Genomic DNA, 57,671 nt, shown 5'->3' with positions numbered 1-57,671 from the left:
TGCTCACCTATCCCAATATTGATCCCGTCGCGATTTCGCTCGGGCCCTTACAAGTCCACTGGTATGGACTGATGTACTTACTGGCATTTTTATTTGCCTGGGGATTGGCGACGTTTCGCGCCAAACAACGTGGCTGGACACCGGATATGGTGTCTGACCTGATTTTCTTCGGTGCACTCGGTGTGATCATCGGTGGCCGTGTCGGTTATGTCTTCTTCTACGGTTTTTCCCAGTTCCTGGCCGATCCTTTATGGCTGTTCCAGATCTGGACCGGCGGTATGAGTTTCCATGGCGGTTTCCTCGGGGTCATTCTGGCCATGTTGTGGTGGTGCAAGAAATATAAGATGACCTGGTTCCAGACTCTGGATTTTATCGCACCTTGCGTACCGACAGGCTTGATGTTTGGCCGGATTGGTAACTTTATAGGTGGCGAACTGTATGGCCGTCAGGTCACCGACCCAAACTTTGCCTGGGGCATGATTTTCCCGACTGATCCGCTGCAACTGGTTCGTCATCCATCTCAACTCTATCAGGCACTATGTGAAGGCCTGATCCTGTTTATTGTACTGTGGTGGTTCAGCTCGAAGCCACGTCCACGTATGGCAGTTTCTGCGCTGTTCCTGATCGGTTATGGCCTGGCACGTTTTGTGGTTGAGTTCTTCCGTGAGCCGGACAATGGCCAACTGTTTATTGGCTGGATGAGCAAAGGACAATTCCTGAGCCTACCAATGATCCTGATTGGCTTATGGATGATGTGGTATGCCTACCAGAAGAAAATATATGACTGGGGTCCACAAAAAAATAGCTGAGAAAATCGCGTAATTTAGCGAGGCAGAGGCCTCGCTTTTTTATACTCAAAATATGCTAAAGTGCCGATTATCTCTTCTATTCTTTCATCATTATGCTTGAGTTCTGGTTTAATCCGCAGGTGTCTGTTCTCAAAAAACTATTGATCTTTATTGTGATTGCAGCGACAGCTGCAGGCTTGTACTGGATGGAACCACTGCCCTTAGATTCGATTTTGATGTTTGTCGGTACTGGCATCATTTTTCTGATTTGTCGTTACTGCAAAATCCACTTTGCCAGCAAAAACCCGACCGGGTTGCTGTATAGATTACTGACTTGGATTCCAATTGCCTTATTGATTGCTTTAGTTTTTATGAATATGCAACAGGGCGAAATCTTGATTCCGGGTGCACAAGGCATTGCCTTTATGGCACTGGCGATTTGCCTGTTTTCACCATTGTCGCTGCTCAATCAGAACAAATCAGATGCGGGTTCACCCCATGCTTGAGTTCTGGTATTCCGAACGCTGTAGCCGTCAAATCAAGCTGATAGTCATTATTGCGACCTGTATTTTGATTTATGCAGCATCGACTGTGGTCCAGTTAGATCCGGTATTTGTTGGGGTGAGTTTAGCGATTGGAATTGTCGTGCATTTACTGCACCATTTCCGTCTGAAAATTTCGAAATCCAATCCCTATGCAAATGGCTTTAGCGCCTTGAGCCGGGTCATTCCCATCATTGCCTTAATTACCCTGTTTGGCTATTTGCCCGAACAGCGCCAGCAATGGGGTAAATTTGCCTTGGGTCTGCAATGTCTTGGCTTTGCCGCGATTGGATTTTTTATCGTTTTAATCTATGAAAGCCGTGCGAAGCGTTTTGAAGACTGATCACTTCGCAGTATTTTCTTAGAAGTAAGTTTCCAGACGATAGTAACTATAAGTCACGTTTTTATTGCGATAAACCGCATGATCTCGCTGTTTAAAATCCGATACCCAGGCACTACCTGAATAAGCCGCGATATGTCCATATTTATGGCCCTGAGTACGGTCAATAATATAGATATCGCCTTTTTTCGGCCGATCAAAAGAAGCATTAATTTTCTTATAGCCCAGCTGCATCAGGGTACTTCCCCAATCTGCCGCTGCGACCGGATGATTCACAATTTTCGCACCCGAGGATTGCAGACCGACACGAATACTGCGCGCACATTTCTGTGTACTGGTATTTCGGGTAATGCCTTGCAGATAACTGGTAAATTTCTCGATATTGATACGATGGCCATTGCTTACGCCTGAAGCGTTACGGACAGTAGCTTGCTGGGATGACTTTTTAGGTCTTTGCTCCGATTGGGAACGCACCATGATATTCGCTTGGACAGGAGCATATACTTCGCTCATGTTTACTTGATGATCATAGATCATGCCTTACCAACCGCTCCTCGCCTGTAATTTAGGCTTTCATATTGTTAACAAGCCGAGAATACTAGTCGTTTAAATGTTATCTTTCACATTAAAAATGTAAATAAATTTGTCTATTTTTGCGGCATTCAAATTAAGCCGTTCTTTCTAATACAGTTACAAAACCCATCATCTTTGCAAAAAAAATGTAAAGCAAAGCCAATTCCAATGCCTTGCAAAGCTTTTTCAGCCTGAAATACGCAAAATGAGTCCTTATCTTTTTCTACTCAAACGTGTGGATTTAATCTGTAGCTCGGCCATTTTCAGATAACATTTCACCACGTGATTACATCATTTTGAGCTTTACCGCCTGTATTACACTGATGCGGCATTTTTAAACCTTGAACTAAACTTTAAATATTGAACTAAACAGAGAAGAAAAATGAGTCAGACTTTAAGTACCGTTTCAAATTTTAATTTAGAACAATATTTAAGTACCTGGTATGACATTGCACACTTGCCGATGAAGCGCCAACCTGAAGACAGCACCGATATTTCTGCGGTATAGAGCTTGAATGAAAATGGCAAACTGGATGAAGCCATTGCTGAAGCGACCATTATCGATGCAGAACATGCCAAGCTTGAAGTCAGCTTTTTACCTGAAGGCCTGCGTTGGATTCCGTTCACCAAGGGTGATTACTGGGTATTAAAAATCGATCCAGATTATCAGACCGCGCTTGTAGGCGAACCGAATAAAGAATATTTATGGCTACTGCATCGCGGTACCAGTCTGGATGAAACCATTCAACGCGAATATTTAAGTTATGCAGAATCCTTGGGATATGATCTGTCTGATCTGATTCATACCGTCCATACGGGCCATAAAACCGCTTAAACTGCAATCAAAAGACCTCTATCAGGAGGTCTTTTTTATTCTCAATTTGGGCGATGAAAGCTCATCAAAAAATGCTATGATGTGCGCAATTTAAATTGTCCCTTTCGACAGAAAATTGATTATAAAATAATCCGTTCTGCTGTTAAAACGGCAATTTTCAACAGATTCAAATAGAGAGAACTATGCGCCAATATCTTGACCTTTTACAACATATCCTCGACAACGGCGGCGATAAAGGCGACCGTACCGGTACAGGTACACGTTCGGTATTTGGTCATCAGATGCGCTTTGATCTTTCCCAAGGTTTTCCTTTACTCACCACCAAAAAAGTTCATTTCCGTTCTATCGTGATTGAACTGTTGTGGTTCCTGAAAGGCGATACCAATGTTCAATATTTAAAAGACAATAAAGTCTCGATTTGGGACGAATGGGCAACCGCAGAACAGACTGCGCGTTTTGGACGTCCTGAAGGCGAACTGGGTCCAGTTTACGGCCACCAATGGCGTAATTTTGGGGCCAGCAAAAATGCAGACAATAGTTATAATCAGGACGGTTTTGACCAGATCAAATGGTTGATCAATGAAATTAAAACCAATCCAAATTCGCGCCGTCTGATTGTCTCTGGCTGGAATCCGAATGAAGCGGGGCAGGTCGCATTACCCCCTTGCCATACCCTGTTCCAGTTCTTTGTACACAATGGCAAATTGTCTTGCCAGTTGTACCAGCGCAGTGCCGATGTTTTTTTAGGTGTGCCATTTAATATTGCCAGCTATGCTTTATTAACGCATATGATCGCGCAAGTTTGTGATCTGGAGGTTGGTGACTTTGTCTGGACTGGTGGCGATACCCACTTGTACAGCAACCATTTTGAACAGGCACAATTACAGCTCAGCCGTGAGCCACTCGGCCTTTGTCAATTAAAACTAAATCCCGAGATTAAAGACCTGTTCGATTTCAAATTTGAAGATATCGAAATTGTCGGTTATGAATCTCATCCAGGAATTAAAGCCCCTGTCGCTGTTTAATGTTCTTTATTATAAAGTTCCCCCTCCTCCTAGGAGAGGGCTAGGAAGAGGTTTTTTACCACGCGTGAATCGCCACCTCCTTTCAAAATATATTCCTAGCCCTAAAGCATGAAGGCAATCAATATAGATTTTTAACCTTTCTTTCGTACCAGTAAAAAATTACACGAAGGACTTTGGGCTTGATAAGAAGGATTCAATACATGTCATTTCAAGATTTAGAAGTTGTACACGTCGTTGCCATGGATCAGCAGCGTTGTATCGGCAAGGGCAATGACCTACCTTGGCATATCTCTGCCGACCTGAAACACTTCAAGGAAATCACCCAAGGCGGTGTGGTGGTGATGGGTCGCAAGACACTAGAATCGATGGGACGTACCTTGCCTAAACGGGTGAATTGGGTCATTACCCGTGATCCAGACTGGGCATTTGCAGGCACCAAAGTCGCTTATAGCATTGAAGATGCGCTGAGTCAGGCCGTTGCAGATGTAAAGGCTTCAGAAAAACCCGAAACCATTTTCATCATTGGTGGCGGTGAAATCTTTAAACAGACCATGAATATTACAGACCGTCTGGAACTGACCCATGTCGAACTGGATGTACAGGGCGATGCCTATTATCCAGAGATTCCAGCGGAATTTAAAAAGGTCGCCGCCGAGCAACATATCGACGACAAAACCGGCATTGCTTTTGAGTTCGCAACCTACAGAAAATAAAACCTATTTCTCATGAAAAAGTGATGATGCAGGGACGCGAATATATTTCCAGGCACTGGAGTCTGTGGCTGCTGGGCAGTCTGTTTACTTTATTCGTCCTTCTGTCGAGCCTGTGGTTCAGCCTGATGCTCTGGGTTCATCAACCCCTCGGAAAAATCGGCAGCTTGATGCTGATTGGATTCTGGCTGACCTTTGCGCTGGTCGTTCTCGGGATTTATTTCACCCGGCATCTGATCTCCCGCCAAGTGGATAGCGTTCTTTATCTTCTGGCCTTTTTATTCTGTCTGCTAGGATATTTCAGTCTGGAAGCGCGTCAGGATCGAGAGTGGAATCCTGAGGTTTCCCAGCTTCTGCATTATGAGCAGCAAGGCGATCAGGTTACCTTACACAATATCCGCAACTTTGACTGGCAGGCCGATGGTCGCTATATCGAACGCTGGGAAAGCCGCAGTTTTGATCTGAATCAGATTACTGGCGTGAACATCATTACTTCCTACTGGATGGGGCCTAAAATTGCCCATACCCTGGTCAGCTTCGATTTTGCCAATCAAAAGCCACTCACCTTCTCGATTGAAATCCGCAAGGAAAAGAATGAAGAGTTTTCAGCGATTGGTGGCTTTTTCCGAAAATATGAACTGAGTCTGGTCGCATCGGATGAAAAGGATATTGTCTATACCCGTAGCAATGTCCGTGGTGAACAGGTCTATTTTTTCCCAGTCAAAATGCCGCAAGCTCAGGCTAAAGCGCTATTCAAGGAATATCTGCGTCAGGCCGATGAGCTGGCCCAAAAGCCAAAATGGTACAATACCCTGACCAGTAATTGCACCACACTAGTCTTTGATATGGTTCAGGCGATATCGCAACAACAGCTACCCTCAGATTACCGGTTGCTGGCCTCCGGCTATTTACCGAATTATCTCTATGATCTTAAAGTACTAGAACAGTCTTGGGATATGCACACTTGGTATCAACGGGCACATGTCAATCCACGGGTAGAACGCACCGCTAATCTCTCCAGTCAGGACTATTCACGCCTGATCCGGCAGGGCCTACCAAAACCCGACATGCGATAACTGTGTAGCAAATCCACTTCAATAAAGATACAAAATCAACTGGAACCTTGATCATTTTTTTGTTTATATACAAATAGCTAGTCAATGATCAGAGTATCTCTCATGCTAAAAAAATTAACTGCAATCGCGATTTTAGGCTCGGTTCTAACGGTCATGGGCTGCGAAACTGTGCCCAATACAGCCACGACACAAACCGCGAATCATTTACAACTTTTGCAAAATCGTACTTGGATTGCGACCCAGATTGGTAATACTGAAATCAAGACTGCGCCAACCGCACGCAATGTTCCGAGTCTGCAATTTGATGCCAGTACCCAGCGCGTTTCAGGTTCAGATAGCTGTAACCGGATTATGGGCAGTTACACAGCAGCGAAAGACACGCTGACCCTGAACCAAATGGCCACTACCCGTATGGCCTGTATGAACAACGATCAGCTTGATCAGAAATTTAATGAAGCTTTAGCCAAAGTGACACATTATCAAGTATTTGGTAAAACCTTAAAATTACTGGATCGCCATGGGAATCTCTTGATCCAGCTAGAAAGTGCTGTTCAGCCGCGTTAATACTTCCCTACAAAAAGCCTGTATGGACAGGCTTTTTTATCTTTCATACTGATGAGCTGGAATTTAACCATCAGCCCGATTGAGTTATTTAATTGAATGAGGAATCAACCATGCAACAGGCACTTTTCGGTGGGGGATGCTTTTGGTGTACTGAAGCCGTATTTTTACAGATCCAGGGGGTTCAGCAGGTCATCAGTGGCTATGCAGGTGGGCACACAACTCAGCCAAACTATGATGATGTCTGTGGTGGCAATACCGGCCATGCCGAAGTCATTCTGATCGATTTCGATGAAAACCAGATTAACTATACCCAGTTGCTTGATGTATTTTTTGCGACCCATGATCCGACCACGCTAAACCGTCAGGGCAATGATGTCGGCACCCAGTATCGTTCTGTGATTTATTATCTGAATGATGAACAGCAGCAACAGGCGCAGCAGGCGATCGATGCTCTGAAAGCCGATGGCACCAATATGGTGACTGAACTCAGTCCTGCCCCGACTTTCTATCCGGCGGAAGACTATCATCAAAACTTCTTTGCCAAGAACCCGACCCAGGGCTATTGCAATTTTGTCATTCCTCCAAAATTGAATAAATTACGCAGCAAATTTACGACCCTCTTAAAAACCCATTAAGTTTCATGAAAAATGGGCATAAAAAAAGCGACTGCAATCAGTCGCTTTTTTTATTACCTAAATCTTAGTTATCAGTTGCAAAAGCAATATCGCTGAGTCCGGCTCCACTCGCACGCGACATGACTTGCGCCACAGAGTCATAACGTGATTCTTTATCCGCTTTCAGCACAATGGTCGGCTGACGTTCAGCTTGGCCCGCTTCATTAAAACGGGTTTCAAGCTGTTCCAGCGTCAATACATCGCCATTCCAGGCAATGTCACCTTCGGCATTGATGCTGATCGTGACATTTTCAGGCGGCAGATCGATAATCTCCGCAGTCGTTTGTGGCAAGGTTAATGGAATTGATGGGTTCGCAACGGTCGCTGTCACCAGAAAGATGATCATCAATACCAACATAATGTCGATGAGAGGAATGAGGTTCATCTCATTCATGCCTACATCGTTGTCTTCACCCAGTTGAAAAGCCATTAAGCTTGACCTCCCACGAAACTCTGTTGTGTTACTTTCTCATCAGACTTTTTTGCAGCAGATTCCTGTTGCAGCATGGTATCAATCAACAGACCGTGTGCCTGATCCTGTAACTCGTGTGCCAAGCCACGATTAGCACGGACACAGATGTTATAAGCCAGTACCGCAGGAATCGCGACTGCCAGACCTAAGCCAGTCATAATCAATGCTTCACCGACTGGAGTTGCCACTTGTGCCAGACCAGCCTGACCACTTTTACCAACAGCAACCAGCGCATGGAAGATGCCCCATACCGTACCGAACAAACCGACAAATGGTGAAATTGAGGCAATCGTACCAAGAACTGATACACCTTTTTCGGCATTGGCTTTTTCTGCTGAAATCTGGCGTAACAGCGCCTGTTCTGCCACTGCTTTACGCTGTTCAAAGCCCAAAGGAGCCAGTTTGGTTTTCAGTTGTTCCAATGCCTTAGATAACTGAACATAGGCAATCTGTTTCAGTTGGCGAGTGCCCATCAAACGCAGCACAAAAATGGTCCATGTCGCAATCGACATTGCCAATAACACGAAATACAGCGTTTTACTGACTGCATCAGCGTGTTGCCAATAAACTGAAAAGTTCATATTCGAACTCCTAATGGGTGAGCCGTTATTTAACCTGAAAATCGAAAGGCTGTTCCACGCGTGTTGGATAAGCCACACCATTTTCAACATATTTGGTGAGTTGTGCACGACGTACCGCTGCTTCTACTTTGCGCGTTACCGCCGGGCTACAACTTGAATTTCGTGCAGTCGCAGAGACCACTTTACCCTGCTCATTCGCTGAAACATCTACTACCAGTGAACAGGCTGATTTTAATTCACCTGCAGAGAGTGAGACTTTTGGTGAACGCTGCCAGGACACGCCCCCACCAATCGATACACTTTTCGGTGATGGCGGCGCAGCAGGTGCTGGCGGTGCCACAGGCGCAGGTGGCGCGACTGGAGCGGGTGCCGATTTCACTTTAGTTTCAGTGACCACTGTCGGTACAACCGGACTTGGGGTTGGTTTTGCTTCAACTGGCGGTGCTTTAACCACTTTTGGCGCTTCAGCCTTTTTCACCTGCTCGATTTTTTCTACTTTTTTCGGTGGTGGTGGCAGCGGTTTATCGACAATTTTGACTTCTTTAGGCTTAGGCGGCTCTTTTTGTGGCTCGGCCTTCGGCTTTGGCGGTAAAGGTTTTGGCGCTTCCTGGAGTTTTACAAAGCGCACTTTTAAGGGTTGCTTATCAATGGGTGTCAGCTCAGGCGCCTTCATCTGGCTGATCGCATATAACACACCCACATGCCCAACTAATACAGCCGCCACGATAGAGATGACTTTCTTTTTCATCTGATTCGGCGGTGTAGGCATTTGGGGCGCAGCAACTTGACTCATTAAATCTATTACCTTGAGGAGATGATGTGGAACAAACTATCAAGCTCATCGGTTAGCACAATTAAAGTATGTCAATAATAAATGAGAAGTGTTTTCATTTGCAACCGCTAATCCTACCTTTGACTGACTTTTTTTGCATCAAAACAAAAAAGGCACACTAAAAGTATGCCTTTTTAAAACTCAATGCAAGTCTTATTGGAACACGACAGTCTTGTTGCCATCGACAATAATACGGTCTTCCAAATGCCATTTTACCGCACGGGCCAATACATTACGTTCTACGTCCTGACCGAGTTCACGTAACTGCTCAACAGTAAAGTCATGGTTCACGCGCTCCACATCCTGCTCAATAATCGGACCTTGATCCAGATCAGCAGTCACATAGTGCGCAGTTGCACCGATCAGCTTCACGCCTTTTTCATAGGCCTGTTTGTACGGATTGGCACCTACAAAAGCCGGCAGGAAAGAATGGTGAATGTTGATCACTTTCATTTCCCACTTGCTGACAAACTCTTCATCCAGAATTTGCATATAACGCGCCAGCACTAACAGGTCATTGCCTTGCATCAACTGGTCGATTTCTGCATAAGCTTCAGGTTTGTTATCTTTGGTCACCGGCACGACTTCGAATGGAATACCAAAGTTTTCAACTGCTTCGCGTAAAGTCTCGTGATTCGATACTACTTTGGTAATTTCACAAGGCAAACCACCACGCGCATGACGCCATAACAGCTCAAGCAAGGCATGATCGACTTTAGACACCAGAATACCGACTTTTTTCACGTCACTGACCAGAGCCAGACGCCATTGCATGCCATAGCGTTCTGCCACATTCGCTGCAAAAGTCTGGGTAATACTTTCTTTGCGACTTTGCAGATTATCGAGTTCAAATTCAACGCGCATGAAGTAACGTCCGCCCTGCGCTGCTGTCGCATATTGGTCAAGCGCAGTAATGTTGGCACCTTGATGATACAAGAAGCTCGAAACAGCCTGCACGATGCCCGGCTTGTCTTCACAAGTAATCAATAAACGTGCGGTGTTAGCAGTCGTCATATTCATGTTGATTTAAGTCACTAATCAGTTAAATTAAAAAATAAGCCGAGTATTCTAGCGCGTTTCTTGGATATTCTGAATAGTTTGTTCAGATTCAGAATCTTTAGACGACGACAGGCTGGCAAAAAGTTCCGAAGAGCCCAAACTACTCAATAAACCTTCATAGGTTTGACGACTTTCACCACGTAAATACGCCCCTTCCAAGAATACCATTTGACGGAGTGCCTGCCAGACCCATTTTTCTTCCAGGGTATTGGAATCGGTCAGATGACCTGACATATACAGGAAGTTGGTCCAGTTGGTCAGTACAATCCACAGGTTAATGATCAGTGCTTCAATTTCTGAATCGGTCATGTCCATCAGGCCTGCATTGACAAAGCCCTTATAGATTTTCTGACCCTGCTGCATGACCTGCCCGGCAAAGCGTGGATACATCTTGCGAAAATCTTCGTTATTTTCTACCAGATGATAGACATCACGATGCAGGAAACGATAAGCCCATAACTGGCTGCTCAGCACCTGAAAATAATGCACCTTGTCATTGGCATCCAGCGCACGGTCATCCGGCAGCGCCAGCATTTCCAGGGTCTGGTGCTGGTACTGTTCCATCAATTCTTTAATAATTTCATTTTTATTGCGGAAATGATAATACAGGTTACCCGGGCTCATGCCGAGTTCAGCCGCAATGTGATTGGTGGTTACCGATCGTTCGCCACGCTCGTTAAACAGCTGCAAACTGAGCTGCAAGATACGCTCTTTAGTTTTTAAGGTTTTGGTTTGGGACATCCTAAAATAACCATTCAGTTCATGCATTAGCAGGCTAACACACAAAGTCACTTGACTAATTAGAGTATTTGCTCTAAAAATTAATTAATCGATTTTTGAATAATGGTAGTGCGGCATGAACAGTCACACAAAAACAACATCAATGACACCACATTTTTTTGATAGCCAATATCTGAATGAAGTCTTGGCGCAACAAAAACACGCTTATTTACACTACCCTCTGCCGACTGCAAAGGAACGTATCGATCGTTTAGCTCGACTTAAGCGTATCTTAGTTAAGTATCAAGATCAATTTGCTGATGCAATTAATCAGGACTATGGTAACCGTTCCATTGGGGAAACCAAGATTGGTGAACTGCTCACCTGTCTGGAACATATCAAATATTACAGCAAAAACTTGACTCGATGGATGAAACCTTCCAAGCGTCATGTGGGCATTATTCATCAGCCGGCTAAAGCCTGGGTACAATATCAGCCTTTGGGCGTGGTTGGGATTATCGCACCATGGAACTATCCGCTGTTGTTGTCGATTGGTCCTCTGATTTGCGCACTGGCGGCCGGCAACCATGCCATGATCAAAATTTCCAGTGCATCGGCTGCTTTTGGTGAAGTCCTGGAAAAAGCGCTGGCTGAAGCCTTCCCTAAAGAATTGGTCGCTGTGGTGAATGGTGGTGGTGTAATTTCAGATGCCTTCTGTCGCTTGCCTTTCGATAAACTGATTTTCACTGGCTCAACTGCGGTCGGTAAAACCGTCATGGCAGCCGCTGCCGAAAATCTGGTTCCGGTGATTCTGGAACTGGGCGGTAAATCGCCGGTACTGGTGCATCCATCAATTGATCTACGTGATGTTGCGCAGCGGATTGCGGTGGGCAAACTGTGGAATGCCGGTCAGACCTGTGTCGCCCCAGATTATATGTTCTTGCCTCGTGGCAAGACGGCTGAGTTTATTGACCATTTTAAAGCCTGTGTCGAAAGCATGTATCCGGATATCACCCATAATCAGGATTACACCTCGATTATCAATGACAAACAATATAACCGTCTGCAAGGTTATCTGGATGATGCTCGCGAACAGGGTGCGCAAGTTATTGAAATTAATCCACGCAGTGAAAACTCGGCTGATCTGCGCAAGATTGCACCGACCATCGTGACCAATGTCACCCCGATGATGCAGATCATGCAGCATGAAATCTTTGGCCCACTGTTACCGATCATGGAATATGATCAAATTGACGATGTCATCGACTTTATTAATAGCCGTCCGCGTCCACTTGCTTTATACTACTTCGACTTTGATCAGGCGCGTGCCGATTATGTCGCACAGCGTACCCATTCAGGGCATTTCGGGCAAAATACGGTACTGACCCATGTTGCGCAGGATGATCTACCATTTGGGGGTGTCGGTGCATCAGGTATGGGTAAATACCATGGTCCAGAAGGCTTCTTCAGTTTGTCGCATGAACGCTCAGTAATGTCGAATCCAAAGCTGTATAGCTTGAAATACATTCTGCCACCGTTCAATAAACCGATTCACAAGCTGATTTCGAAGACACTTCTCCGCTAAATGATCAAGGCATGAGCTATCGATATAGTTCGTGCCGCGTTTTGACGAAAATCGCTTGTCTTTTAAGCGCATTTTTGATATAAAACGCCCCTTGAATGATTTCAATCCGTTTATTTTTGACTGGCCATACAGATTTGCTGTTGGCTAAATCAATGGAGTTACACCATGTCTAAGGTTTGCCAAGTTACCGGCAAGCGTCCAGTCGTTGGTAACAACGTCTCACACGCCAACAACAAAACTAAGCGCCGGTTCGAGCCGAACCTGCACCACCACCGTTTCTGGTTAGAAAGCGAAAAACGTTTTGTACGTCTTCGTTTAACCACTAAAGGTATGCGTATTATCGACAAATTGGGCATTGAAAAGGTTGTTGCTGACCTACGTGCTCAAGGTCAAAAGATCTAAGGAGTCTGAACCATGCGTGATAAAATTCGCTTAGTTTCTTCAGCTGGTACAGGTTATTTCTATACCACGACTAAGAACAAACGTACTATGCCGGAAAAAATGGAAATCAAAAAATTTGATCCAAAAATCCGTCAACACGTAATCTTCAAAGAAGCTAAAATCAAATAATTTTAGTTTCTTTAAAAAAACGACCTTTGCGGGTCGTTTTTTTTTGCACTTTTTTTATCCGGCTTGATAAACTTTCTGCATGTTTTGGCACTTTTTGTGCTTATTTCCCAGCAAACCTAGCTAAAGGAGTATTTAGTGCCACATGACGTAGAGCTCATTATATTACTGGCTGTTGGTTTTGGCTTAGCTTTGGTCTTTGGCTATCTCGCTGCACGGCTGCGTCTTCCCCCTTTGATCGGCTATCTCATTGCCGGCATTCTGATTAGTCCCCATACACCCGGTGTGGTCGGTGATATTCATCTGGCCAACCAGCTGGCAGAACTTGGCGTCATGTTCCTGATGTTTGGTGTCGGGATGCATTTTTCCCTGAACGATCTGATGCAGGTCCGCCGGATTGCCCTGCCTGGTGCGATTTTACAGATTGCAGTTGCCACCTTGCTCGGGGTCGGAGTTTCGATGCTGTGGGGCTGGAGCTTTGGCTCAGCGCTGGTCTTTGGCCTAAGCCTGTCCTGTGCCAGTACTGTGGTTCTACTCAAAGCACTCGGTGATCGTGGCCTGCTCGATTCGATCAATGGCCGGATTGCTGTTGGCTGGTTGCTGGTCGAAGATCTGGTTATGGTCTTGGCGCTGGTACTGTTACCTGCCACTGCGGTACTTTTAGGTGGGCAGGCGCTGGAAGGCGCAAGCGATGAGAATATCTGGCTTACCTTAGGGATTACCTTACTTAAAGTCGCAGGCTTTATTGCCTTCATGCTGATTATTGGTAAACGCTTGATTCCGATGATCATACAGGTGGTGGCACGTCTGGGTTCACGTGAGCTGTTTACCTTAACAGTGGTGGCTGCTGCCGTCTCGATTGCCTTTGGTGCCTATAAGATCTTTGGCGTGTCGATGGCACTGGGTGCTTTCTTTGCCGGGATGGTGGTGAAAGAATCTGATTTCAGTCATCGTGCCGAAGAAGAAACCTTGCCACTGCGTGAAATTTTCTCAATTTTATTCTTTGTCTCAGTCGGCATGCTGTTTGATCCGCGCATTTTGCTGGAACAGCCTCTACATGTGCTGGCCGTGGTCGGGATTATCATGATTGGTAAGACTATTGCGGCTATGGCATTGGTGCTGTTCTTCCGTTATCCGATCAATACCGCCTTGACCGTCGGTGCTTCTCTGGCACAGATTGGTGAGTTCTCCTTTATTTTGGCTGCACTCGGTGTTTCGCTCAACCTGCTTTCGCTGGAAGGTCAAAACCTGATTCTGGCAGGTGCCTTGATTTCGATTACGCTTAACTCCTTTATCTTTTCCGCGATTGAGCCGGTACAGAAATGGATTCGGGAACGCTCGACCCTGGCCCGCTTACTGGAGCGCAGTGGTGACCCTCTGGCGATGTTACCCGATGAAGTCTCACAGGATTACCTGCGCGATCAGGTGGTCATTATTGGTCATGGTGAGGTCGGGCGTCGCATTACCCGCTCATTGATGGAAGAAAACATCAAGGTGGTCATTGCCGAAGAAAACCGTGACATCGTCGAAAACCTACGAGAAAAAGGCATTGCTGCGGTTTCTGGTGCAGCCACTGAAGCCGGGGTCCTGATTCAGGCACATATTCAGCATGCGCGCTTACTGGTCATCTCCCCTATGGATATCATCGATATTCATAAAATCGTCGATATTGCCAAGACCTTGAATCCACAAATTCAGGTACTGGTCTGTGCGGAAAGCAAGGAAGAAGCTGAAGCCATTCGTCGGGATAATGTCGGTGCGGTTTATTATGCCAAAGAAGAAATGGCAAAAAATATGAGCAATCATATTTTGAACCAGATTGAGATCGCGCATCAGCATACGCCTTCTCATTAAAGTTTTTCTTTTAATCAACACCAAATAAAAAAGTTGCTGGATCTGGCAACTTTTTTTATGGACATCAATATATCTCTGAGCCAAAGATTTTATTAACACACTGGCTTCAGACTGCTCACGACTTAAATTTTAAAATACTGATTTTTCATCTTCATTTCAAATGAACGTTTTTATGGTACTTAAAATCTGCCTAATTTAATAACCTATAAAACTCAAAAAGCACACCGATAGTGTGCTTTCTAAATAAATTTCAACGATTAACTCATATACTTTGGTTCTTCATCCACAACTTCAGCCTGCCACTCATTGACCTGCTGTTCCAGCAAACCATAGAGTGCTGCCTGAATCATCTGTTGCGCAATCACGGGCGTCTGCTCTCCAAGTAAAGCTTTCACCTCATCATTAAATTGAATCATGACCAAAGGCTGTTTATGTGAGCCTGCATTGCGTAGAGCCAACGCGCCACCTTCAAGTTGAACGAGTTCTAAAATCGCGTCTTGATTACCAAATAAATCTTTCAACTGTTCTATAGACATATATCCTCCATGTTCAACATGGTGGCAAAGCGCCGGGTGCACTTTGCATCATTAGAGTAATTGATATAGGGTTAAAAATTGCATTTTCAAGTACAGCCGATCCGATTAAAATTCAATCATCTCATTACGAAAACCATCAATTAATTGAGTCAGGTCACGATGCCACTCTCTCAATATAGCAGTATCAGGTAACCATGCTTGTGGAGACTGTGTGACTTTAATGATGAGATTTGAGGAAGTTTCGTCTTCAGGTTCTGGGGTACTTGGTTCGGGCGCATACTGGCACAGACGGTAAGCACGTTTCAGTTCAGCAATGAAACCGCTCTTGGATAAATGTTGCAGCACCGCCACTTCCGGCGAAATCTGGCCTTTGGCCGCCATCAGTTCTTCGATCGATTTTAGCGTCGGATGAGGATCATTCAGGCGATAGTAACGCACCAGTTCCTGTAAAAATGCTAACAAAGCACCATGCAAATGAAACACAGTTGCTTCACGTTGTGCCTGAGCCTGTTGTACATGTTCGGTTTGCTCTGCTTGCTGGCAGGATAGACGGGCGAAATACAGTTTTTGATTGGTACGGTCCGCATGATAGCGAGCAACACGGGTCATCGAGATTTCCTAAGGTTTAAAACAAATTTTGGCTTTTATAAAGTAAAAGGTTCGCCTACATTTCGCAATCAAAAGATGTTTAGACTGAATCCATCCAGCACTGAAATTCAGAGCATTGAGCTCACTAATTAAGTACGGCGATACTAAATTGTAGCCATAAAAAAAGGAGCCTATCAAGTGCTCCTTTTTTGAGTTTAAGCCTGAGGCTTGTCTTCTGCGGCTTTCACGCGGATGCCATGTCCGTGTAGGCGTAAAGTGTTCAGGCCTTTAATGGCTTTGACTGCTTCACGGCCATGTGGCATTTCTACAAAAGCAAAACCTTTTGATTTGCCTGTTGCTGCATCAAGCACCAAAGTACAGGTCTCCACTGTGCCATATTCCTGGAACAGTTTCAGTAATTCGGCTTCTGTGACCGTACGTTCTAAATTACGAACTAAAATTTTCATCTTACAACCTTAAGAAGATAGGCAAAAAATATCAAAAAGCACGCGCCTACTCTACTTTTTGCATGAAACAACTTTGCTATAGTTTAATCGAGATCAATCCCAAAATCTAAATTAATCGACTTGCGTTCAATCAAGGCACTTTTTACAGTTTGCTGCCGGGTTTTGTAATGGGTTTCCGTGGTGCATAAATGCCGGGTGAGATCATTCAGGAAATAACTTTCGACTTTACGCCCCTGCTCATCGACCGTTTCCCGCGCCCAATGATTCAGGTTCTGTTTGGTCAGAATTAATTCATTTTTTGCCCGGGTCAACGCCACATACAGCACACGACGTTCTTCTTCGACATCATCAAAATCACCTTGAGCACGCGCATGCGGATAATTCCCCGGCGTCACATTGGCTACATAACAGACATTTTGCTCGGTGCCTTTGGCCGAGTGAATGGTGATTAAGGTCACCACATCATGATCCGACTGGCGCTCGATTTCCGAGATTGACACCGGATCCAGTACATATTCCTCTAAAAATTCACTCAGCTGTGAATGCTTGGACGCCAGCTGTTTGACCAGTTCAAAATCACTTTGGCGACGTGGCCAATCCTTTTTATAGTTTTCTGCCAATTGAGATTCAATCGCCTGAATCGCCAGACCGACACAGGCTTGCACTTCGCCTTTGAGCACATTCATCTGCTGCATGATCAGAATGGTTTCTAGCGGTATCTTGCCAAACTGTTCTAATTTCTTTGCAATCTGATCCATTTCCGGTTCAGCCAATAACTGCTGCGATAGCTTGCTGGCACCCACATCACCCACACCATTCCACAGGGTTAAGAAACGCATCCACGCAATATCATCCAATGGATTAGCGACCACCCGCAGCATGCTGAGCAAATCTTTGACATGCGCCGTTTCCAGCAGCTTCATACCACCAATAAAGCGATAAGGTACATTGGCTGCAATACAGGCCGCTTCAATGTGCCGCGCGGCAAAGCTGGAACGAACCAGCACCATATGCTCGCCCCATTTGCCGCCTTGCAGATAATGGCGTTCTTTAATATCAATCGCAATCCATTTGGCTTCATCAAACTCATTCGGGAAGATATGCATACGCGGCTTTACACCTTCTCCACGATACGCTTCCAGACGTTTGTCATATTTGATTTCAGACTGATCGAGCAGCCAGTTGGACAGATCCAGAATTTCCTGGGTCGAACGGTAGTTTTTTTCTAATTTAAAAATTTGCGCATCTGGCACACGTTCTTTGAAATGGTGAATATTTTCAAAGTCTGCACCACGAAAGCCATAAATCGACTGCGCATCATCACCGACACAGAACAGGCTGATCCGGTCTTTCAGTGGCTCCAGCAAAGCCCATTGCAATGGATTGGTATCCTGCATTTCATCGACCAGCATATGCCGACAGATTGAAGCGACATAGTCGACCAGACCTTCGGACTGTGCCAACGCCGTAGCTACTACCGCCAGAATATCGTCATAATCCAGAAAACTTCGCGCTTGCTTACGTGTCTCATATTCTTTCATGATTTCGGCAATCTGGTCTTTGAGAGCCAGATATTCCGGCATCTGTTTTTCCAGTGCCAGACTAAGTTTTTGCCGGGTATTCCGTGCAAAAGAATACAGGTCACATAGTTCCTGAGGCTTAGGTAAATGATTGGGGTTTTTCTTGTCATCACGACCGCGAATCAGGCGAAACATCATCAGCTGGTCATCACGATCAATAATCGAAAACTGTTCAAGGCCAAAAGCTTTCGGAATACGGCGCAGCAGATACATACAGAAGGTATGAAAGGTCGAGGCTCGCAGCCCCTTGGCTTGTCCACCGAGTGCCAGTTCGACACGCGCCACAATTTCACTGGCTGCCCGGCGGGTAAAGGTCAGAATTTGAATCTGGTTGGCAGGCACGCCCTGTTCAATCAAGTAAGCTGCGCGTGCCACGATGGTTTTGGTTTTGCCACAACCTGCCCCGGCCAGCACCAAACTGTGTTTTGCTTCTGTAGTCGCTGCTTGCTTTTGTTGGGGATTTAATTCATCAATCAGGGTGGCTAAACTCATTTTCACTTATCATTTTGTGGATGTATGTAGTTTAACAGATCGCTTCCAGAATTATGGCTTTTCAGTTGCCCTGACACTGTCTCCAATTTTATTTCTTGATTTATTACCTGATAATGAAGCGTGCTAGATTGCAGGAGAGAGAGAAATACTTTCACTCTGTCAAAAGATTTTTGACTATCTCTGCGACAGCTTTCTCCAAGTTCATTTCTGCATTTTTTAAGGCTTCTTCTAAAGGACAATCTGGTGGATTAATACCAATAATCTGGCTAAATCCTGACTCAAACAGATCCTCAATTCCTTCACCGATTAGACCCGCAAAAGCGATTACCGGTTTATTGAAGTGTTTTGCAACCTGCGCCACACCAAATGGCGTTTTGCCAAATTTGGTTTGAAAATCAATTTTACCTTCCCCGGTAAACACATGATCTGCTTGCGCTATTTTCTCGTTGAGTTGAACCTGTTCAATCATCAGCTCTACACCTGATCGAATGGAAGCAGCAGTGAATGCTATTAAACCAAAACCCAATCCACCGGCAGCGCCCGCACCTGCCACATGACGATAATCACAGCCAATCTGCTGAGCAACCACATCGGCGAAATGACAGAGGTTTTGATCCAACTGCTTGACCATTTCAGGCGTTGCACCTTTTTGTGGTCCAAAGATTATCGATGCACCATTTGGTCCACACAGTGGATTGTTGACATCCGATGCAATGATTATTTCAGTATCTGCTAAACGTGGATCAAGTTCGGATAAATCCATTGATTTGACCAGATCTAAGTTTCCACCACAGACCTGAATTGACTCACTCTTATAATTTAGAAACCGCACACCCAGTGCTTGCGCCATACCAGCACCTGCATCATTGGTAATACTGCCACCGAGCCCAATGATGATTTTTTTCACATCCAAATCCAATGCTTGTTTGATCATTTCTCCTGTACCATAGGTCGAAGTAAGCATCGGGTTACGCTGTGAAGGTTTCAATAAATGAATGCCATTGGCCTTGGCCATTTCAATCACAGCAGTTTGACCTGCATCAATCAAACCCCAATAGGTCTGAATACGTTGCTCAGGCAGTGGTCCGGTCACTTCACATGCAATACTTTGCCCCTTTAAACTTGAAATCAATGCATCGACCGTGCCTTCACCACCATCGGCCATTGGCACATGAATGATGTGGGCATCCGGAATGACGTTCTGGATACCGCGTTGCATGGCCTGACAAGCCTGTGCAGCAGACATACTTTCTTTAAACGAGTCAGGAGCAAGCACAAAGGTGAGCGGCATGGTGTGATCTTTTATCCACAAATGAAGTCTAAATTGTGGATAAATCCAGCACTATCCACAAGTCTTTATTTCCAGCCCAGTTCAATTGCAGTTATCTCATTAATCAAGGTTTGATTTAAAGATTCTGGCATTTTACTGGTGGTTTGAGACAGTGGAATATGTCCTGCCATCAGCTCCGCCTTGGCTTGCGGAAATAAGGGTTGCTGATCTGGAAATGCATAACCCAGCGGATAAATCGGTTGGCCTGTCGCTAAATCATATTTATCCGAGGCGCCAAAGGCATGCAGTAATTCATGCACCAATACAATTTTATTCTGTTCAGTCTGTTGCTTGGATGCAAATAGATTCACCGAACCAATCCGGCCTTTTTGCAAGGCGGTTGAATGCTTTAATTGCTTGGTCTGCGCAGGATCATAGTAATTTAAAAATAAAGTCACATTGGCTGAAGGGTCTGAACTCTGTCGCTGTTTCCAAGCATAGAACCGGAATTTTAAACTCCATAAAACTGTATCGATGAGCGAGTCTTGCTCAGGGACTTTGGGTGGTAGAACTTGAAGCTCACGGCCTAAATTAAAATAAAAATAAGTCGGCTGTCCACGATACTGCTGAGCTGCTTTTTCCAGATATTCCCGTGCTCCATTCAGGTCCTGAGCTGACAGTTGCTGGATATATTGCTGTGTGGTCGGTAATCCATCGGCATTAATCGGATGCAGCAACACAATAATCGGCTTTGACCAGTTCTGGTTTTGATCACGATAGGCATTGACCGCGACAATCAATAAGATGATTAATAAAATCAGAATCCGAATCTTTTTCCACATATCGATTACACACTCTGCTTTTTCATTTTTCTTAAATACATCTGACTCATTTCTATTTTTGTTTCAAATAAATTTAAAGTTTTTATTAATCCTGACAATTTGGCTCTACCATAGTTACGAGAGTCAAAATCAGGCTTTACTGCACTGATATACTGCCCGACCATCCCTAAATTCGCCCATCCATTATCATCGGCATTATCTTTTACAGCTTTATAAATTAAGTTAAGCGTAGCTCGATCCATCCCTTCAGGTAACTGAATTTCCTTTTGCGTAGATATAGTTTTTTGTCCATTAGTCTTGATAATCTCCGAAACTTTTTTATCTATTGATCCTGTTTCTTCACCATCCTCATTATTTTTAATTTCACTATCTACAAGTAAGTTTTCGATATAAATGAACTTGTCACAGGCTTTCTTAAATGCTTCAGGCGTAGCTTTTTTGCCAAAGCCATACACTGTTAGACCATTTTCACGAATACGTGAAGCTAAGGGCGTGAAATCGCTATCGCTGGATACGATACAAAATCCATCTAATGCACCTGCATAAAGTAAATCCATAGCATCAATGATCAGGATCATATCCGTCGCATCTTTACCCTTGGTATAAGCGAATTGTTGTACCGGAGTGATGGCATGAGGAAGGAGTACATCTCGCCATTTCTTTAAAGTTTCGCTGCTCCAGTCCCCATACACACGTTTGACACTGGCAATGCCATATTTCGCAACTTCTTCCAACACTGATGAAATCGCGTTGATAGAAGAATTATCCGCATCGATTAATACAGCGAACTTTTTTGTCTGAATATCCACATCCACCCCAAAATATTATTTTTAATTTTTTGTATAAATGATTCTGACATAAAAAATGCCGACTTTCGTCAGCATTTTTTGAATCTTAGAATTTAGGCTTCAACCCATTTTCCGTCCTGGTAAACCAGAGACCATTTGGTTTGCTTGCCTTCTGCAGTTTCCGAACCAATATATTGTGACTGGTTCTTACGGCTAAATTTTACCAGAGTCGGATTCCCTTCCGGGTCTACATCGGGTGCCTGCAAGATAAACTGATACTTTGGATCAAGCTGATCAGCAACAGAACGAATCTCGGCCACTTTCGGTGCACGGGTTTCACGCACTTTCGGGAACTTGCTCGCCGCCAGGAATAAACCGGCTGCACCGTCACGCAGTACAAAGAAATCGTCATGCTTGGCAGAACGTAAATGTTCCATCTTGATCGGATCCACACGTGGAGGTGCAGGCTGACCGCTCTTTAAGACTTTACGGGTATTGTCACAGCTGGTACAGGCAAAGTAAGGACCAAAACGGCCTGTCTTCAGCTGCATTTCGCCATCACACTTGTCGCATGGAATGCTTGGGCCATCATAGCCTTTAATTTTGAACTCGCCTTCTTCAAGTTCAAAACCACTACAGTCCGGGTTATTCCCACAGATATGCAGTTTACGACCGCCATCAATCACATAGCTGTCCATGGCAGTTTCACAGATCGGACAACGCTTCTTCGACATCAGGTCAGCAGTTTCCGCAGCCTCATCATCAGACAATGCAGCCAGAGACTCAACTGGTGTCAGGTTCAAGGTTCCCTTACAACGCTCTTTCGGCGGCAAGTTATAGCCTGAACAACCCAAGAATACACCTGTGGTTCCGGTACGGATCTGCATCGGACGGTCACATTCTTTACAGTGTACCGCATCCACTTCTACAGGCTGATTACGGCGCATTCCGTTTTCACCCTGCGCTGTAGTCAAACGTTGTTTAAAATCGCCATAGAAGCTGTCTAATAGCTCTTTCCAGTTACGCTCACCATCTGCTACTTTATCCAGCTGACCTTCAAGATCTGCGGTAAAGGCATAGTTCATCAGATTACTAAAATTTTCATCCAGACGATCGGTAACGATCTCACCCATCTTCTCGGCATAGAGACGACGGTTATCCAGTTTCACATAACCACGATCCTGAATCGTCGAAATAATCGCTGCATAGGTCGATGGACGGCCAATGCCTTTTTTCTCGAGTTCTTTGACCAGTGAGGCTTCGGTAAAACGTGCTGGTGGTTTAGTGAAATGTTGAGATGGATCAAGTTTCTCAAGTTTAAGGACTTCACCGACTTTGACCGCAGGCAATAAAATATCGTCATCTGCTTTATTGACACCACGCACGCGGGTAAAGCCATCAAAGACCAAGGTACGGCCTTTGGCTTTCAGCTCTACACCATTGGCATCCACTAAAATGGTAGACGACAGGTATTCCGCCGGAGTCATCTGACAGGCAACAAACTGGCGCCAGATCAAGTCATAGAGACGCTGTGCATCACGCTCAACACCCACCAGACTATCGCCTTTTAAGCCAACCATAGATGGACGAATGGCTTCATGCGCTTCTTGCGCACCGGCTTTATTACCATAACGGTTCGGCTTGGCAGGCAAATACTTCTCGCCAAATTCGGATTCGATATGGCCACGCACCATATTCACCGCATCATCGCTCAAGAATGTCGAGTCGGTACGCATATAGGTAATGAAACCGGCTTCATACAGGCGCTGCGCCAGCATCATGGTTTTCTTCACAGAAAAACCGAGACGGGTACTGGCTGCCTGTTGTAGCGTTGACGTGATATACGGCGCACTTGGATTAACCTTGGTTGGCTTATCTTCACGTGCAGAAACCGTATAATCCGCATCTTTGATCAGGTTTAATAAGGTATCAGTTTCGTCTTTATTGCGTAGCTTGAGCGTCTTGCCATTTTGCTTGACCGCTTCGAGACGAATATCATCTTTTTTCGATTTGGTATTGGCAAACACCTGCCAGTATTCTTCAGGAATAAAAGCACGAATTTCGCGTTCACGCTCGACCACCAGCTTCACCGCAACCGACTGTACGCGACCGGCCGAAAGACCACGGGCAATCTTTTCCCAAAGCAATGGCGAAATCATAAAGCCCACGACACGATCCAGGAAACGGCGTGCCTGCTGCGCATTGACTTTATTGGTATCCAGACGTGACGGATGCTTAAAGGCATCCTGAATCGCGTTTTTGGTAATTTCGTTAAAGACCACACGCTGATAACGCGAATCATCACCGCCGATGACTTCTTTTAAATGCCAGGCAATCGCCTCTCCTTCCCTGTCCATATCCGTTGCCAGATAGACTTCATCGACTTGCGATGCCAGTTTTTTCAGTTCGGCAACCACATGTTCTTTGCCAGGAAGGACTTCGTATTTGGCTTTCCAGTCATGTTCCGGATCGACACCCATGCGGTTAATCAACGCATTCTGTGATTTTTCAGCTTTTTCTGCATCCGTCAGTTTGGTACGTGTCGCCGGTTTTTTCTCTGTCGATTTTGCAGAACCGCCTGTCGGCAAGTCACGCACATGACCCACTGATGATTTTACGATGTAGTTCGGACCAAGGTACTTATTGATTGTTTTCGCTTTTGCAGGCGACTCCACAATCACTAGGGCACGCTTGCTTCCAGCGTCGGGAGACTTCGCTGTGCTGCTTTTTGATGTGGACCGAGGAGCGTTCGCCATAATTAACCGTTAATCCTGTTTATTTCTAAATTAAAGTTCAGCCAAAGCGTGTAACAGCGCTTTGATGTCGTCGAGTTGAGTCGCTCTTAAATCAGCTTCTTCATCCCAATACACGCCGACACAGTTGGCCTGCATATCAATAGCATAAATGCCTTTTAATGCAATGGGAAAATCTTTAAATTTCTCATCACCCTGCACGATTTCGAGTTTATTATCGACAACACGGGCGCGCATCAAGGGCAAACGTGCATCTGGCATCAGCACACTGTAGTATGCGACCATACTGGCACGACTTTCAGTCGCCTTCGGGATTTTGGTCCAGTCCGGTGCCACCACCAGACGTGGATGCAAACCCATTTTACGGGCTTTATCACGCATCAGGCCCAAGGCTTTTTCTCGGGGGCTCACGCGCAACCCGAAAATCGACCCTATGACGAAAATGATGATGACCACCGTCACCCAGATTCCAGTGTTTTCCATAGTTCAACCTTTATGTTCTATTATTAGAGTTGCATAAGCACAATATAAAACGCAAGTTTGCACGATAAAATTAATTCAGGAACATTTCATGACTATATAAAATTTCGTGACCATTCCAGTAAATATAACCTTTCTCGATCAACTCCTTCAGCAGCAAGCGGATGTCCGATTTTGGAAATAACTGTTCCAGTAAATCACGCAGCTCATAAATGTCTTTGGGTTTATCGCCCTGCAATTCACGCAGTTTACGCGCCACTTCCAGTTGTACCGGATCGATCCGGCCAAAGTTCTTGAACAGGTCTTGCTGTGCCGACTGGATTGGTGACTTGAGTATTTCAGATTCAACTGGAGCTTCTTCTGCCTTCAGTTGGGAAATGACCTGATCCAGTTTTGGATTTTCAACCGGGCTTTGTTCATCCAGATTGAGTTGCAGCCATTGTTTCAAAACTTTTTTGCGGAAGCTGATTTGCTCATCATAGCGTTTGACGATTTTCAGGTTAATCAACATGCCGACCACATGCTGAGCTTTTACCGGCATCACTTGCAGAATATTCGCCACTGAGTTTTTTAGGGTTTCCACCGTATTCGGTTTGCCGCTCATTTTCCCTAACGCATCACAGTATTTTTTCACCAGTTGCAAGGCAGGTTTGTTCTTGATGGTATCCAGACTCGGAAGATGATTTTTAGGTTGATCTGTTGGAATGTGTGTCTCATCAGGCTGAATCTGAATCAGGTGACACGGAATATCAGAAGCCTGCAGCATCTGCTGCAACATCTCGCAGGTGTCCATCGCCGAGATCAATTCAACCTCGGTTTCCGGCTCCAGTAGCGCCATAAGCTGACCGACAATAACCGCATATTCATATTCTTTTTGTGGCGATTCAGGCGTATCCAGTACCACCACCTGACCACTGCTAATCCAGCCGGCAAACTCGGTTAAATCCTCTAAAGAGAATTCAAATTTTCCAGCACAGCTAAACAGATATAAAGTCGAATAATGCGCCACAATCTCACGCATTAACTTGGCTGTAGGGAAATTATTTTCGAGGTCGAGTAGAACAACTTTTGGGTGCATGGGACGCAATTCCGGAATGTACCTGAGAGCCGGTATTAGAGTAGGAAGTGAGTGAAAGGTCAAATAATTTTACGGTTGAATGGGTGCAGGCCTGTTTCGGCAGAGATCCAAACTGCATTTTATGAAATACCTGCAAGAAATCTGTTTACGAGCGCGAATATTTGTTTTCAGCAGGAAAACTCTTTTGAACTTGATCATCGCGTTGCGCTTTATTACTTTTATATGCGTGTTTAAGGCAATTTAAAAGCCCATTCAAAACAAAAATATTTCTCTTTTTATCACCTTATAGATTGGTTCATTTTTATTTTTCAATAAAAAACCCTTAGATTACCTAAGGGTCATTGTTGATTAAATCATTGGTTGCAAATTAATAATGTGGTGGGCGATCTGCAACCGGATCAAATTCTGCAATGCCTTCAGACAGGTCGGAGGACTCAACACGTTGATATAACAGCGTCATTTGCTTTTTCAGATCAGCAATTTCCAGGGTCTGTTTAGCCACCTGATCATTCAACTGTTCAACTAAATCGTCTAAAAATGCAATTCGCACTTGCAAATCTTCAATGGGTGCGGAAAATGACGCCTGATCATTTAGATTTTGTTGTTTAGTCATTTAAAGTCCTCATTGGGGATTTCAGGAAACATTATGGCCTATATTACCCTTAGGGATGTCCAACTTGCGTTTGGTGGACCCGCCCTGCTCGACGGCGCGAATTTTAACTTGGAACGCGGCGAACGAGTGTGTTTGATTGGCCGTAATGGTGAGGGTAAGTCTACCTTACTTAAGCTGATTGAAGGAAGTTTACTGCCTGACAACGGCGAAGTTTCATTACAAAACGGCATTACTATTTCCATGCTGGCGCAAGATGTACCGATGGATTCAGGTAAAGTGGCTGATATCGTGGCAGATGGCGCTGGTGAAGCGTCAGAAGTTCTGCGTGCTTATCATGCTGCCAGTGAAGCTTGTGTACTCGGTGACATGGACGCCTGTGATCGTATGGGCAACCTGCAACACAAAATGGATCAGCTGGATGGCTGGGCGCTGGAAACCAAAGTCAATTCGATTTTAAGCAAAATGGGCCTGGACCCGGATGCAGATCTTGCCGATTTATCTGGTGGTCGTAAGCGTCGTGTACTACTGGCACGTGCTTTACTTACCCAACCCGATGTGCTGTTACTGGACGAACCGACGAACCATTTAGACGTTGAAAGTATCGAATGGCTGGAAAAATTCCTGCTCGATCAAAACAATTTGACCCTGCTGTTCATTTCGCATGACCGTGCCTTTGTCGATAGCATTGCCACCCGTATTGTCGAGCTGGATCGTGGTCAACTACGTAGCTATGAAGGTAACTATTCACGTTATCTAGACCTGAAAGCCCAGCAGATGGAAGCTGAAGAAAAGCAAAATGCGCTCTTCGATAAAAAGCTGGCTGAAGAAGAAGTCTGGATCCGTCAAGGGATTAAAGCCCGTCGTACCCGCAACGAAGGCCGTGTCCGTGCCCTGAAAGCATTGCGTGAAGAATCTAGAGCACGTCGTTCGCAACAAGGTAAAGTGACGATGGCAACTCAGGATGCCAACCGTTCAGGCAAACTGGTGTTTGAAATTGAGAACCTGAGTGTGAAATTCGGTGAAAATGCACCGATCATCAATAATTTCTCTGCACTTGTACTCCGTGGCGACCGTATCGGTCTGGTCGGTGATAACGGTGTCGGTAAAACTACACTCATTAAAGCCATTCTGGGCGAGCTAGAACATGGCGGTACGGTGAAGACCGGTACGCAGCTTGAAGTGGCCTATTTTGACCAGTTACGTAATGCGTTGGATCTGGAAAAATCAGTCAAAGATAACGTATCAGAAGGTTCTGACCACGTGGATGTGAATGGTAACCGTCGTCATATCTATAGTTATTTACAAGATTTCCTGTTTTCGCCAGAACGTGCCCGTACACCAGTCAAAGCTTTGTCAGGTGGTGAGCGCAACCGTATCCTGCTAGCGAAACTGTTGCTGAAACCATCGAACCTGATTGTGATGGATGAGCCAACCAACGACCTGGATATGGTGACTTTAGAGTTACTGGAAGAGATGCTGGGTGGCTACAAAGGCACCCTACTGTTGATCTCGCATGACCGTGCCTTTATGGACAACGTGGTAACATCCACTTGGGTCTTTGATGGTAAGGGCAATATTGACGAATATGTTGGCGGTTATCAGGATTATCTTGAACAACGTCCGGATCAAACCGTGGTTGACCAAAAAAGTGCCGTGAAAAAAGCCATGGCCAAAGCAGAAGCCGAGACTGCGCCGGTCGCTGCCAAAAAAGTTAAACTCAGTTATAAAGACCAGCGCGCACTCGAGCAACTTCCAGCTGAGATGGAAGCGCTGGAAAAAGAGCAGGCCGAGATCAATGCACAACTGGCTGATGGTTCTTTATTTGTGACTGATTCCGATAAAGCACTAAAACTTTCTAACCGTTTATCTGAAATTGATGAGCTGTTACTGGAAAAATTAGAGCGCTGGGAAGAACTGGACAACCTAAGTAACGGCTAAATATTCCCCGAGCTTTTACTCAAGCATCTGTATTCGTACAGATGCTTTTTTATTTCAATAATCTTCTCTGTTAGACTGCACTTAATCTTTTGGCCCTATATTGTTTTATGAGTACTCAGCCTGCATATCAACCCGGTGAATTTCAATGGTCATTCCTGTTACCTCAATACTGGGGCAACTGGCTGGGCATTATTTTCCTGATGATTCTGGCGATCTTACCTTGGGCCATTCAGCATCGTCTGGCGTCCCTGCTGGGCCAGCTTTCTTTTAAATACTTGAAATCACGCCGTGAAACCACGCTGCGTAATCTGGAAGTCTGCTTTCCCGAATGGTCTGAAAAGCAGGTACAGGACAATGCCCGTCAGGTATTTATCGATCAAATGCTGGGTGTGTTTGAGACGCTAAATGCCTGGTACAGTCCGAAATGGTTTCAGGGTCGCGTCAGTATTGAAGGGCTGGAACATATTCAAAAGGCACAAGCCGCAGGCCAAGGTATGCTTTTATTAGGCACGCATTCAACCTTGCTGGATGCAGGTGGCTACCTGTGCGCACAGTATTTTGACCCGGATGTGGTGTATCGTCCGCAGAATAATCCGCTTTTGGACATGCTGATTTACCGTTGTCGTGCCACAATTTATGCCAACCAGATTGATCATGATGATATGCGTGGCTTGGTACGCAATCTAAAAAATGGCCATGCAATCTGGTACAGTCCGGATCAGGATTATGGTTTAAAACAAGGCGTGATGGCACCATTTTTTGGTGTGCCTGCGGCGACTGTAACCGCACATCGTCGTTTACTAAAAATGACCAAAGCGGCTGCAATTCCTTTATATTTCTACCGTCATGGCGATATTAATAATCCGCGCTACCATGTGCTGATTGAACCAGCACTGGAAAATTTTCCTGGTGAAAATGAAGTCGAAGATGCCACCCGCGTGAATCTGGTAATCGAGCAGCAGTTACGCATTGCACCGACCCAATATATGTGGTTCCACCGCCGTTTTAAGACTCGCCCTGAAGGTTATAAATCAATTTACTAAATCAATTTGATCACGGAATTTGAAGGGCTATAGCTTAAAATCATGTTTAAGTAATTGAAATAATTTAACCCGAGCTCTACATCCTGTAAAACTCGGGTTAATGAGGTTGTGCTTTCACATATTATAATTCGTTCTACTTTTTTGTGATGTCCCTTTCAGCATCATATCCATGATGTTTTCATTCAGCTTCGTCTTCCTTATGAGAATATCCTTTCTCGACTCCCTGTGCTGATAAACCTAGAATACCCAGATTCCCAACCCCTGCCCATTCGCAAGAAGCGTAAACTGTTGTAAGCAATATCGTACACTTTTCTTCTAAAAACCTATGAGATTTTGCCCCTTTCTTTATAAGCCAGGGCAACTTCATCAGTGACTATTTTTTCCTCTTTCTCTGCTTTCTGAATGCCCTCTTCAATGGCTTTTTGTGCTTCCTGCTCATCTTTATCAGTTTGTTCTAATTCTTCCTGAATATGCTCGAATACCCGACCGGTTTGTAAAACCAGAAAGACCGGAAAATGGTCAGAACCTACATGCGGTAAACGCTCCATGTGTACCAAGGCAAAATCGGTACTATGAAAGACGTGATCCAGCGACCAGCGGAAAAAAGGATAATCTGCGTGAAAAGTATTCACATAATGACGTCCTACCCGCGGATCCAGCAGCCCACTAATGCGTTGAAACAGGCGTGTGGTACGTGACCAGGCCACGTCATTCAGATCGCCCATGACGATACAGCTTTCATCCAGATCTTTAATCTGATCACCGACAATCAGCAGTTCAGCATCACGCAAGGTAGAATCCTTGGCCTCGGTCGGACTGGGTGGTTTGGGATGCAGACAGTAGAGCTGTACCGGTTGTCCTGAGCGTAAAATCACCGTGGTATGAATGGAGGGAATTTCATCACTCAGAATAAATTTAACCTCAGTTTCACTCAGTTCGAGCTTGCTATATAGATGCATGCCATACAGATTATCCAAAGGCACAGGCACGCGATAAGGATAATCAGCTTCAATCACCGAGAGTGCATTTTGCCAGTTTTGATCGGTTTCCAGAGTCAAAACCAGATCTGGCTGATGAATCTGGATCTGCTCGATCAGTAAATGATATTTGGTATTGGTAGTAAGTACATTGGAAACGACCAGGGAAATCTGACGTTGCGGATCCAGCTGATCCTGCTTGACCTGCTTGACCTGTTTTTTCCAGATAAAGGTATAGGGCAATACCATTTTCAACTGATAGGCCAAAGCTGCCATCAGACCGATAAAAAGCAGCTGATTCAACCAGTTCCAGGGATGATCAACCAGGAGAAAAAGAATAAAGGCGATAAAGCCCAATACCAGAATTTGTAATCGTGGAAAATCCGCACCCCGAATCCACCATTCATCGCGTGGTATCAGTGACCAGAAACTTAACCAAATGACAATGATTGCCAGAATTTGGATAGCCCATATCATAAACTGCGCTCTTAATTAAGTTATTATTTTTTCTAAAAGAAAAATGACGTTATCAATTTTGTATGTATCATAAAGCAGATATTTCTCTCAAGAATATTGATGTTTTGATTGTGTAGCTCTTGCAGTTGGGTCCCTTTTTGGTACACTCGAATCCCTTTTGATTTTTTAACGCACCGAGGCAAAGTGACATGAAAGTAGGTCTGGTCGGTTGGCGCGGGATGGTCGGTTCCGTCCTTATGCAACGTATGGTTGAAGAGAATGATTTTGCTCATTTTGAGCCATTCTATTTCTCTACCAGTAATGCAGGCGGTGAAGCGCCGGCATTTGGCGGTAAGACCGCCCCAGCACTTATGGATGCATCAGACATTAACAGTCTGAAGCAAATGGATGTCATTATTACCTGTCAAGGTGGCGACTATACCTCTGAAGTTTTCCCGAAATTGAAAGCTGAAGGCTGGAACGGTTACTGGATTGATGCAGCATCAACCTTACGTATGGATGATGAAGCCATCATCGTACTTGATCCGGTCAACATGCATGTGATCAAAGATGGTTTGGTTAAAGGCACCAAGACTTTTGTCGGTGGTAACTGTACAGTTTCCTTGATGCTGATGGGCTTGGGCGGTCTGTTCCAGAACAATCTGGTGGAATGGGCAACGTCAATGACCTATCAGGCCGCTTCAGGTGCAGGCGCGCAAAACATGCGTGAACTGATCAATGGTATGGGTTATTTATATAACAATACCAAAGAGTTGCTAGATGATCCGCGTTCTCCAATTCTGGATATCGACTCTAGAATTGCTGAATTACAACGTGGTGAAGGCTTCCCGTCTGCAAACTTTGGCGTTCCTTTGGCTGGTTCACTCATTCCTTATATCGACAAGCAACTGGAAAGCGGCCAGTCGAAAGAAGAATGGAAAGGTCAGGTTGAAACCAACAAGATTCTGGGCAACCAGCAGATCGTGCCAATTGATGGTCACTGCGTGCGTATTGGTGCCATGCGTTGTCACTCTCAGGCATTAACCCTGAAATTGAAAAAAGATGTACCTTTGGATGAAATCGAAGACATCATTGCACGTGCCAATGACTGGTCTAAAGTGGTTCCAAATACTCGTGAAGCATCCATGACTGATCTGACGCCTGTTGCTGTAACAGGTACTTTAAGCGTTCCAGTCGGCCGTCTGCGCAAGCTGAATATGGGTAAAGAATATCTGGGTGCGTTCACTGTAGGTGACCAGTTGCTTTGGGGCGCTGCCGAGCCGTTACGCCGTATGCTGCGTATTCTGATTGATTATAAAAATGCCTAATATCCTTTGGATATAAAGCCCACAGCCGATCTTTATTGATCGGCTTTTTTATGTAACTATTGCGTAAGTATTTTACAAAAAACAAACATCCCGTTAATCTATAATTTTCGCTATGCGATAATGACTGAGCTCACGATTAAGATGACTGTATATAACAAATTAAAGCTTGCCATTTTAGCCATTGTCGCTTCACAAAATATTTATGCGATTAATGTAGATCCGGTTCAGATTCAGTCTGCCCCTGGGGAATTACTCTACGCAGAAATGACTTTTCGGCAGTCTGATATCAATTTGCCGATTGAAGTCAGTCTGGCTTCACCTGAAGATTTACTCTCGATAGGTGCATCGCATCAGCCACCTGGTCATCTGAACTTTTTTACTCGGCGCAGCAATAATGGCACCGGGGTTATTACTATTACTTCTTCTCGCCCCATGACAGAGCGCGAGCTGAATATTATTGTCAAAATCAAGGAAGGCAATGCTGCACGTCTGCAACATATCCGTACGCCCTTACAAGCTAAAACTGATTTATTAAAAGCTAGTCTCAAACAGAATGAACGTCCGCTTGCACCAGTTGTCGTCGTCAGTGAAAAAGATATTGCACTCAACTTACCCGTAAGTAGCCATTACAATACGGCAGCCTCCACAGCCTTAAATAAGCCACCGGCTCTAGAAAAGCCGTTGGCATTGCAACGCACAGCACCACCGACATTATCGAACACTTCTATTCCAAAAACTGCATTTGCGCCAGCTGTAATGGCATCAACTCCAGCGATTCAGGCTCAAGCGATTACGCCTGTACTGAAAAGCGAGGCTGTAACTGCACCCGATACTCCAGCCCCAGTTAAAACTGCACCGGCGCTTTCAGATTCAGTAAAGACCTCACAAGCAACTCTTGCATCGCCGGCTCCTGCAGCAGTCTCGACTACAGATAAACCAGCTAGTACGATGCCAGCAAATCAAAGCGCATCAGTACCAAATAAAGTAGATGTGCAGAAAGCTGTAGAGTCCCGTTCTGATCATCAAACCGCCTCCAGTGATCCATTGGTGAAAAAATTTGCTGAGGAACAAGCCAGAAAATCAACTGGATCATCCAATCCGGTGAAAACTCCAGCTCCAGTGACTGCAAAAGTTTCACCAATCAAAGCAACTCCGAATCAGACTCAACCTACTTATGTCGTTCAATCCAATGAGTCACTGTGGGGGATTGCAGCACGAATTGCCGAACAGCAGCAGCGTCCGGTCAATGAAGTCATGCAGCAAATCAAAAAACACAATGAGCATGCCTTTATCGGAGGAAATGCCAATCGTCTACGCAAGGGTGCTTCATTGAACTTAAATACAACTCATCCTGCACCTGCGCCCATTAAAGTTTCTGCAGCACCTCAGACAGAGCGACCTTCTAAGCCTTCTGGCAAAACTAAATACCGTTTGAATCAGGCAGAAATGAGCCTAGTGGCTGAGAACCAGCGCGATTCCGGGCAAGTTTCTGCAAACCAGAACACAGAACGCAATCAAACATCAAAGGAATGGTCATTAAAAGTTATGACAGCCCGAGAAAAAACCGTTAAATTACAGAGAAACGTAACTGAATTAGAATTGGCACTCAATCAGAAGGATCACAGAATTCAGTTATTAAATGCGCGTCTGGCCCAGCTACAACAACAGCTCAAAGCCCAACAAGCAGATAAGAAGCCAATTAATTAAAAAGTTACACATGACGATTTATTGGGATAGGCGAACTTAAACTACTCTATCCCCAAGGGGTAAAACATGCTGATTTATGTGATTCCATTAGTGATATTGATCATCGTATTAATTGTCTTTAAAAAACGACAAGATGCTCAAGAATCAGATAAAGCAAAAACTAAAACGGTAAAAGCGAAAAAAACTGGTTCTGCGTCAAAAGCTGCTCCACAAAGAACCAAGGTAGTGGAGCCAGTCGGGGTCACAAAAAAATCAGCAACACCATTATCGGCAGAAACACGCAAGAAAATTGAAGGCCTAATTCAGGAACGTAATTTTTTTGCGGCCGAAGCACAGATTAACCAGGCACTGAATCGGGATAATTCCCAGCATGAACTCTATCTGCTGTTATTGGATATTCACATCTTACAAAAAGATGAGTTTGCGATTTCACAGCTGCTCAACCATATCCGTTCTTTGCATTTAGATGAGATTCTGGCGCAAGCTGAAGCAAAACAGCGTGAATTCGAACAATCTTCATCTGCTGTACAAGATACCATTGATTTCCCAAGTGCCCAGCCTAAAACTTCTTCTGCGCAGGAAGCTACTTCAACTTCAGATGCTTTTGCCGATCTGGTTGCACCGGCCCCTTCAAATGAACTAGCATTTGAACAATTGCAGCAGGACTTTCAATCAAACAAGCCCGCCCCTATTGCAGAACCTGTAGCAGATATTCAACCACTTGAATTTAATTTTGAACCAAAGACTACCCCAGTAGAAACACCAAAAGCTGAAGAGGCTCCTATACCTGCTGCTCCTTCTGTAAATTTTGAATTTCAGAGTACATCTACAGATATTCAAACTACAGCAGTAACAGAAACGGCACCTGTCTTAGACTTTAAACTGGATTTGGAACAGCCTGCTCCAGTAGAAACAGCGCCAACTGTGACTGAGGAAATCAAGCCTCTAAATTTTTCATTCTCACTTGACACACCTGTACCAGCAGCTGAAAAAACTGCGGTGCCAGCGACTGAGTTTGATCTGTCTAGCTTGACAGCTGCAGCACCTGTGGCAGAATCAGCGCCACAAACCAATCTATCAGGCATGGATTTCAAATTAGATCATTTGGAAACCACGCCAGAAGCGCCTGCTGCAACAGTGATGAGTTTCGATCTCCCTGCTACGCCAGCTCAGGCAGCCGTAGACCAGCATGATCCACTCGTACAATCTTTCCCCGAATTACTGGATGTTAATGAAGCAAGTCTCAATCTTGATCTTGCCCAGCAATATATTCAACTCGGTGCCTACGCCGCTGCCCGTGAAATCATTGCCGAGCGAGAAGCTGAATATACTCCTGAACAACAGCAACGCGCAGAGCAATTACTGAATCAAATCGCATCTTGATGCATTTCGATTTACACTAAAGCAGTCAATAATTGGCTGCTTTTTTTATGATAAAAAATATTGCATTAATTTATATGGGTGGCACATTCGGCTGCGTGGGAGATCCTCTTGCACCGATGCCTGCTGATTTATTTATTCCAAAGCTCGAACAGATACTTGCAGAGCAGTATTTCGTCGAATGCCATCATGCACCCGCCATTAAGGACAGTAGTGCCTGTACAGCAACCGACTGGTTGCAACTGGTACAGTTTATTCAGCAATTGCAATCGCGGCAGATCCAGCATTTTGTGATTATTCACGGTACAGATACGCTGAGTTATGCCAGTGCAGTACTGGCACATTTTATTGGAAACTCGGCGCATGTGGTACTGACCGGTAGCCAATATCCGCTGCTGAATGCTCAAGGCAATGAACAGCGTGAATTTAGTGATGCCCTAGATAACCTGAAATTTGCACTAGATTCCGTCAGCGAATGTAGCGCTGGGGTCTATCTGGCATTCCATCATCAGCTGCTACATGCGCAAACTGCACTGAAACAGCATACTACTGAGTTAAATGCCTTTTCCGGTCTTGAGGCCAATATTGCAATCCAAACCAGTCAAGCGTGTTATCAGATCAAAGCTGAAGATATTACGAAAGCGACTGAATTCAACTGCATGAGCATCATGATGCAGCCAGTTGATCTGACCCAGCAGCTGAATAACCTGAACAACCTATTGGCTCGACCACCACATTTTTTATTTCTGCAAGGTTTTGGCACTGGCAACCTGGCGGTCAATGACGCCATGATTGCGCTCATTGATCAACTCTATGAGCAGGGCTGTATTTGCGTCTTAACCACCCAAGTGCCTTTTGGTGCGACGGATCAGCGCTATGCCATTGCCGAATGGGTGAATCACTGCAAAATTTTGCTGAATGAAAGTTATGGACATGCGGATCTGTATGCAAAAGCCCTGAAAATGTATTTACAATACGACACTGTAGAGCAATGGCATCGTCATTGGTACGATCAATAAGGTTTTGAGGTCATTATGCAGCGTTTTGCGGTGGGAATTGAGTTTTGTGGGATGCATTATCGGGGATGGCAGACTCAACAGCCGGGAGTTGCAAGCGTACAGGAAACCATTGAAAAGGTCCTGAGCAAAGTTGCCGATCAACCGATTAGCCTGCATGGTGCCGGCCGCACGGATGCCGGGGTACATGCGACCAATATGGTGGCGCATTTTGATACGGATGCCGTGCGTTCTGAACGTGGCTGGCTAATGGGCTGCAATAGCCAACTCCCTAAAGACATCTCGATTCAGTGGATCAAAGAAATGGATCACAGCTTCCATGCCCGTTTTAAGGCACAGGCGCGCCGCTACCGATATGTGGTCTATAACCACCCTGTGCGCCCGGCATTGCTGCATAAACAGGTCACCCATGTCTATGCACCGCTTGATGTTGAACAGATGATATACGCCGCGAAAAAGTTTGAAGGCACGCATAACTTTGAAAGCTTCCGCGCCGCAGCCTGTCAGTCCAATCAGCCCGTTCGTCATGTCAGCCATTGCCGCTTGATTCAGCATGGTCAGTATCTGGTACTGGATATTCAGGCCGATGGCTTTCTGCACCATATGGTGCGCAATATCATGGGATGTTTATTGGAAATTGGTCAGGGCATGTATGCTGCCGATCATATTGATAATATTTTCGCGGCAGAAGACCGTAAAGCTGCTGGTGTGACTGCGCCAGCAGATGGTTTGTATTTTATTCATGCTGATTATCCGGTGCAGTTTGAATTACCTGAATTACCCTTAGGTCCGCACTGGCTGAATATGCCGGAATAGTTTTTAAATTTTTTAGAATATTTACCTCCCCTAACCCCTCCTAAAAGGAGGGGAATTCCTCCCTTTTTTAAAGAGAGGTTAGGAGGGATTTTTAACGCTGCTTGCGCTTCCGATATTCCACCGGCGTTTCATTGGTCCAGCGTTTAAAGGCACGATAGAAGGTACTTGGCTCGGAAAAACCGGTCAGATAGACAATCCGCTCGACGCTCTCATTGGTACTCGCCAGCAAACGCTTGGCCAGACGACAGCGATAATCCGAGAGAATCTGCTGAAAGCTGGTATGTGCCTCACTCAGTTGTGTTCTCAAACGGCGTGGCGTGATGTTCAGCTGGGCTGCCACAGTTTCTAGCGTGGTTTCGCCACTCTCCAAAGTAGAGCCGATTGCACGACGTACTTCACCGACCAGATCATATCTTGCCAGTTCCTGTAGCTTTTCAATGGCCAGTTGCTCATGCAGCTGCAACAGCTCAGGTTCAGCCTGCCACAGCGGATATTCCAGGATAGTCGGATCGAAATACAAACGAGTTTCTTTCTGACCTAGACTGACCGGACACTCATAAACCCGGAAGTATTCATCATCAGGTGCCCCTTTATAAAAATTAAAATCGATATAAATCGGCTCAAAACGCCCTTCGGTAATAAATTTAAAGAAACGCAGTACACCTGACATAGCACATTCAGTAAAATGACGATTGACCAGACTCTCAGCAAAAGGCTGTTCACCATTGGTTAAATAGCAGCGGTCATCTTCAATCACCAATTTGGCAGCAAAGGCATCGCTGATCAGTCGCTGATAAGCCAAAGCACGTTTCAGTCCCTCACCAAAATTTTCAGATGAAACAAACAGGTGTTCAATGACCTGACCACGATAAAGTGGCAGGTGCTCACCCAGATGCAATCCAATGTCCGGGTCCTTGCTGACTTCCTCTGCCGCCACCCAAAAGGCATATTGGGCACTCAGCGGGGTACGGTCATTGGCTTCCACCTGATTTAAAGCCACTCCTGCTTTGGTCAAAAGTTCTTCTGTTGGCAACCCCGCACGACGAATCGCCTGATAGCCTAAACGCAATACGACTGATGCATCCGTTAGCTGACTCACTCAAAAGCCTTCCTTGTATGTACTTCATTTATACTTAAAAAGATTAATTTTAGATTAACTGTGATTGACCAAACTGACAACAGAAACAGGTGTCTTTTTAGTTAAAAAAATTATCGTGACAGTTCGCCTATTTTACTGGCAGATGATCAGTCTAACGCCCGTTTCGTCTTGTATTTTGCAAAAAAATTGACTATAATTTGCGCCTTTCCAATTTATTCATTCAGGTAGGCTATGGCCAATAAAGAGGAACTCATCGAGTTCGAAGGCGTTGTCACCGAGACGCTTCCTAATACTATGTTCCGTGTACGTTTAGAGAACGGTCACGAAGTGATTGCCCACATCTCTGGTAAAATGCGTAAACACTATATCCGTATTTTAACTGGCGACAGTGTGAAGGTTGAAATGACACCTTATGATTTGACTAAAGGTCGTATCACATATCGTGCACGCTAAGTTTTAGCGCAAGCAAAAGCCACTTTTAGTGGCTTTTTTATTACTTGAATTATTTATCAATCAATAAAATAATTTGACACAGCCTTATAAATTCACGACTATTCATTGAATTAAAAATAACATGTATAAAAACAATGAATATGAAATGCTTATCCCTACTTTCCAGCTTGTTTCTCGTTGCATGCGCTACCGGCGGCAATCAGCATCTGCATCAGTCTCTACAACCTTATGTAGGTCAAACTGCCGCACAGGTTCGTAGCCAGCTTGATCTTCGTGCCATTGGATTCAAGACCTCCCAGCAACCGATTCAAACCACAGAATTTCTCAGCTACACTATTTTTCGGGATATGAATATTCCAATGGGAACGCCGAATATTAGTCAGAGCATTCCAATCGGCGCACCAATGCCGATGCCCTCAAATGGTGGTTATAACATTGAGATGAAATGCCAAATCTGGTTTGACCTAAAAGATGAAATTGTTCAAGCCATCCGCTATACCGGTAGAGCTTGCTAAGCTGTACTCATCGAGTTCAAAGCCTGTATCTTTAAATCAGGGATCAACCTCACCACGCTAAACTTCTACCGTGTATCAAATCACAACAGTATTTTTGCATGGAATGCGCTTACACTCATTTTATTTGGTGTGAGGACAACTCATGAAGTTCACACTGATTTTAGCATGCTGCACAGCCTTGGGTTTGCTTAGTGCATGCACCACCACCTCCTCAACGACTGCACAGCGTGATGCCTATTTACAACAGTTCATTGGGCAAAGCAGCCAACTGATCGATCAAACTCTGGATCTAAAACGTTTAGGTTACCAGCAGATCAGTGGGCCTGAACGCAGCGCCAAGCAATTAAGCTATGTGGTACAACGCCCCATTACCATTCCTTTGCCTGTAGCGCAGTTTCCTGCCACAGGGACAGGCACTGTACCGATTCCAGTGTCAGTAAGCCCTGCCGGCGGCTATGACGTCAAATTGCAATGTAAAATCACCTTCTTACTCAAAGATAATATTGCCACCGCGGTACGCACCACAGGCCGAACCTGTTAAGCCGTTTAAGCTTTGAAATTTCTATCATAAAAAAACGCAGCTCAAGGCTGCGTTTTTTTGAATCGAAACAGGCTTAGTTCAATGCAGCAACGACTGCTTGACCCATTTCAACCGTACCGACTTTTTGCATGCCTTCAGACATGATATCCGCCGTACGCAAGCCTTGATCCAAGACCTGACCTACTGCATCTTCAATCGCTTTAGCAGCGGCTTCTTCACGGAAGGTATAACGCAGCATCATCGCCACCGAAAGAATCGTTGCCAATGGATTTGCCAGGTTTTGACCGGCGATATCTGGTGCAGAACCATGACAAGGCTCATACATGCCCTTGCCATTTTCATCCAGAGATGCCGATGGCAACATGCCGATTGAACCGGTCAACATCGCAGCTTCATCAGACAGGATATCACCGAACAGATTCGAGGTGACAATCACGTCAAACTGCTTTGGCGCACGCACCAGTTGCATTGCGGCATTGTCGACATACATATGCGATAAATTAATTTCAGGGTATTCGGCATCTTTCAGCACAGTCACTGTCTGTTTCCACAGTTCAGTTACTTCAAGCACGTTGGCTTTATCCACTGAACACACTTTACCACCGCGCAAGTTGGCCATTTCAAAAGCGACTTTGGCGATACGCTTGATTTCAGATTCTGAATAAACGTCAGTGTTATAGCCTTGTTTCTCGCCATTTTCCAGTTCACGGATACCGCGTGGCTGACCGAAGTAAATACCACCGGTCAATTCACGCACAATCAGAATATCCAGACCTGCTACGATTTCAGGCTTTAAACTTGAAGCATCAGCCAATTGCGGATAAAGAATGGCTGGACGCAAGTTAGCAAACAGGTTCAGTTCACTACGCAATTTCAATAAACCACGTTCCGGACGAATTGAGCGCTCAATCGTATCCCATTTTGGACCGCCCACGGCACCGAGTAAAATCGCATCGGCTTTTTTAGCCTGTTCAGAAGTCACGTCTGGATACGGTGAACCGTGCGCATCAATGGCTGCACCACCGAGTAAACCCTGTTCCCATGTCAAATCGAGATTAAATTTTTCATTTACACGAGTCAGCACCTGCTCTGCCGCTTTGACAATTTCAGGACCGATACCGTCACCAGCTAAAATCAAAATTTGTTTAGACATGAGATTTTCCGTTTAAAACGTCAGATTCAGACCTGACAGAGGTTAGATTTTCTTTTCTACAAACTCTGCAATCCCGGTGACTGCATTATAGGGTTTGCAAAAACGACGAATGGTTTTTTGCTCTTGTACCAGATCTACACAAAGCGGATCCGGTGCCGAAGCATTTAATAAACTGCTGCTACGCGCACTACGGTCACGGAACATTTTTAAGCTATAGCGGTTATTGGCCTGAAAACGATGGAATACATGTAAAGTTTCCGCTTTATCCTTACTGATCGGATAGAAACGCACGACCAGTTCATGCTGTCCTGCCGGCACGGATAAATAAATCGGGTTGGCCTGATTTAAATTTTTGGCCTTCAAGCGCACCAGTTTCTGCTTCAGCGCCTCATCACTGATGCGGCCATTGTCGGCGTTGACAATAATGGTCTGATTGAAGCGTTCGAACTGGCAATCTGGCGTCCCTGTACAGTAGATCAGGGCATTGCTTTTGCTCTCAGTATTTTCTTTGGCATGTTTGAGTTTCATCGTGTCGATGCTTTGACATGCAGTCAACAGCACCGATACTGAACTTAAAGCAAGCCACTGTTTCCAATAATTCGCCATAATGTCTGTCTTACCCAATCAAAAAACTCAATAATCTTCCGATATTAGCAAGGGCATCGCAGTCATGCCATGACAATTTTTACTGATTTATCCATGAATTTCGGCAAATACCCAAGGACGCGATTGTTTGGTTTTTTCTTCATAGGCACGAATATCATCCGCCACCTGCAAAGTTAAGCCAATATCATCCAGACCATTTAACAGGCAATGCTTGCGAAATGGATCGACTTCAAACTTAAAGCTTTCACCCGTAGGGGTACGAACTTCTTGTGCCTGCAAGTCAATGGTCAGTTGATAACCTTCATCTTCCGCACATTCCTTAAATAACTGCTCAACAATATCTTCAGCCAAAATCACAGGCAACATACCGTTTTTAAAACAGTTATTAAAGAAAATATCAGCAAAGCTTGGCGCAATCACGGTACGGAAACCATATTCGCTCAAGGCCCACGGCGCATGTTCACGGCTAGAACCACAACCAAAGTTGGCACGTGAAATTAAAATAGATGCGCCCTGATAACGTGGCTGGTTCAAGACAAAGTCCGGATTGATCGGACGAACTGAATTGTCCTGACCTGGATAACCTTCATCCAGATAACGCAATTCATCAAACAAATTTTCACCGAAACCGGTACGTTTGATCGATTTCAAAAACTGTTTTGGAATAATTAAATCTGTATCGACATTGGCACGGTCTAAAGGTGCAACGATACCTTGTTCAACGGTATAAGCTTTCATGTCTGTGCTCCTACGTACCAATTAAAATGAACGGACATCAACAAAGTGACCTGCGATCGCAGCAGCGGCTGCCATGGCTGGACTCACCAGATGAGTACGACCGCCATTGCCCTGACGACCTTCAAAGTTACGGTTCGAAGTCGAGGCACAATGCTCGCCTGGTTGTAACTTGTCAGCATTCATCGCCAGACACATTGAACAGCCAGGTTCACGCCACTCGAAGCCCGCCTCGACAAATACCTTGTCCAGACCTTCCGCTTCTGCCTGAGCTTTGACCAGACCAGAACCCGGAACCACCATCGCCTGTTTGATTGAAGATGCGACCTTACGACCTTTGATCACTTCGGCTGCAGCACGGATATCTTCAATACGCGAATTGGTGCACGAACCGATAAAGACACGATCCAGTTGAATCTCAGCCAAGGCCTGACCGGCATTTAAGCCCATATATTGATAAGCACGGTTCCAGTCATTGCGTTGTACATCGTCTTTGGCTTGTTCTAAAGTTGGTACTGCTTGAGACACTGGAATGACCATCTCAGGAGAAGTTCCCCAAGACACTTGCGGCTCAATTTCTTCACCTTGCAACACGACCACGGTATCAAAATATGCACATTCATCCGAATGCAATGTATTCCAGTACGCTACCGCCTGATCCCACTGTTCCGCAGTTGGCGCATAAGGACGACCTTTAACATACTCGATGGTTTTGTCATCCACAGCAACCATACCCACGCGTGCACCGGCTTCGATCGCCATATTACACACGGTCATACGACCTTCAATCGACATGTCACGGAAGACCTGACCGCCAAATTCAATCGCGTGACCAGTACCGCCTGCGGTACCAATCTTGCCAATAATGGCTAAGACCACATCTTTCGGTGTCACGCCCTGGCCTAATTTGCCATCAACGCGTACCAACATGTTTTTCATCTTCTTTTGAACCAGGCATTGGGTCGCCAATACATGTTCAACTTCGGATGTCCCGATACCATGCGCCAAGCAGCCAAAAGCACCATGGGTTGCTGTATGCGAATCACCACATACCACGGTCATGCCCGGTAAGGTCAAGCCCTGCTCCGGCCCAACTACATGCGCGATGCCCTGACGGATATCGTTAATATCAAATTCAACAATATTAAAGGTCTTGCAGTTATCATCCAAGGTTTGCACCTGAATGCGCGAGGTTTCATCTTCAATTCCGGCTACGCCCTGCTCACGCTCTTTTTTCGAGGTCGGTACGTTATGATCCGGTGTAGCAATGTTAGCGCTTAAACGCCATGGCTTGCGCCCGGCCAATTGCAACCCTTCAAATGCCTGTGGTGAGGTTACTTCATGCAACAGGTGACGGTCGATATAGAGTAAGGCAGAACCATCATCACGTTGCGTTACTAAATGGTCATCCCACAACTTGTCATATAGTGTTTTTGCATTTTGCTTTTGTACTGTTTGGGTCTCGCCTGCCATGTCGATATACTCCACTGGACTGGGTAAATTCTTTCTCTGATTTTGATTATATCGCTGCAATCACATAAATCTAATTTATCATTTTTATCAGTTAAAAAACTTTTTGGAATCTTTTAAAAGCTGAATCAAATCATGCTTTAGCTCTATTTCCATAAATCTAATTTTCCGATTAATTTATAAAAAATATTCGCTTTTACAAATCAAATGAGAATTATTATTATTTCTTCATCGACAGAGATTATTTTTAAGGAACTTCGACATGGCACATATTCAACGCTTTGTAGACAACAACCAGCGCATGTTCAAAAAGACCTTCAGCTACTACATTATGCATATTACAGTAGCGATGATTGTGGGTTACTTGGTGACTGGCAGTTTGACCATGGCCATTGCCTTAAGTTTATTAGAGCCAACGGTACAAGCAGTGGCTTTCTTCTTCCATGAAAAAATCTGGGAGCGTAATAACCCAACAGCAGAATGAGGACATTACCGTCTAAACTCTTCGGTCGAGGTTCCTGATAAAAGACTACCTTTATAGGTGGTCTTTTTTAGTTTTAAAAATGCCAAGGCTTTGAAAATGTATAGTAATTCAGCACTGCAACATAGATGAGCTAATTTTGCTTTGATTTATTCTTAAAATATAACAATAATATATTTACACATAAAAATTCTTTATAGGTGGTTAAGATGAATCTCGCAGCCTTTGAAGCCTTCGTAAAAGTCATGGAAACCGGTTCGATTTCTTTGGCCGCAGATCAGCTCTTCATTACCCAGCCTGCTGTCACCAAACGTATTCATAGTCTGGAAGAATACTTTGGGGTCAAGCTGTTTGAATCTGCCGGACGTGGCGTACAGGCCACCCACGCGGCACACTCCCTGTTGCCTAAAGTGAAAAACTGGCTGAATGAACTCGGGGATATTCATTATACCTTGAGCCATGAACAAGGTCAGGTACAGGGCAAACTGAAAATTGGTACCAGTCATCATATTGGCCTGCATCATCTGCCGAGTCATTTGCGCCGTTATGTCCAGGAATATCCGGACGTAACCCTGGATGTACATTTTGTTGATTCCGAGCAGGCGCATGAACAGGTGATTGCCGGCGATCTGGAACTGGCATTTTTAACCTTGCCGCCACGGGGTGATGCGCGTCTGAATTATGTAACTATCTGGAATGATCCTCTGGTCTTTGTGGTGGCACCGTTTCATCCGCTGGCGCAGCAAAAAAATCTGTGTCTGGAAGATTTGCTCGACTACCCGAGCCTGTTGCCATCATCACAGACCTATACTTCGCAGATCACCTTGGCCGAATTTGAAAAACAGGGTATTAAACCGAAAGTCAGCATGAGCAATAATCCGCTGGAATCGATCCGGATGCTGGTATCGATTGGCTTAGGTTGGTCAGTACTGCCAAAAACCCTGGTCAATCACGACCTTCACCAGCTGGACATCAACTTGGAAATGAACCGTCGTTTGGGCATGGTCTGGCATCCCGGTCGTACTCAGTCCAAAGCAGCTCAGGCTCTGGTTCAGCTCATGCAGGGTGCCTCGCTGTCTATTTAAGCCGTTCCTGAACATGCTGCATCCAAAACGGTGCAGCATTTTGTTACCTAAATACACCCCATCTGGCGATATCTTTCGAGTATTTTTAAGACAATTCCATTCTTTTGCAGTGCAGAGGAATGCTTAAAACTATTCGATGGAGCCTGACGGATGCAGCTCGATTCTCCCCTAAAATCCCACTCTCAAGATAAAACCAATACAAGCAGCCTGTGGCTTTCGGCCAAACCGATGCTGCTGCCCACGCCGGCACTTGATTTTGCCGACGAACAGACTGCCCGGCACTGCCTGCGCGAATATTTCCTGAATACCTTTGACACTTATGAGCAGCTGTTTGAATGCCTCAAGCATGAAGATGCTTTTTTCATCAAACCAATTACTTTACGTCATCCGCTAATTTTTTATTTTGCGCATACCGCCACTTTTTTTGTCAATAAACTACTGCTCAGCAAGCTAATTAGCGAACGCGTAAATCCGCATTTTGAAAGTATCTTCGCGATCGGTGTAGACGAGATGAGCTGGGACGATCTGGATGAAGTGCACTATGACTGGCCTACCGTGCAGGAAGTCCGTGATTATCGGCATCAAGTGCGTGCCCTGATCCTGAACATCCTTGAACATGCTCCGCTGACTCTGCCCTTAAACTGGCAAAACCCCTGGTGGACCATCATCATGGGCATTGAGCATGAACGGATTCATCTGGAAACTTCTTCCGTGCTGATCCGCCAGCATGCTCTGGAACATGTACGCCAGCATCCGCAGTGGCGCGCCAATATCATTACTGGCATGGCTCCGGATAATAGTTTGCTGGATGTGCCTGAAGGTAAGGTGCATCTACAGAAAGATTTTAACCATCCATTTTATGGCTGGGACAACGAATACGGCCTGCATCAAGCCGAGGTTGCAGCTTTTGCAGCCTCCAAATATCTGGTATCGAATCAGGAATTTCTGGCCTTTGTCGAAGCTGATGGCTATCAGACCGAACACTACTGGAGTGAAGAAGGTCTAGGCTGGCTGCAATTTTCACAAGCTGCTCATCCCTGTTTCTGGCGCAAAACTGAATTGGGTTGGTCACTGCGACTGATGCTGGAAGAAGTGCCGATGCCTTGGGATTGGCCGGTAGAAGTGAATTATCATGAAGCCAAGGCCTTTTGTCAGTGGAAATCGCAACAGCTTGGAAAAACCATTCGCTTGCCGACTGAAGATGAATGGTATCGCCTGTATGCCGTTTCAGACCTGGATCCAGATTTACAAAGTCCTGAACAGGCCAATATCGAGTTGAAATACGGCACCAGCTCCTGTCCGGTGGATCATTTCAAGCAGGGTGATTTTTACGATATTCAAGGCAATGTCTGGCAGTGGACTGAAACCCCGATCTATCCATTTCAGGGTTTTCAGGTGCATCCATTTTATGATGATTTCAGTACACCGACCTTTGACGGTCGCCATAACCTGATGAAAGGTGGCTCCTGGATTTCGGCGGGCAATGAAGCTTTATATAGTTCCCGCTACGCCTTCAGACGGCATTTCTTTCAGCACGCTGGTTTTCGCTACGTCGCTTCTGATCAAGCATTGCAACATTTCCCTTCGCATTATGAAAGCGACCAGCTGGTCTCCCAATATCTGGAATTCCAGTATGGTATCGAATATTTTGGTATCGCTAATTTTGCCAAAACACTGGTCGATCTGGCACAACCCTATTTTCAGCAAACGCCGTGCCATCGTGCCTTAGATATTGGCTGTGCTACCGGCCGCGCCAGCTTTGAACTGGCACGCTCTTTTGATCAGGTAACCGGTTTGGACTTTTCGGCACGCTTTATCCAGCAAGCAGTTTATTTGGCTCAAGGCCATAGGGTACGTTATCAGCTGCCACTAGAAGGTGAATTAAGCGAAGAAAAAAGCTGTTCACTTGAAGATGTCGCTTTGGATCAGGTTGCGTCGAAAACGGAATTTTTTCAGGCCGATGCCTGCAACCTGAAAGCACATTTTAGCGGCTATGATTTTATTCTGGCAGCGAATCTGATTGACCGGCTGCATCATCCGAAAGACTTTTTATTGCAGATTCATAAACGTATCAATATAGGTGGAATTTTAATGCTGAGTTCGCCCTATACCTGGCTGGAAGAACATACGGCACGTAGTGAGTGGCTAGGCGGTTTTCAGCAGGATGGGGAAAACATCACGACCTTGGCTGGTATAAGCAATATCTTAACCCAGCACTTTGAATTGGTGGCCGAACCCCAAGATGTGCCTTTTGTGATTCGAGAAACGGCCAGAAAGTATCAACACACGCTGTCACAAGTCACGATCTGGAAACGTGTTCGCTAAAGGTAAGGTGATGGCCTAAAAAAAGCCAATCATACGATTGGCTTTATATCTTATCCTTCACTGGTTGAATTTTCATGCAAGGATTCATTGAGTTGATCTACCACAATCGCCCATTCGCCATCAGATGCTATTTTCTCGCTTAAAAATTGACGTTGTGCCTCTGACCAATACGGCGCATCCAGTAAAGTCAGATCTTTATGTAATTGATGCTCGTGAATAAATGTTTCAATACCTTCTGCACTGGCATCCAAGCCAAGCTGCTGGAACAGATGTGTCATACGTGGTCGAACGTGAGTCATATCTCATACCTCAGAATCTACTATTGTTATCATGTCCTGTTTTTCGAGCATAGCATGTCTGATTCAGCCGGACTGTGAAAAAACATTAATATTCCATTGAGGAAAATAAAAAGCACAACCGAAGTTGTACTAAATAAATCACATGAATAAAGCTGGAATGCTTAGATGGACCAGTCCTGTATTTCCCAGCCCTGTTCTTGGGCTAGAGTTTCCAAGCGATCATCCGGATTGACTGCAATCGCATGATCCGCATATTCCAGCAAGAAACGGTCATTAATCGAATCTGAATAAGCCCAAGACTCGGTTACGTCACGGCCTTCTAGCCATTGTTCCAGACGCACCAGCTTGCCTTGTTGATAGCATGCGGTATTGATGACTTTACCAGTATATTTCCCATCAATGACTTCAGCATTGGTGGCAATAATTTCAGTAATTCCGAATTCACGAAAAATGGGGGCGGTAATAAAGTCTGAAGTTGCGGTAATCCCCACTAAGGCATGCCCTGCTTCACGGTGGCGCTCAATGGCTTTAAAACCCTCCGGACGCATTTGTGGACGAATGACTTTTTGCATGAACAGTTGATGTAATTCAGTCAAATAATCATTGTCATGTTTGGTCAGAAACTGGAATACAAATTCATTATAGGCATAGGGATCCAGCTGGCCTTTTTTATAATCGTCATAGAACTTGTCATTCATGGCGCGATGCTGAACTGGATCGACCAGGCCCTCACTGACCAAAAACTCTCCCCAAGAATGATCCGAATCCGTGTTTAACAAGGTGTGATCGAGATCAAATAGCGCCAATTTCATGAAAATACTCGTTAAAACTGAAATTTAAGAAAAAAATTGTAAATCTATCTCCGCTAGTCGATAGAAATTCGTTAAGATCATAGCAATTTTAACATTTTTAAACTTTGCTTTTTTCGAGTTGGATAACGAAATAATGCTCCCCGATGGCAAAGGCATAAATTAAACAATTTTTAGGTAGCCAAATGATCGACTCTGAAGGTTTCCGACCGAATGTCGGGATCATTTTGGCAAACGATGCTGGACAGGTTTTATGGGCAAAACGCATTGGTCATAATGCATGGCAATTTCCACAAGGCGGGATCCAATATGGAGAAACCCCCGAGCAGGCACTCTATCGTGAGCTGAGAGAAGAAGTTGGCTTATTGCCCGAACACGTCCAGATAGTCGCGCAAACCAAAGGCTGGTTGCGCTATCGTTTGCCGCATCGATACATTCGTACGGACTCTGATCCGGTCTGTATCGGTCAAAAACAAAAGTGGTTTTTACTCAAACTCATGGCCCCCGTTCAGCATATTCAGTTGAATCTGTCTGATCCGCCCGAATTTGATCAATGGCAATGGGTCAGTTACTGGTACCCACTCGGTCAAGTCGTGAATTTCAAACGTGATGTTTACCGCAAAGCCCTGGTGGAGTTGTGTCAGCAACTGCCCCAGCAAAAACCTTAAAAAATCGCATAAATAATGCAGATTTTTTACGTGGCTATTGTTATAAATAAACTTAATCACTGAAATTCTGAATAGACGGAGCAGACCTTATGTCGAATATGCAACTGGACACCTTGAGACGTATTGTTCAGGAGATCAATGCGTCCACCAGTTTGCATGAATCGCTCGACATCATGGTCAAGCATGTGGCCGAGGCCATGCAGGTTGATGTCTGCTCGATCTACCTCCTCGACGAACGCAATCAGCGTTATCTGCTCATGGCGTCTAAAGGCCTGAATGCAGAATCTGTCGGCCATGTGTCTTTGCAAACCGGCGAAGGTCTGGTGGGCCTGGTTGGGCAGCGTGAGGAAATTGTCAATCTGGACAATGCCCCTAAACACGAGCGCTTCCTGTTTTTACCTGAAACCGGTGAGGAAATTTATAACTCCTTCCTTGGGGTGCCGGTGATGTACCGTCGTAAGGTCATGGGTGTGCTGGTGGTTCAAAATAAAGAATCACAGGACTTTTCTGAAGCTGCTGAATCCTTTCTGGTCACGCTCTGTGCACAGCTTTCTGGCGTCATCGCCCATGCCCATGCCGTCGGCAATATCGATGTATTCCGTAAGCCGAGCAACCTGCCCGCCTATAAAACCTTTCAGGGAGTTTCTGGCTCCGGTGGTATTGCCTTAGGTCGTGCAGTGATTCTGTATCCGCCAGCAGATCTTGCCGCAGTCCCTGACCGTGAAGCGGATGACATCAGCGAAGAACTGCAGCTCTTAGATAACGCCCTGAATTCAGTCCGTGAAGAAATCCAGTCGCTAGATGACAAAATGCAGGATGCGTTGATGGCCGAGGAACGCGCACTGTTTAGCGTGTTCTTGCGTATGCTGGATGAAAATGCCCTGCCAGCAGAAATCAAGGCCTTTATTCGTGAAGGTCACTGGGCACAAGGCGCCGTGCGAATTGTTATTGACAATCATGTGGCACAATTTTCCCAAATGGAAGATGATTATTTACGTGAGCGGGTAGCGGACTTAAAAGATCTGGGCCGCCGTATTCTGGCGCGCTTACAGGAAGCCGATGCCAGTCACCGTGAATTGACCGATGAAAGTATTCTGATTGGTGAGGAAATTTCGACGGCTGCACTGGTTGAACTACCTGTAGATAAAATTGCCGCGATTGTCACTACCGAAGGCGCCATGAACTCACATATGGTGATTGTGGCGCGTGCTCTTGGTATTCCGACCGTGGTCGGCGTGACCGAACTGCCGATCAACACCCTCGATGATGTAGAGATGATTGTCGATGCACATCAGGGCCGGGTCTTTATTAATCCCCCACGTCGCCTGCGCAGTCGCTATAAAGAAATTCAAAAAGAAGAAGAACAGCTTGCTAAAGATCTGCGCCAGTACGAAACCAAAGATGCGATTACCCCGGATGGCGTGGCGGTCAAACTCTACGTCAACACCGGCCTGATGATTGATGTGGTGCGTGGCGTGCAGCGCGGTGCCAAAGGTGTCGGTTTATACCGTTCTGAAATTCCGTTTATGTTGCGTGACCGCTTCCCGGGCGAGGAAGAACAACGTGCGATTTATCGTCAGCAGCTCAGTCACTTTGCCAATAAACCGGTGGTGATGCGAACGTTGGACATTGGTGCAGACAAAGACCTGCCGTATTTCTCGATTGAAGAAGAAAATTCGGCACTCGGCTGGCGCGGCATTCGTTTTACCCTGGATCATCCGGAAATTTTTTCTTCACAGATTCGCGCCATGCTCAAGGCCAGTATCGGGCTGAATAACCTGCATATTCTGCTGCCGATGGTGACCAGTGTCAGCGAAGTCGAGGAAGCGCTCTACCTGCTAGAACGTGATCATGCGGCGATTCAGGAAGAAGAACAGGTCAAGGTAAACAAGCCAAAACTCGGCATCATGGTGGAAGTGCCAAGTGTGCTACATCAGATTGATGAATTTTCCGAACTGGTGGATTTCTTCTCGGTCGGCTCCAACGATCTGACCCAATATCTGTTGGCTGTGGATCGCAATAATCCACGGGTAGCCAATGTCTATTCACATTTACACCCTGCAGTACTTCGTGCCTTAACCCGTCTGGTGCAGGACTGTCATCGTAATGAAAAACCGGTCAGTATCTGCGGTGAAATGGCGGGCGATCCGCTGTCTGCAGTTTTGCTCATGGCCATGGGCTTTAATACCCTGTCGATGAGTTCCAGTAATATTTTGCGGGTACGTAAAACCATTTGTCATGTTCCGATGAGTGATGCACAGGAATTGCTGCAACATGTGTTAAAAATGGACAATCCGCTCATGGTAAAAAGCTGGTTAGAATATTATTTCAGAACCCATGGTTTAGGGGATATGGTGAAATCAGCATCACGTATGGTGAGTGCCTAATACGGGACTTTTTCTAGTCCCTCGACAGTGGTAGAGGTGGTTATGGAATTTCTGATCATCCTGTTCATGATTGTTGTGGTGTTCTATGTGGTCATTCTTGCACCGGCCTTGGCTGCCCGCAAAGAAGCTCATGATTCCGGTTCATCTTATATACGCCCCGCCAGCAATCGAGCAACGAACTATGCCGATCGGCCTAAAATGACTCCATTATTGGGCATTGAAATTTCGGCATCGCAACGGCGGCGTTTAGGCAGAGATGACTCCTCCGTCATTGCTGCCAGACTCTATCACCAACAAAAAGATCAATTTGCCAGTTTTCAGCAGGCCAGACCACAGCCTCATTCCCCTCACCACAAAGCACCAGTGCAAAGCAAACTCAATAAATTCTTTAATGACTTAATCGCGGATGAATCGACAACATCATCCCGGTATCCAAATCAATATTCGCAAACTCGTAACAACCGACCTGTCGCCCCGCTCTCTCCAGTTAAAACTAATCCTAAGCAGCCACCACGTCGTCCCCAGCCACCTTACAGACCTTAAGCGGCCATTAAAAAAGGGCGATCTTCCATGGAATATCGCCCTTGTCTGTGCTTGTTGTAGCCACGTTTTGAATTTTTCTTTCGATCTACAAAAACCTGGCTTTTGTTGACTTCATGCATGTGTTTTGCCACAAAATTGTGGATCACTACCTGCTCGGCTGTTTTTTTCTTGGCCATCTTGCTCTCTATATAATTTGGAGGAAGGAGTGAGATAATTATAGGGCCGACTGACTAATTTTCAAGCATATCGGCCAATGCTTTTTTAAAAATAAAGACCATTTAACCAGGATTTTCTATATGCAAAAATGGGAGTTACAGCCAGAAAATACCCTTATTCCATTCATTATTTTTATGGGTTTCTTCAGACCAACAAAACTTAATTAAAAAACTATTTAAAATAAATCAGTTATAAAATGTATTTTAAATGACACTTTTCACTTATTATTTTTATCCTTTGATAAAAACATATTATGGACTTAGATATTGTTATTTTCGTTTAATCCCATTCATTATTCGAGTTATTCAAAATATATAGAATTTGATATTGTCAGAGAGTGGAAAACCCGTTACTTTTTGAAAGCAACCATTTAATTTTCAATATTTTAAACTTTATTAACTTTAAAAATATTTTTTGAGTGAGCTCACTCAATTATACCCTGAATTCCGTTTTGTGCTGTCACACCCTTTATTTAAAAATATTGTAAATATAGCGAAACCTGATCTGATTAGCATATATCTCAATATTTTATGAATACTAGGTAAACGACATAAGATATTCAAAACTTGGAGAGGAAAGATGAGCCAAGATTTTAAAAAATGCCCTGTCACCCACCTGACCACTGAAGCTGGTGCCCCTGTGGTCGACAACCAGAACAGTATGACGGCAGGTGCGCGTGGACCTTTACTTGCCCAGGATTTATGGCTGAATGAAAAACTGGCCAACTTTGTCCGCGAAGTGATTCCAGAGCGTCGTATGCATGCCAAAGGTTCAGGTGCTTTTGGTACCTTTACCGTGACCAATGATATTACCCAATATAGCCGCGCTAAAATTTTCTCTGAAGTCGGCAAAAAAACCGAAATGTTTGCCCGTTTCTCAACAGTGGCGGGTGAACGTGGTGCGGCCGATGCGGAACGCGATATTCGCGGTTTTGCCTTAAAATTCTATACTGAAGAAGGCAACTGGGATCTGGTCGGCAACAATACTCCGGTATTTTTCCTGCGGGATGCCCGCAAGTTCCCTGACCTGAATAAAGCAGTCAAACGTGACCCGAAAACCAACAAGCGCAGTGCCACCAATAACTGGGATTTCTGGACACTCTTGCCTGAAGCTCTGCATCAAGTGACTATTGTTATGTCGGATCGAGGGATCCCGACTGGTTACCGTCATATGCATGGTTTTGGCAGCCATACCTTTAGTTTTATCAATTCCCAGAATGAACGCTTCTGGGTGAAATTTCATATGCGTACCCAGCAAGGTATTCAAAACCTGACCGATGCTGAAGCTGCAGATTTGATTGCTAAAGATCGTGAAAGTAGTCAGACTGACCTATTTGATGCCATTGAGCGTGGTGAGTATCCAAAATGGAAAATGTACGTTCAGATCATGCCGGAACTGGAAGCTGAAACAGTGCCTTATCATCCATTTGACCTGACCAAAGTCTGGCCGAAAGGTGATTATCCACTGATTGAAGTCGGTGAATTTGAACTGAACCGCAATCCGGAAAACTATTTCCAGGATGTAGAACAAGCAGCCTTTGCACCAAGCAATCTTGTACCGGGTATCAGCTACTCACCGGACCGTATGTTACAGGCACGTTTAGTGAACTATGCTGATGCAGCGCGTTACCGTGTTGGCGTGAATCATTCACAGGTTCCGGTCAATGCTGCACGCTGTCCTGTACATTCGAATCGCCGTGATGGTCAGGGCCGTATGGATGGCAACTATGGTTCATTGCCACATTACGAGCCGAACAGTTTTAGCCAGTGGCAGGAACAACCGGAATTCAGAGAACCGCCACTGAAAATCACCGGTGATGCCGATTTCTGGGACTTCCGCGAAGATGACAATGACTACTTCAGTCAGCCCCGGGCCCTGTTCAACCTGATGAATGATCAGCAGAAACAGGCACTGTTTAATAACACGGCCGGAGCAATGGGTGATGCGCTAGATTTCATCAAATACCGTCACATCCGCAACTGTTATGCTTGCGATCCAGCTTATGGGCAAGGCGTTGCTAAGGCCCTAGGTATGACTGTAGCAGATGCCCAAGCAGCACGTGAAACCGATCCAGCCAAAGGTTTGCCTAGCTTTCTCTAAGCCAGTTTAGACATGTACAAAAACCACCTTCGGGTGGTTTTTTATTGCGGCATCAAGCAGTATAGAAGCAAGCTGGCACAAAAAGAACTACAACAATGCATCCGAATATTGAAGACATCATTCAACAATACGACATCGTTTTATTTGATGCTGTTTGCGTGATCTGTAATGGCTGGGCACAGTTTTTGATTCAATACGATAAAAAGATTCAGTTTAAACTGGTCTCCGCCCAATCGCCTTTAGGTACAGCACTGCTCGAACATTATCAGATGTCTACTGAACATTACACCACCATGCTCGTCATTCAAGATGGCACACTCTATACTGAATCGACTGCCTTGCTGAAGGTGCTGCAGCATCTCGGTTTTCCCTTTAATTTAATGAGCGCAGGTTATTTGGTTCCGCGTTTTATCCGGGATTTTCTGTATCGTGTGGTCGCTTTAAATCGTTACACGCTATTTGGTAAAACCAAGTATTGCCTGATCCCATCCAGCGAAAATAAACGCCATTTTCTGGAAGAAGCTGTCCGTGTTGGCCATTCAACTCATCCAACAGGAACAGAGTAAAATATTTAGACAATAATTCGTTTGCCTTCACGTATGCAATAAAACGGATTAATCAACTTGGAAGAATGCTTGATGATCTCATGCAACTCATGTTCCGGCGCATCCCGGTCTTCATCCGTGAGCTGAAAAGTACGGTAATGAATCGCCAGTGAACATTTGGCCTGCAAGTCATGATGGGCATGAAAGGCATCTTCCGGATTCATATGGATCGCGCGCATCAGTTCACGCGGTTCATACGCTCCTATCGGGAGTAAGGCAATTCGCGGTGCACCCAGACGTTTACGAATTTCTTTAAAATGTGAGGCGTAGCCACTATCTCCGGCAAAAAAACAATGTTCCTTGCCATGTAATAAAGAAAATCCTCCCCAAAGTGCACAGTTCTGATCGCGCATGCCGCGCCCTGAGGCATGTTGAGCCGGCGTATAGACAATCCGGATCTCTTCAAAAAAGGCACTTTCCCACCAGTCCATTTCATGCACGGTATAATGTTCTGGCAAATACCAGGCATTACCCAGACCAGTATAAATAGGCATCTCAAAAGTGTTGTACAGCCATTCCAGACTAGCCAGATCCATATGATCATAATGGTTATGGCTGAGCAGTACGGCATCAATCTGAGGTAATTCATCCAAGGCAATGCCAGCCGGAATGACCCGCTGCGGCCCTGTAGAAGCCGATGGACTGGCATATTCAGCCCAAACCGGATCGGTCAGGAAGTTATAGGGGCCGATCTGAATTAATGTGGTTGCGTGACCAATAAACCAGACTTGCCAGTCATCCAGAGCTGCATCTGGACGCTGCTGTGGCAATGCGCGTGGACGAGAAAAAAACTCGGCACGCTCTTCATCAAGATTAACATTCCAGGTTTTGGATTTTCGGGTAATGAGCCATTTGTATAAATCAAAGCGACCACGCGATAGAGAAGCATGCTCAAGATTACGAAACTGTTTTCCGTCGAAATGATCTGAATGCAGATACTCAAACACTGGCTTAGACCAGAGATGTTTCCAACTGGATTCCGTGATTAACTGGAATTTTTTAGTTTTGAGAAGATCTTGCATAAACATCCACTATTTATTATTCGCTATATGCAAGACAGCAACCTCTTGAAATGGTCAAGCGGTGCATCTTTTAATGAGCATACAAACTAAAAACAGGCACACTGCAACATAGTATGAAATCCGTCACAGAAAATCATGTATGTTTTTGTTATTTTTAGCAAAAAAATGGCATTTCATCGGCCTTGTGGCTGGCTGAAGCCTTGGATTATCTAGAAAAATATTGTTCTTGCCCTTCTGTCTAAAAATGCAAAATGATACTAAACATTTATAAGCTCATGCTAACAAAAGAGCATGCCTGTCCATTGATGATTTTATGATGGAATTCCCCATACCTCAGTATCATCACATCAATTGTGCGAGAAAGGCAAGCTGAGATCAAAATACCAACCTCAAGCGATTTTTAGATCTTTATACACGACCTTGAGTTCGTTCCAGCCATACGGCTTTGGTTTGCGGCTTCACAAATAAAGCAATAATTTCCGGGTGCAACTGTTTAATCTGCGCTTCAATCCGGTTGACACAGGCTTCAATTTCATCAGAAGTTAAATCATCTTTAAATTCCAGACTCAATGATGCAATGACTTGCTGAGCGCCCATCTGCTCAGTCAACACCCCATTGGCACTGAAAACTGCCGCATCTTGTTGAGCAATGTTCAATACATCTTCACGCAGTTTTGGATCTGCCGTTTCACCCAATAACAAACCTTTGGTTTCACGTGCCAGAAACCAGGCAGAAACCGCCAGAACAATACCAATTAAAATCGATGCGGCACCGTCCAATTCAGGAATATTCAGTTGATGCGCCAGAAAAATACCCACCAGAGCAATCACCAAGCCGACCAGGGCGGCAGTATCTTCAAATAACACGGTAAAGGTCGTTGGATCTTTACTGTGTCGAAATGCTTCAAAATATCCCAGATTTCCCTTTTGTTTACGAAAGGTTTTTAAAGCCACTGACCATGAAAATCCTTCAAAAAGAATCGCCAGACCCAGCACAATATAATTGATCAATGGATCCTGCATGACTTCGGGCTGAAGAATATGCTGTATCCCTTGATAGATGGACACAATCGCACCCAGGGCAAAAACCATCAGTGCCACAATAAAAGCCCAAAAATACAGTTCACGCCCATAACCAAAAGGATGTTTGGCATTTGCAGGTTTTTCTGATTTTTTCATGCCATACAGCAGTAAAATTTCATTCAAGGTATCCACTACCGAATGAATTGCTTCACTGAACATGGCAGAACTATTGGTTATATAGGACGCAATAAATTTAACCAGCGCAATCGCCAGATTACCAAACAGGGCTGCATAGACTACGATTTTATTGGATTCAGACATCCTGACACTGTCCTAAATAAGCTTGTGCAAGCTTGAATGATTTATGTATCAAAATCTTAATCATTTATTTTTGAAAGTTGTTTTACAAATTGTTGCTTAGTCGTGATCTCTCACGTTGTTGAATCACCTTACTCTCCACTAAAATAATAAAAGGGCTTTCGCCCTTTTGATTTTTACAGTAGATCTCTTGCGAAAGTAAAAAATTGTTTATACTAGCCCCATGAAATATGAAAATTTAACTAGATTTAATGATGGGGAATTTAAACGACT

General features: G+C 45.0%; 58 protein-coding genes and 1 pseudogene (1 of these 59 running past the window's edge). 31 read left to right on the top strand and 28 right to left on the bottom strand.

Annotated features, from left to right (window positions below; translation table 11 throughout):
- The 3 genes from lgt to NI468_RS08180 form a co-directional block, all read left to right on the top strand.
- Positions 1–809 carry the 3' portion of a prolipoprotein diacylglyceryl transferase gene (gene lgt, locus NI468_RS08190; protein ID WP_005107931.1) on the top strand. The gene continues 1 nt to the left of window position 1, outside the view, so the window shows 809 of its 810 coding nt (coding positions 2–810); only part of the start codon is in view: it crosses the left edge, with 2 bases visible at positions 1–2; it ends in the stop codon at positions 807–809.
- A gap of 92 nt (positions 810–901) precedes the next feature.
- On the top strand, positions 902–1,294 hold the full coding sequence (locus tag NI468_RS08185; RefSeq protein ID WP_005107933.1) for a hypothetical protein: 393 nt from the start codon (positions 902–904) through the stop codon (positions 1,292–1,294).
- The gene (locus NI468_RS08180; protein WP_253101239.1) at positions 1,287–1,673 is read left to right on the top strand and encodes a hypothetical protein; all 387 of its coding nucleotides are present in this window, start codon (positions 1,287–1,289) and stop codon (positions 1,671–1,673) included. The genes NI468_RS08185 and NI468_RS08180 overlap by 8 nt, the downstream gene beginning before the upstream one ends.
- 18 nt (positions 1,674–1,691) lie before the next feature.
- Here the strand turns inward: NI468_RS08180 and NI468_RS08175 are convergent, their stop codons facing one another.
- Positions 1,692–2,207: a CHAP domain-containing protein gene (locus tag NI468_RS08175; RefSeq protein ID WP_180001627.1), complete on the bottom strand. Its 516-nt coding sequence runs from the start codon at positions 2,205–2,207 to the stop codon at positions 1,692–1,694.
- A gap of 418 nt (positions 2,208–2,625) precedes the next feature.
- Here NI468_RS08175 and NI468_RS08165 point away from each other — a divergent pair.
- From NI468_RS08165 to msrA, 6 genes and pseudogenes are all read left to right on the top strand, one after another.
- Positions 2,626–3,078 (top strand): annotated as a pseudogene (locus NI468_RS08165) (lipocalin family protein).
- 182 nt (positions 3,079–3,260) lie between these two features.
- The gene (gene thyA / locus NI468_RS08160) at positions 3,261–4,103 is read left to right on the top strand and encodes a thymidylate synthase (protein WP_004278429.1); all 843 of its coding nucleotides are present in this window, start codon (positions 3,261–3,263) and stop codon (positions 4,101–4,103) included.
- Positions 4,104–4,303: 200 nt separating this feature from the next.
- Complete coding sequence (locus NI468_RS08155; protein WP_004647417.1) at positions 4,304–4,816, top strand: dihydrofolate reductase; 513 nt, start codon at positions 4,304–4,306, stop codon at positions 4,814–4,816.
- A 23-nt stretch (positions 4,817–4,839) separates the two neighbouring features.
- Positions 4,840–5,889: a DUF4105 domain-containing protein gene (locus NI468_RS08150; protein WP_005103044.1), complete on the top strand. Its 1,050-nt coding sequence runs from the start codon at positions 4,840–4,842 to the stop codon at positions 5,887–5,889.
- A gap of 102 nt (positions 5,890–5,991) precedes the next feature.
- On the top strand, positions 5,992–6,453 hold the full coding sequence (locus tag NI468_RS08145; RefSeq protein ID WP_004278432.1) for an META domain-containing protein: 462 nt from the start codon (positions 5,992–5,994) through the stop codon (positions 6,451–6,453).
- A gap of 110 nt (positions 6,454–6,563) precedes the next feature.
- The gene (msrA, locus tag NI468_RS08140) at positions 6,564–7,088 is read left to right on the top strand and encodes a peptide-methionine (S)-S-oxide reductase MsrA (protein WP_253101232.1); all 525 of its coding nucleotides are present in this window, start codon (positions 6,564–6,566) and stop codon (positions 7,086–7,088) included.
- Between the two features lie 64 nt (positions 7,089–7,152).
- On the opposite strand, the gene NI468_RS08135 is transcribed toward msrA, so the two are convergent.
- The 5 genes from NI468_RS08135 to NI468_RS08115 all read right to left on the bottom strand — a co-directional run bounded on the left by NI468_RS08135 (position 7,153) and on the right by NI468_RS08115 (position 10,812).
- Positions 7,153–7,557 (bottom strand): ExbD/TolR family protein, encoded by a 405-nt coding sequence (locus tag NI468_RS08135; RefSeq protein WP_004278434.1) that lies wholly within the window; start codon positions 7,555–7,557, stop codon positions 7,153–7,155.
- Positions 7,557–8,180: a MotA/TolQ/ExbB proton channel family protein gene (locus NI468_RS08130; RefSeq protein ID WP_253101229.1), complete on the bottom strand. Its 624-nt coding sequence runs from the start codon at positions 8,178–8,180 to the stop codon at positions 7,557–7,559. The genes NI468_RS08135 and NI468_RS08130 overlap by 1 nt, the downstream gene beginning before the upstream one ends.
- Before the next feature lie 25 nt (positions 8,181–8,205).
- Complete coding sequence (locus tag NI468_RS08125; protein ID WP_253101226.1) at positions 8,206–8,973, bottom strand: energy transducer TonB; 768 nt, start codon at positions 8,971–8,973, stop codon at positions 8,206–8,208.
- 192 nt (positions 8,974–9,165) lie between these two features.
- A complete protein-coding gene (gene purU / locus NI468_RS08120; RefSeq protein ID WP_004278437.1) occupies positions 9,166–10,032 on the bottom strand; it encodes a formyltetrahydrofolate deformylase in 867 nt (288 codons plus the stop codon).
- Positions 10,033–10,080: 48 nt separating this feature from the next.
- The gene (locus NI468_RS08115; RefSeq protein WP_034437998.1) at positions 10,081–10,812 is read right to left on the bottom strand and encodes a TetR/AcrR family transcriptional regulator; all 732 of its coding nucleotides are present in this window, start codon (positions 10,810–10,812) and stop codon (positions 10,081–10,083) included.
- A gap of 115 nt (positions 10,813–10,927) precedes the next feature.
- Between NI468_RS08115 and NI468_RS08110 the strand changes: the two genes are divergently transcribed.
- The 4 genes from NI468_RS08110 to NI468_RS08095 all read left to right on the top strand — a co-directional run bounded on the left by NI468_RS08110 (position 10,928) and on the right by NI468_RS08095 (position 14,797).
- Positions 10,928–12,376 (top strand): coniferyl aldehyde dehydrogenase, encoded by a 1,449-nt coding sequence (locus NI468_RS08110; RefSeq protein WP_005261753.1) that lies wholly within the window; start codon positions 10,928–10,930, stop codon positions 12,374–12,376.
- Positions 12,377–12,541: 165 nt separating this feature from the next.
- Positions 12,542–12,778, top strand: a complete 237-nt coding sequence (gene rpmB, locus NI468_RS08105; RefSeq protein ID WP_000048256.1) for a 50S ribosomal protein L28 — start codon at positions 12,542–12,544, stop codon at positions 12,776–12,778.
- Positions 12,779–12,790: 12 nt separating this feature from the next.
- Positions 12,791–12,946, top strand: a complete 156-nt coding sequence (gene rpmG / locus NI468_RS08100) for a 50S ribosomal protein L33 (protein ID WP_001205031.1) — start codon at positions 12,791–12,793, stop codon at positions 12,944–12,946.
- A gap of 135 nt (positions 12,947–13,081) precedes the next feature.
- A complete protein-coding gene (locus NI468_RS08095) occupies positions 13,082–14,797 on the top strand; it encodes a cation:proton antiporter (RefSeq protein ID WP_253101224.1) in 1,716 nt (571 codons plus the stop codon).
- A 257-nt stretch (positions 14,798–15,054) separates the two neighbouring features.
- Here the strand turns inward: NI468_RS08095 and NI468_RS08090 are convergent, their stop codons facing one another.
- From NI468_RS08090 to NI468_RS08040, 11 genes are all read right to left on the bottom strand, one after another.
- The gene (locus tag NI468_RS08090; protein ID WP_004278462.1) at positions 15,055–15,333 is read right to left on the bottom strand and encodes a hypothetical protein; all 279 of its coding nucleotides are present in this window, start codon (positions 15,331–15,333) and stop codon (positions 15,055–15,057) included.
- A 105-nt stretch (positions 15,334–15,438) separates the two neighbouring features.
- Entirely contained in the window at positions 15,439–15,942 is a 504-nt protein-coding gene (locus NI468_RS08085) for a DUF6586 family protein (protein ID WP_004278463.1), read from the bottom strand.
- A gap of 194 nt (positions 15,943–16,136) precedes the next feature.
- Positions 16,137–16,388: an RNA recognition motif domain-containing protein gene (locus tag NI468_RS08080; protein WP_004729489.1), complete on the bottom strand. Its 252-nt coding sequence runs from the start codon at positions 16,386–16,388 to the stop codon at positions 16,137–16,139.
- 83 nt (positions 16,389–16,471) lie between these two features.
- Positions 16,472–18,460 carry an ATP-dependent helicase gene (locus NI468_RS08075; protein ID WP_253101220.1) on the bottom strand — a complete coding sequence of 663 codons (1,989 nt, stop codon included), beginning with the start codon at positions 18,458–18,460 and terminating at the stop codon, positions 16,472–16,474.
- Positions 18,461–18,611: 151 nt separating this feature from the next.
- Positions 18,612–19,751: a glycerate kinase gene (locus NI468_RS08070; protein ID WP_005245926.1), complete on the bottom strand. Its 1,140-nt coding sequence runs from the start codon at positions 19,749–19,751 to the stop codon at positions 18,612–18,614.
- A 65-nt stretch (positions 19,752–19,816) separates the two neighbouring features.
- On the bottom strand, positions 19,817–20,572 hold the full coding sequence (locus NI468_RS08065) for a hypothetical protein (RefSeq protein WP_005245925.1): 756 nt from the start codon (positions 20,570–20,572) through the stop codon (positions 19,817–19,819).
- A gap of 5 nt (positions 20,573–20,577) precedes the next feature.
- Positions 20,578–21,381, bottom strand: coding sequence for an NYN domain-containing protein (locus tag NI468_RS08060; protein ID WP_253101217.1), 804 nt, complete (start codon positions 21,379–21,381; stop codon positions 20,578–20,580).
- 92 nt (positions 21,382–21,473) lie between these two features.
- Positions 21,474–24,116 (bottom strand): type I DNA topoisomerase, encoded by a 2,643-nt coding sequence (topA, locus tag NI468_RS08055; protein ID WP_253101215.1) that lies wholly within the window; start codon positions 24,114–24,116, stop codon positions 21,474–21,476.
- Between the two features lie 30 nt (positions 24,117–24,146).
- On the bottom strand, positions 24,147–24,596 hold the full coding sequence (locus tag NI468_RS08050) for a hypothetical protein (protein WP_004278475.1): 450 nt from the start codon (positions 24,594–24,596) through the stop codon (positions 24,147–24,149).
- Positions 24,597–24,666: 70 nt separating this feature from the next.
- Positions 24,667–25,671 (bottom strand): hypothetical protein, encoded by a 1,005-nt coding sequence (locus NI468_RS08045; RefSeq protein ID WP_219308307.1) that lies wholly within the window; start codon positions 25,669–25,671, stop codon positions 24,667–24,669.
- Between the two features lie 367 nt (positions 25,672–26,038).
- Positions 26,039–26,284, bottom strand: a complete 246-nt coding sequence (locus NI468_RS08040) for a SlyX family protein (RefSeq protein WP_004278477.1) — start codon at positions 26,282–26,284, stop codon at positions 26,039–26,041.
- 33 nt (positions 26,285–26,317) lie between these two features.
- Between NI468_RS08040 and NI468_RS08035 the strand changes: the two genes are divergently transcribed.
- The gene (locus NI468_RS08035) at positions 26,318–28,222 is read left to right on the top strand and encodes an ATP-binding cassette domain-containing protein (protein WP_253101213.1); all 1,905 of its coding nucleotides are present in this window, start codon (positions 26,318–26,320) and stop codon (positions 28,220–28,222) included.
- Between the two features lie 107 nt (positions 28,223–28,329).
- A complete protein-coding gene (locus tag NI468_RS08030; RefSeq protein ID WP_253101212.1) occupies positions 28,330–29,265 on the top strand; it encodes an LpxL/LpxP family acyltransferase in 936 nt (311 codons plus the stop codon).
- A gap of 323 nt (positions 29,266–29,588) precedes the next feature.
- On the opposite strand, the gene NI468_RS08025 is transcribed toward NI468_RS08030, so the two are convergent.
- Positions 29,589–30,719: an endonuclease/exonuclease/phosphatase family protein gene (locus tag NI468_RS08025; RefSeq protein WP_253101210.1), complete on the bottom strand. Its 1,131-nt coding sequence runs from the start codon at positions 30,717–30,719 to the stop codon at positions 29,589–29,591.
- Between the two features lie 188 nt (positions 30,720–30,907).
- On the opposite strand from NI468_RS08025, the gene asd reads away from it, so the two are divergent.
- The 5 genes from asd (at position 30,908) to truA (ending at position 36,945) form a co-directional block, all read left to right on the top strand.
- Positions 30,908–32,026, top strand: a complete 1,119-nt coding sequence (gene asd, locus NI468_RS08020; RefSeq protein ID WP_004647391.1) for an aspartate-semialdehyde dehydrogenase — start codon at positions 30,908–30,910, stop codon at positions 32,024–32,026.
- A 120-nt stretch (positions 32,027–32,146) separates the two neighbouring features.
- Entirely contained in the window at positions 32,147–33,733 is a 1,587-nt protein-coding gene (locus NI468_RS08015; protein WP_253101208.1) for a FimV/HubP-related protein, read from the top strand.
- A 66-nt stretch (positions 33,734–33,799) separates the two neighbouring features.
- Positions 33,800–35,116: a FimV/HubP family polar landmark protein gene (locus NI468_RS08010; protein WP_253101206.1), complete on the top strand. Its 1,317-nt coding sequence runs from the start codon at positions 33,800–33,802 to the stop codon at positions 35,114–35,116.
- A gap of 47 nt (positions 35,117–35,163) precedes the next feature.
- A complete protein-coding gene (locus NI468_RS08005; protein ID WP_253101204.1) occupies positions 35,164–36,132 on the top strand; it encodes an asparaginase domain-containing protein in 969 nt (322 codons plus the stop codon).
- A gap of 15 nt (positions 36,133–36,147) precedes the next feature.
- Entirely contained in the window at positions 36,148–36,945 is a 798-nt protein-coding gene (gene truA, locus NI468_RS08000) for a tRNA pseudouridine(38-40) synthase TruA (protein ID WP_253101202.1), read from the top strand.
- A gap of 91 nt (positions 36,946–37,036) precedes the next feature.
- On the opposite strand, the gene NI468_RS07995 is transcribed toward truA, so the two are convergent.
- Positions 37,037–38,044, bottom strand: coding sequence for an AraC family transcriptional regulator (locus NI468_RS07995; protein WP_005107962.1), 1,008 nt, complete (start codon positions 38,042–38,044; stop codon positions 37,037–37,039).
- A gap of 231 nt (positions 38,045–38,275) precedes the next feature.
- Here NI468_RS07995 and infA point away from each other — a divergent pair, with 231 nt between their 5' ends.
- The 3 genes from infA (at position 38,276) to NI468_RS07980 (ending at position 39,553) form a co-directional block, all read left to right on the top strand.
- Entirely contained in the window at positions 38,276–38,497 is a 222-nt protein-coding gene (gene infA / locus NI468_RS07990) for a translation initiation factor IF-1 (RefSeq protein ID WP_001284370.1), read from the top strand.
- Positions 38,498–38,631: 134 nt separating this feature from the next.
- Entirely contained in the window at positions 38,632–39,012 is a 381-nt protein-coding gene (locus NI468_RS07985; protein ID WP_253101198.1) for a hypothetical protein, read from the top strand.
- A 142-nt stretch (positions 39,013–39,154) separates the two neighbouring features.
- Positions 39,155–39,553, top strand: a complete 399-nt coding sequence (locus NI468_RS07980) for a hypothetical protein (RefSeq protein ID WP_004729461.1) — start codon at positions 39,155–39,157, stop codon at positions 39,551–39,553.
- A 73-nt stretch (positions 39,554–39,626) separates the two neighbouring features.
- On the opposite strand, the gene leuB is transcribed toward NI468_RS07980, so the two are convergent.
- The 4 genes from leuB to leuC all read right to left on the bottom strand — a co-directional run bounded on the left by leuB (position 39,627) and on the right by leuC (position 43,520).
- Positions 39,627–40,706 (bottom strand): 3-isopropylmalate dehydrogenase, encoded by a 1,080-nt coding sequence (leuB, locus tag NI468_RS07975; protein ID WP_253101195.1) that lies wholly within the window; start codon positions 40,704–40,706, stop codon positions 39,627–39,629.
- Positions 40,707–40,748: 42 nt separating this feature from the next.
- Complete coding sequence (locus tag NI468_RS07970) at positions 40,749–41,312, bottom strand: hypothetical protein (RefSeq protein ID WP_044111836.1); 564 nt, start codon at positions 41,310–41,312, stop codon at positions 40,749–40,751.
- Positions 41,313–41,399: 87 nt separating this feature from the next.
- Positions 41,400–42,050 (bottom strand): 3-isopropylmalate dehydratase small subunit, encoded by a 651-nt coding sequence (leuD, locus tag NI468_RS07965; protein WP_044111835.1) that lies wholly within the window; start codon positions 42,048–42,050, stop codon positions 41,400–41,402.
- A gap of 21 nt (positions 42,051–42,071) precedes the next feature.
- Positions 42,072–43,520 (bottom strand): 3-isopropylmalate dehydratase large subunit, encoded by a 1,449-nt coding sequence (gene leuC, locus NI468_RS07960; protein WP_044111833.1) that lies wholly within the window; start codon positions 43,518–43,520, stop codon positions 42,072–42,074.
- A gap of 259 nt (positions 43,521–43,779) precedes the next feature.
- On the opposite strand from leuC, the gene NI468_RS07955 reads away from it, so the two are divergent.
- From NI468_RS07955 to ovoA, 3 genes are all read left to right on the top strand, one after another.
- Complete coding sequence (locus tag NI468_RS07955; protein WP_253101192.1) at positions 43,780–44,001, top strand: DUF2061 domain-containing protein; 222 nt, start codon at positions 43,780–43,782, stop codon at positions 43,999–44,001.
- A gap of 206 nt (positions 44,002–44,207) precedes the next feature.
- Positions 44,208–45,083: a LysR family transcriptional regulator gene (locus NI468_RS07950; protein ID WP_004278498.1), complete on the top strand. Its 876-nt coding sequence runs from the start codon at positions 44,208–44,210 to the stop codon at positions 45,081–45,083.
- Positions 45,084–45,233: 150 nt separating this feature from the next.
- Positions 45,234–47,408: a 5-histidylcysteine sulfoxide synthase gene (gene ovoA / locus NI468_RS07945; protein WP_253101189.1), complete on the top strand. Its 2,175-nt coding sequence runs from the start codon at positions 45,234–45,236 to the stop codon at positions 47,406–47,408.
- 50 nt (positions 47,409–47,458) lie between these two features.
- Here ovoA and NI468_RS07940 read toward each other — a convergent pair whose 3' ends face one another.
- Positions 47,459–47,707: a DUF2789 family protein gene (locus tag NI468_RS07940; RefSeq protein ID WP_004278500.1), complete on the bottom strand. Its 249-nt coding sequence runs from the start codon at positions 47,705–47,707 to the stop codon at positions 47,459–47,461.
- Between the two features lie 161 nt (positions 47,708–47,868).
- Positions 47,869–48,519: an HAD family hydrolase gene (locus NI468_RS07935; protein ID WP_005107974.1), complete on the bottom strand. Its 651-nt coding sequence runs from the start codon at positions 48,517–48,519 to the stop codon at positions 47,869–47,871.
- A 182-nt stretch (positions 48,520–48,701) separates the two neighbouring features.
- On the opposite strand from NI468_RS07935, the gene NI468_RS07930 reads away from it, so the two are divergent.
- From NI468_RS07930 to NI468_RS07920, 3 genes are all read left to right on the top strand, one after another.
- Positions 48,702–49,184 (top strand): RNA pyrophosphohydrolase, encoded by a 483-nt coding sequence (locus NI468_RS07930; protein ID WP_213686452.1) that lies wholly within the window; start codon positions 48,702–48,704, stop codon positions 49,182–49,184.
- 89 nt (positions 49,185–49,273) lie between these two features.
- On the top strand, positions 49,274–51,571 hold the full coding sequence (gene ptsP / locus NI468_RS07925; RefSeq protein ID WP_005250601.1) for a phosphoenolpyruvate--protein phosphotransferase: 2,298 nt from the start codon (positions 49,274–49,276) through the stop codon (positions 51,569–51,571).
- A 42-nt stretch (positions 51,572–51,613) separates the two neighbouring features.
- Positions 51,614–52,114: a hypothetical protein gene (locus tag NI468_RS07920; RefSeq protein WP_253101187.1), complete on the top strand. Its 501-nt coding sequence runs from the start codon at positions 51,614–51,616 to the stop codon at positions 52,112–52,114.
- On the opposite strand, the gene NI468_RS07915 is transcribed toward NI468_RS07920, so the two are convergent.
- Positions 52,111–52,290, bottom strand: a complete 180-nt coding sequence (locus NI468_RS07915; RefSeq protein WP_004278505.1) for a DUF7230 family protein — start codon at positions 52,288–52,290, stop codon at positions 52,111–52,113. The genes NI468_RS07920 and NI468_RS07915 overlap by 4 nt on opposite strands.
- Before the next feature lie 619 nt (positions 52,291–52,909).
- On the opposite strand from NI468_RS07915, the gene NI468_RS07910 reads away from it, so the two are divergent.
- Together NI468_RS07910 and NI468_RS07905 are read left to right on the top strand one after the other, a co-directional pair.
- Complete coding sequence (locus NI468_RS07910) at positions 52,910–54,430, top strand: catalase (protein WP_253101185.1); 1,521 nt, start codon at positions 52,910–52,912, stop codon at positions 54,428–54,430.
- Positions 54,431–54,525: 95 nt separating this feature from the next.
- Positions 54,526–54,996, top strand: coding sequence for a thiol-disulfide oxidoreductase DCC family protein (locus tag NI468_RS07905; protein WP_253101182.1), 471 nt, complete (start codon positions 54,526–54,528; stop codon positions 54,994–54,996).
- Between the two features lie 5 nt (positions 54,997–55,001).
- On the opposite strand, the gene NI468_RS07900 is transcribed toward NI468_RS07905, so the two are convergent.
- Both NI468_RS07900 and NI468_RS07895 read right to left on the bottom strand, forming a co-directional pair.
- Positions 55,002–56,057, bottom strand: coding sequence for an MBL fold metallo-hydrolase (locus NI468_RS07900; protein ID WP_005107984.1), 1,056 nt, complete (start codon positions 56,055–56,057; stop codon positions 55,002–55,004).
- Positions 56,058–56,465: 408 nt separating this feature from the next.
- A complete protein-coding gene (locus NI468_RS07895; RefSeq protein ID WP_253101179.1) occupies positions 56,466–57,401 on the bottom strand; it encodes a cation diffusion facilitator family transporter in 936 nt (311 codons plus the stop codon).
- Positions 57,402–57,671 lie beyond the last annotated feature (270 nt).

Source organism: Acinetobacter lwoffii (genome assembly GCF_024129355.1).
GTDB lineage: Bacteria > Pseudomonadota > Gammaproteobacteria > Pseudomonadales > Moraxellaceae > Acinetobacter > Acinetobacter lwoffii_I.
Note: the sequence above shows the minus strand (reverse complement) of the source record. Positions and strands in the feature narration are given on the sequence as shown.

Excerpts from the sequence above, each read along its gene's own strand:
- NI468_RS08185 (WP_005107933.1), top strand. The coding sequence starts at position 902 with ATGCTTGAGTTCTGGTTTAATCCGCAGGTGTCTGTTCTCAAAAAACTA.
- NI468_RS08180 (WP_253101239.1), top strand. The coding sequence starts at position 1,287 with ATGCTTGAGTTCTGGTATTCCGAACGCTGTAGCCGTCAAATCAAGCTG.
- NI468_RS08175 (WP_180001627.1), bottom strand. The coding sequence starts at position 2,207 with ATGATCTATGATCATCAAGTAAACATGAGCGAAGTATATGCTCCTGTC.
- thyA (WP_004278429.1), top strand. The coding sequence starts at position 3,261 with ATGCGCCAATATCTTGACCTTTTACAACATATCCTCGACAACGGCGGC.
- NI468_RS08155 (WP_004647417.1), top strand. The coding sequence starts at position 4,304 with ATGTCATTTCAAGATTTAGAAGTTGTACACGTCGTTGCCATGGATCAG.
- NI468_RS08150 (WP_005103044.1), top strand. The coding sequence starts at position 4,840 with ATGATGCAGGGACGCGAATATATTTCCAGGCACTGGAGTCTGTGGCTG.
- NI468_RS08145 (WP_004278432.1), top strand. The coding sequence starts at position 5,992 with ATGCTAAAAAAATTAACTGCAATCGCGATTTTAGGCTCGGTTCTAACG.
- msrA (WP_253101232.1), top strand. The coding sequence starts at position 6,564 with ATGCAACAGGCACTTTTCGGTGGGGGATGCTTTTGGTGTACTGAAGCC.
- NI468_RS08135 (WP_004278434.1), bottom strand. The coding sequence starts at position 7,557 with ATGGCTTTTCAACTGGGTGAAGACAACGATGTAGGCATGAATGAGATG.
- NI468_RS08130 (WP_253101229.1), bottom strand. The coding sequence starts at position 8,180 with ATGAACTTTTCAGTTTATTGGCAACACGCTGATGCAGTCAGTAAAACG.
- NI468_RS08125 (WP_253101226.1), bottom strand. The coding sequence starts at position 8,973 with ATGAGTCAAGTTGCTGCGCCCCAAATGCCTACACCGCCGAATCAGATG.
- purU (WP_004278437.1), bottom strand. The coding sequence starts at position 10,032 with ATGAATATGACGACTGCTAACACCGCACGTTTATTGATTACTTGTGAA.
- NI468_RS08115 (WP_034437998.1), bottom strand. The coding sequence starts at position 10,812 with ATGTCCCAAACCAAAACCTTAAAAACTAAAGAGCGTATCTTGCAGCTC.
- NI468_RS08110 (WP_005261753.1), top strand. The coding sequence starts at position 10,928 with ATGAACAGTCACACAAAAACAACATCAATGACACCACATTTTTTTGAT.
- rpmB (WP_000048256.1), top strand. The coding sequence starts at position 12,542 with ATGTCTAAGGTTTGCCAAGTTACCGGCAAGCGTCCAGTCGTTGGTAAC.
- rpmG (WP_001205031.1), top strand. The coding sequence starts at position 12,791 with ATGCGTGATAAAATTCGCTTAGTTTCTTCAGCTGGTACAGGTTATTTC.
- NI468_RS08090 (WP_004278462.1), bottom strand. The coding sequence starts at position 15,333 with ATGTCTATAGAACAGTTGAAAGATTTATTTGGTAATCAAGACGCGATT.
- NI468_RS08085 (WP_004278463.1), bottom strand. The coding sequence starts at position 15,942 with ATGACCCGTGTTGCTCGCTATCATGCGGACCGTACCAATCAAAAACTG.
- NI468_RS08080 (WP_004729489.1), bottom strand. The coding sequence starts at position 16,388 with ATGAAAATTTTAGTTCGTAATTTAGAACGTACGGTCACAGAAGCCGAA.
- NI468_RS08075 (WP_253101220.1), bottom strand. The coding sequence starts at position 18,460 with ATGAGTTTAGCCACCCTGATTGATGAATTAAATCCCCAACAAAAGCAA.
- NI468_RS08070 (WP_005245926.1), bottom strand. The coding sequence starts at position 19,751 with ATGCCGCTCACCTTTGTGCTTGCTCCTGACTCGTTTAAAGAAAGTATG.
- NI468_RS08065 (WP_005245925.1), bottom strand. The coding sequence starts at position 20,572 with ATGTGGAAAAAGATTCGGATTCTGATTTTATTAATCATCTTATTGATT.
- topA (WP_253101215.1), bottom strand. The coding sequence starts at position 24,116 with ATGGCGAACGCTCCTCGGTCCACATCAAAAAGCAGCACAGCGAAGTCT.
- NI468_RS08050 (WP_004278475.1), bottom strand. The coding sequence starts at position 24,596 with ATGGAAAACACTGGAATCTGGGTGACGGTGGTCATCATCATTTTCGTC.
- NI468_RS08045 (WP_219308307.1), bottom strand. The coding sequence starts at position 25,671 with ATGCACCCAAAAGTTGTTCTACTCGACCTCGAAAATAATTTCCCTACA.
- NI468_RS08040 (WP_004278477.1), bottom strand. The coding sequence starts at position 26,284 with ATGACTAAACAACAAAATCTAAATGATCAGGCGTCATTTTCCGCACCC.
- NI468_RS08035 (WP_253101213.1), top strand. The coding sequence starts at position 26,318 with ATGGCCTATATTACCCTTAGGGATGTCCAACTTGCGTTTGGTGGACCC.
- NI468_RS08030 (WP_253101212.1), top strand. The coding sequence starts at position 28,330 with ATGAGTACTCAGCCTGCATATCAACCCGGTGAATTTCAATGGTCATTC.
- NI468_RS08025 (WP_253101210.1), bottom strand. The coding sequence starts at position 30,719 with ATGATATGGGCTATCCAAATTCTGGCAATCATTGTCATTTGGTTAAGT.
- asd (WP_004647391.1), top strand. The coding sequence starts at position 30,908 with ATGAAAGTAGGTCTGGTCGGTTGGCGCGGGATGGTCGGTTCCGTCCTT.
- NI468_RS08015 (WP_253101208.1), top strand. The coding sequence starts at position 32,147 with ATGACTGAGCTCACGATTAAGATGACTGTATATAACAAATTAAAGCTT.
- NI468_RS08010 (WP_253101206.1), top strand. The coding sequence starts at position 33,800 with ATGCTGATTTATGTGATTCCATTAGTGATATTGATCATCGTATTAATT.
- NI468_RS08005 (WP_253101204.1), top strand. The coding sequence starts at position 35,164 with ATGATAAAAAATATTGCATTAATTTATATGGGTGGCACATTCGGCTGC.
- truA (WP_253101202.1), top strand. The coding sequence starts at position 36,148 with ATGCAGCGTTTTGCGGTGGGAATTGAGTTTTGTGGGATGCATTATCGG.
- infA (WP_001284370.1), top strand. The coding sequence starts at position 38,276 with ATGGCCAATAAAGAGGAACTCATCGAGTTCGAAGGCGTTGTCACCGAG.
- NI468_RS07985 (WP_253101198.1), top strand. The coding sequence starts at position 38,632 with ATGAATATGAAATGCTTATCCCTACTTTCCAGCTTGTTTCTCGTTGCA.
- NI468_RS07980 (WP_004729461.1), top strand. The coding sequence starts at position 39,155 with ATGAAGTTCACACTGATTTTAGCATGCTGCACAGCCTTGGGTTTGCTT.
- leuB (WP_253101195.1), bottom strand. The coding sequence starts at position 40,706 with ATGTCTAAACAAATTTTGATTTTAGCTGGTGACGGTATCGGTCCTGAA.
- NI468_RS07970 (WP_044111836.1), bottom strand. The coding sequence starts at position 41,312 with ATGGCGAATTATTGGAAACAGTGGCTTGCTTTAAGTTCAGTATCGGTG.
- leuD (WP_044111835.1), bottom strand. The coding sequence starts at position 42,050 with ATGAAAGCTTATACCGTTGAACAAGGTATCGTTGCACCTTTAGACCGT.
- leuC (WP_044111833.1), bottom strand. The coding sequence starts at position 43,520 with ATGGCAGGCGAGACCCAAACAGTACAAAAGCAAAATGCAAAAACACTA.
- NI468_RS07955 (WP_253101192.1), top strand. The coding sequence starts at position 43,780 with ATGGCACATATTCAACGCTTTGTAGACAACAACCAGCGCATGTTCAAA.
- NI468_RS07950 (WP_004278498.1), top strand. The coding sequence starts at position 44,208 with ATGAATCTCGCAGCCTTTGAAGCCTTCGTAAAAGTCATGGAAACCGGT.
- ovoA (WP_253101189.1), top strand. The coding sequence starts at position 45,234 with ATGCAGCTCGATTCTCCCCTAAAATCCCACTCTCAAGATAAAACCAAT.
- NI468_RS07940 (WP_004278500.1), bottom strand. The coding sequence starts at position 47,707 with ATGACTCACGTTCGACCACGTATGACACATCTGTTCCAGCAGCTTGGC.
- NI468_RS07935 (WP_005107974.1), bottom strand. The coding sequence starts at position 48,519 with ATGAAATTGGCGCTATTTGATCTCGATCACACCTTGTTAAACACGGAT.
- NI468_RS07930 (WP_213686452.1), top strand. The coding sequence starts at position 48,702 with ATGATCGACTCTGAAGGTTTCCGACCGAATGTCGGGATCATTTTGGCA.
- ptsP (WP_005250601.1), top strand. The coding sequence starts at position 49,274 with ATGTCGAATATGCAACTGGACACCTTGAGACGTATTGTTCAGGAGATC.
- NI468_RS07920 (WP_253101187.1), top strand. The coding sequence starts at position 51,614 with ATGGAATTTCTGATCATCCTGTTCATGATTGTTGTGGTGTTCTATGTG.
- NI468_RS07915 (WP_004278505.1), bottom strand. The coding sequence starts at position 52,290 with ATGGCCAAGAAAAAAACAGCCGAGCAGGTAGTGATCCACAATTTTGTG.
- NI468_RS07910 (WP_253101185.1), top strand. The coding sequence starts at position 52,910 with ATGAGCCAAGATTTTAAAAAATGCCCTGTCACCCACCTGACCACTGAA.
- NI468_RS07905 (WP_253101182.1), top strand. The coding sequence starts at position 54,526 with ATGCATCCGAATATTGAAGACATCATTCAACAATACGACATCGTTTTA.
- NI468_RS07900 (WP_005107984.1), bottom strand. The coding sequence starts at position 56,057 with ATGCAAGATCTTCTCAAAACTAAAAAATTCCAGTTAATCACGGAATCC.
- NI468_RS07895 (WP_253101179.1), bottom strand. The coding sequence starts at position 57,401 with ATGTCTGAATCCAATAAAATCGTAGTCTATGCAGCCCTGTTTGGTAAT.